45 protein-coding genes (2 of these 45 running past the window's edge) are annotated in these 57,671 nt (G+C 70.4%); 25 read left to right on the top strand and 20 right to left on the bottom strand.

Annotated features, from left to right (window positions below; all coding sequences use genetic code 11):
* On the bottom strand, positions 1-1,562 hold the 5' portion of the coding sequence (locus QSK17_RS15730; protein WP_285705489.1) for an NAD(P)-binding protein. Its footprint begins 364 nt before the window's first position; only the first 1,562 of its 1,926 coding nucleotides appear in the window; it begins with the start codon at positions 1,560-1,562; the stop codon falls past the left edge of the window.
* Positions 1,563-1,884: 322 nt separating this feature from the next.
* Here QSK17_RS15730 and QSK17_RS15725 point away from each other — a divergent pair, with 322 nt between their 5' ends.
* The gene (locus QSK17_RS15725; protein ID WP_285705487.1) at positions 1,885-2,493 is read left to right on the top strand and encodes a nucleotidyltransferase domain-containing protein; all 609 of its coding nucleotides are present in this window, start codon (positions 1,885-1,887) and stop codon (positions 2,491-2,493) included.
* Between the two features lie 6 nt (positions 2,494-2,499).
* Positions 2,500-2,721, top strand: coding sequence for a hypothetical protein (locus QSK17_RS15720; protein ID WP_285705486.1), 222 nt, complete (start codon positions 2,500-2,502; stop codon positions 2,719-2,721).
* Positions 2,722-3,142: 421 nt separating this feature from the next.
* Here QSK17_RS15720 and QSK17_RS15715 read toward each other — a convergent pair whose 3' ends face one another.
* The 3 genes from QSK17_RS15715 to QSK17_RS15705 form a co-directional block, all read right to left on the bottom strand.
* On the bottom strand, positions 3,143-4,243 hold the full coding sequence (locus tag QSK17_RS15715) for an HNH endonuclease signature motif containing protein (protein ID WP_285705485.1): 1,101 nt from the start codon (positions 4,241-4,243) through the stop codon (positions 3,143-3,145).
* 230 nt (positions 4,244-4,473) lie between these two features.
* Positions 4,474-4,707 (bottom strand): hypothetical protein, encoded by a 234-nt coding sequence (locus QSK17_RS15710; protein ID WP_285705484.1) that lies wholly within the window; start codon positions 4,705-4,707, stop codon positions 4,474-4,476.
* Positions 4,708-6,143: 1,436 nt separating this feature from the next.
* Positions 6,144-6,491 (bottom strand): DoxX family protein, encoded by a 348-nt coding sequence (locus QSK17_RS15705; RefSeq protein WP_285705483.1) that lies wholly within the window; start codon positions 6,489-6,491, stop codon positions 6,144-6,146.
* A 30-nt stretch (positions 6,492-6,521) separates the two neighbouring features.
* Between QSK17_RS15705 and QSK17_RS15700 the strand changes: the two genes are divergently transcribed.
* Positions 6,522-7,274, top strand: a complete 753-nt coding sequence (locus QSK17_RS15700) for an AraC family transcriptional regulator (RefSeq protein WP_285705482.1) — start codon at positions 6,522-6,524, stop codon at positions 7,272-7,274.
* 39 nt (positions 7,275-7,313) lie between these two features.
* On the opposite strand, the gene QSK17_RS15695 is transcribed toward QSK17_RS15700, so the two are convergent.
* From QSK17_RS15695 to QSK17_RS15685, 3 genes are all read right to left on the bottom strand, one after another.
* A complete protein-coding gene (locus QSK17_RS15695) occupies positions 7,314-8,018 on the bottom strand; it encodes a DUF6348 family protein (protein WP_285705481.1) in 705 nt (234 codons plus the stop codon).
* 282 nt (positions 8,019-8,300) lie between these two features.
* Positions 8,301-8,675 carry a barstar family protein gene (locus QSK17_RS15690; protein ID WP_285705480.1) on the bottom strand — a complete coding sequence of 125 codons (375 nt, stop codon included), beginning with the start codon at positions 8,673-8,675 and terminating at the stop codon, positions 8,301-8,303.
* An 8-nt stretch (positions 8,676-8,683) separates the two neighbouring features.
* The gene (locus QSK17_RS15685; RefSeq protein ID WP_285705479.1) at positions 8,684-9,097 is read right to left on the bottom strand and encodes a ribonuclease domain-containing protein; all 414 of its coding nucleotides are present in this window, start codon (positions 9,095-9,097) and stop codon (positions 8,684-8,686) included.
* A 357-nt stretch (positions 9,098-9,454) separates the two neighbouring features.
* On the opposite strand from QSK17_RS15685, the gene QSK17_RS15680 reads away from it, so the two are divergent.
* Positions 9,455-12,796, top strand: coding sequence for a glycoside hydrolase family 84 protein (locus tag QSK17_RS15680; RefSeq protein WP_285705478.1), 3,342 nt, complete (start codon positions 9,455-9,457; stop codon positions 12,794-12,796).
* Positions 12,797-12,907: 111 nt separating this feature from the next.
* Here QSK17_RS15680 and QSK17_RS15675 read toward each other — a convergent pair whose 3' ends face one another.
* The gene (locus QSK17_RS15675) at positions 12,908-14,320 is read right to left on the bottom strand and encodes an acyltransferase family protein (protein ID WP_285705476.1); all 1,413 of its coding nucleotides are present in this window, start codon (positions 14,318-14,320) and stop codon (positions 12,908-12,910) included.
* Between the two features lie 137 nt (positions 14,321-14,457).
* Positions 14,458-15,183 carry a VOC family protein gene (locus QSK17_RS15670; protein ID WP_285705475.1) on the bottom strand — a complete coding sequence of 242 codons (726 nt, stop codon included), beginning with the start codon at positions 15,181-15,183 and terminating at the stop codon, positions 14,458-14,460.
* Between the two features lie 302 nt (positions 15,184-15,485).
* On the opposite strand from QSK17_RS15670, the gene QSK17_RS15665 reads away from it, so the two are divergent.
* Complete coding sequence (locus tag QSK17_RS15665; RefSeq protein WP_285705474.1) at positions 15,486-15,713, top strand: hypothetical protein; 228 nt, start codon at positions 15,486-15,488, stop codon at positions 15,711-15,713.
* 92 nt (positions 15,714-15,805) lie between these two features.
* On the opposite strand, the gene QSK17_RS15660 is transcribed toward QSK17_RS15665, so the two are convergent.
* On the bottom strand, positions 15,806-16,576 hold the full coding sequence (locus QSK17_RS15660; RefSeq protein ID WP_285705472.1) for a GntR family transcriptional regulator: 771 nt from the start codon (positions 16,574-16,576) through the stop codon (positions 15,806-15,808).
* Positions 16,577-16,792: 216 nt separating this feature from the next.
* On the opposite strand from QSK17_RS15660, the gene QSK17_RS15655 reads away from it, so the two are divergent.
* The 9 genes from QSK17_RS15655 to QSK17_RS15615 all read left to right on the top strand — a co-directional run bounded on the left by QSK17_RS15655 (position 16,793) and on the right by QSK17_RS15615 (position 37,435).
* On the top strand, positions 16,793-17,947 hold the full coding sequence (locus tag QSK17_RS15655) for an ABC transporter substrate-binding protein (RefSeq protein ID WP_285705471.1): 1,155 nt from the start codon (positions 16,793-16,795) through the stop codon (positions 17,945-17,947).
* Entirely contained in the window at positions 17,944-18,792 is an 849-nt protein-coding gene (locus QSK17_RS15650) for an ABC transporter permease (RefSeq protein WP_285705470.1), read from the top strand. Before QSK17_RS15655 ends, QSK17_RS15650 begins: the two co-directional genes overlap by 4 nt.
* Positions 18,780-19,601 carry an ABC transporter permease gene (locus QSK17_RS15645; protein WP_285705469.1) on the top strand — a complete coding sequence of 274 codons (822 nt, stop codon included), beginning with the start codon at positions 18,780-18,782 and terminating at the stop codon, positions 19,599-19,601. Before QSK17_RS15650 ends, QSK17_RS15645 begins: the two co-directional genes overlap by 13 nt.
* Complete coding sequence (locus QSK17_RS15640) at positions 19,598-20,731, top strand: ABC transporter ATP-binding protein (protein WP_285705468.1); 1,134 nt, start codon at positions 19,598-19,600, stop codon at positions 20,729-20,731. Before QSK17_RS15645 ends, QSK17_RS15640 begins: the two co-directional genes overlap by 4 nt.
* On the top strand, positions 20,728-21,423 hold the full coding sequence (locus QSK17_RS15635; RefSeq protein ID WP_285705467.1) for an HAD family hydrolase: 696 nt from the start codon (positions 20,728-20,730) through the stop codon (positions 21,421-21,423). Before QSK17_RS15640 ends, QSK17_RS15635 begins: the two co-directional genes overlap by 4 nt.
* A 4-nt stretch (positions 21,424-21,427) precedes the next feature.
* Complete coding sequence (locus tag QSK17_RS15630) at positions 21,428-23,326, top strand: phosphocholine-specific phospholipase C (protein ID WP_285705466.1); 1,899 nt, start codon at positions 21,428-21,430, stop codon at positions 23,324-23,326.
* A 209-nt stretch (positions 23,327-23,535) separates the two neighbouring features.
* Complete coding sequence (locus tag QSK17_RS15625; RefSeq protein ID WP_285705465.1) at positions 23,536-28,311, top strand: non-ribosomal peptide synthetase; 4,776 nt, start codon at positions 23,536-23,538, stop codon at positions 28,309-28,311.
* Entirely contained in the window at positions 28,308-36,482 is an 8,175-nt protein-coding gene (locus tag QSK17_RS15620) for a non-ribosomal peptide synthetase/MFS transporter (protein WP_285705464.1), read from the top strand. The genes QSK17_RS15625 and QSK17_RS15620 overlap by 4 nt, the downstream gene beginning before the upstream one ends.
* Positions 36,479-37,435: a threonine ammonia-lyase gene (locus QSK17_RS15615; protein WP_285705463.1), complete on the top strand. Its 957-nt coding sequence runs from the start codon at positions 36,479-36,481 to the stop codon at positions 37,433-37,435. The genes QSK17_RS15620 and QSK17_RS15615 overlap by 4 nt, the downstream gene beginning before the upstream one ends.
* A gap of 114 nt (positions 37,436-37,549) precedes the next feature.
* Here the strand turns inward: QSK17_RS15615 and QSK17_RS15610 are convergent, their stop codons facing one another.
* Positions 37,550-38,383, bottom strand: a complete 834-nt coding sequence (locus QSK17_RS15610; RefSeq protein WP_285705461.1) for a DUF4037 domain-containing protein — start codon at positions 38,381-38,383, stop codon at positions 37,550-37,552.
* A gap of 4 nt (positions 38,384-38,387) precedes the next feature.
* Between QSK17_RS15610 and QSK17_RS15605 the strand changes: the two genes are divergently transcribed.
* The 6 genes from QSK17_RS15605 to QSK17_RS15580 all read left to right on the top strand — a co-directional run bounded on the left by QSK17_RS15605 (position 38,388) and on the right by QSK17_RS15580 (position 43,972).
* The gene (locus tag QSK17_RS15605; RefSeq protein WP_285705460.1) at positions 38,388-38,735 is read left to right on the top strand and encodes an acyl carrier protein; all 348 of its coding nucleotides are present in this window, start codon (positions 38,388-38,390) and stop codon (positions 38,733-38,735) included.
* Between the two features lie 101 nt (positions 38,736-38,836).
* Positions 38,837-39,415, top strand: a complete 579-nt coding sequence (locus QSK17_RS15600) for an alpha/beta hydrolase fold domain-containing protein (RefSeq protein ID WP_285705458.1) — start codon at positions 38,837-38,839, stop codon at positions 39,413-39,415.
* A gap of 523 nt (positions 39,416-39,938) precedes the next feature.
* Positions 39,939-40,580: a GOLPH3/VPS74 family protein gene (locus QSK17_RS15595; RefSeq protein ID WP_285705457.1), complete on the top strand. Its 642-nt coding sequence runs from the start codon at positions 39,939-39,941 to the stop codon at positions 40,578-40,580.
* A 32-nt stretch (positions 40,581-40,612) separates the two neighbouring features.
* Positions 40,613-42,085, top strand: coding sequence for an APC family permease (locus tag QSK17_RS15590; protein ID WP_285705456.1), 1,473 nt, complete (start codon positions 40,613-40,615; stop codon positions 42,083-42,085).
* A complete protein-coding gene (locus QSK17_RS15585) occupies positions 42,082-42,723 on the top strand; it encodes a GNAT family N-acetyltransferase (RefSeq protein ID WP_285705455.1) in 642 nt (213 codons plus the stop codon). Before QSK17_RS15590 ends, QSK17_RS15585 begins: the two co-directional genes overlap by 4 nt.
* A 184-nt stretch (positions 42,724-42,907) precedes the next feature.
* Positions 42,908-43,972: a sulfite oxidase gene (locus QSK17_RS15580; protein ID WP_285705454.1), complete on the top strand. Its 1,065-nt coding sequence runs from the start codon at positions 42,908-42,910 to the stop codon at positions 43,970-43,972.
* A gap of 76 nt (positions 43,973-44,048) precedes the next feature.
* On the opposite strand, the gene QSK17_RS15575 is transcribed toward QSK17_RS15580, so the two are convergent.
* The gene (locus QSK17_RS15575; protein WP_285705453.1) at positions 44,049-45,314 is read right to left on the bottom strand and encodes a glutathione-independent formaldehyde dehydrogenase; all 1,266 of its coding nucleotides are present in this window, start codon (positions 45,312-45,314) and stop codon (positions 44,049-44,051) included.
* 222 nt (positions 45,315-45,536) lie between these two features.
* Here QSK17_RS15575 and QSK17_RS15570 point away from each other — a divergent pair, with 222 nt between their 5' ends.
* Positions 45,537-46,946 carry a multicopper oxidase family protein gene (locus tag QSK17_RS15570; RefSeq protein WP_285705451.1) on the top strand — a complete coding sequence of 470 codons (1,410 nt, stop codon included), beginning with the start codon at positions 45,537-45,539 and terminating at the stop codon, positions 46,944-46,946.
* A gap of 116 nt (positions 46,947-47,062) precedes the next feature.
* Here QSK17_RS15570 and QSK17_RS15565 read toward each other — a convergent pair whose 3' ends face one another.
* From QSK17_RS15565 to QSK17_RS15545, 5 genes are all read right to left on the bottom strand, one after another.
* The gene (locus tag QSK17_RS15565) at positions 47,063-48,448 is read right to left on the bottom strand and encodes an MBL fold metallo-hydrolase (protein ID WP_285705450.1); all 1,386 of its coding nucleotides are present in this window, start codon (positions 48,446-48,448) and stop codon (positions 47,063-47,065) included.
* Positions 48,449-48,550: 102 nt separating this feature from the next.
* Positions 48,551-48,916, bottom strand: coding sequence for a thioredoxin family protein (locus QSK17_RS15560; protein WP_285705449.1), 366 nt, complete (start codon positions 48,914-48,916; stop codon positions 48,551-48,553).
* A gap of 34 nt (positions 48,917-48,950) precedes the next feature.
* Positions 48,951-49,841: a sulfite exporter TauE/SafE family protein gene (locus QSK17_RS15555; protein ID WP_285705448.1), complete on the bottom strand. Its 891-nt coding sequence runs from the start codon at positions 49,839-49,841 to the stop codon at positions 48,951-48,953.
* A 78-nt stretch (positions 49,842-49,919) separates the two neighbouring features.
* On the bottom strand, positions 49,920-50,513 hold the full coding sequence (locus QSK17_RS15550; protein ID WP_285705447.1) for a rhodanese-like domain-containing protein: 594 nt from the start codon (positions 50,511-50,513) through the stop codon (positions 49,920-49,922).
* Positions 50,514-50,596: 83 nt separating this feature from the next.
* Positions 50,597-50,866, bottom strand: a complete 270-nt coding sequence (locus QSK17_RS15545; RefSeq protein WP_285705446.1) for a metal-sensitive transcriptional regulator — start codon at positions 50,864-50,866, stop codon at positions 50,597-50,599.
* Between the two features lie 389 nt (positions 50,867-51,255).
* Between QSK17_RS15545 and QSK17_RS15540 the strand changes: the two genes are divergently transcribed.
* On the top strand, positions 51,256-52,077 hold the full coding sequence (locus tag QSK17_RS15540; protein ID WP_285705445.1) for a GNAT family N-acetyltransferase: 822 nt from the start codon (positions 51,256-51,258) through the stop codon (positions 52,075-52,077).
* Positions 52,078-52,086: 9 nt separating this feature from the next.
* Here QSK17_RS15540 and QSK17_RS15535 read toward each other — a convergent pair whose 3' ends face one another.
* Both QSK17_RS15535 and QSK17_RS15530 read right to left on the bottom strand, forming a co-directional pair.
* Positions 52,087-52,893 carry a crotonase/enoyl-CoA hydratase family protein gene (locus QSK17_RS15535; RefSeq protein WP_285705443.1) on the bottom strand — a complete coding sequence of 269 codons (807 nt, stop codon included), beginning with the start codon at positions 52,891-52,893 and terminating at the stop codon, positions 52,087-52,089.
* A 669-nt stretch (positions 52,894-53,562) separates the two neighbouring features.
* Positions 53,563-53,850 carry a hypothetical protein gene (locus tag QSK17_RS15530; protein WP_285705442.1) on the bottom strand — a complete coding sequence of 96 codons (288 nt, stop codon included), beginning with the start codon at positions 53,848-53,850 and terminating at the stop codon, positions 53,563-53,565.
* A 141-nt stretch (positions 53,851-53,991) separates the two neighbouring features.
* On the opposite strand from QSK17_RS15530, the gene QSK17_RS15525 reads away from it, so the two are divergent.
* On the top strand, positions 53,992-54,342 hold the full coding sequence (locus QSK17_RS15525; protein ID WP_285705441.1) for a GNAT family N-acetyltransferase: 351 nt from the start codon (positions 53,992-53,994) through the stop codon (positions 54,340-54,342).
* A gap of 90 nt (positions 54,343-54,432) precedes the next feature.
* On the opposite strand, the gene QSK17_RS15520 is transcribed toward QSK17_RS15525, so the two are convergent.
* Positions 54,433-56,040, bottom strand: coding sequence for a fatty acyl-CoA synthetase (locus QSK17_RS15520; protein WP_285705440.1), 1,608 nt, complete (start codon positions 56,038-56,040; stop codon positions 54,433-54,435).
* Positions 56,041-56,237: 197 nt separating this feature from the next.
* On the opposite strand from QSK17_RS15520, the gene QSK17_RS15515 reads away from it, so the two are divergent.
* Positions 56,238-56,792 carry a TetR/AcrR family transcriptional regulator gene (locus QSK17_RS15515; RefSeq protein WP_285705439.1) on the top strand — a complete coding sequence of 185 codons (555 nt, stop codon included), beginning with the start codon at positions 56,238-56,240 and terminating at the stop codon, positions 56,790-56,792.
* A gap of 48 nt (positions 56,793-56,840) precedes the next feature.
* A protein-coding gene (locus tag QSK17_RS15510; RefSeq protein ID WP_285705438.1) for an MFS transporter crosses the window boundary here: on the top strand, positions 56,841-57,671 show its 5' portion. 720 nt of this gene lie beyond the right edge of the window; 831 of the gene's 1,551 nt are visible here — the first part of the coding sequence; the start codon lies at positions 56,841-56,843; the stop codon falls past the right edge of the window.

The following is a 57,671-nucleotide window of genomic DNA, read 5'->3' as shown; positions in this document are numbered from 1 at the left end:
TTGTTGGGTGTCTTGGACAGAGTGACGATGTTCGGCTGGGCGGGGTCGCGCGGCGACTCGTACGCACCGAGCCGGGTCGCCGGGTTGAGCCCGAAACTGTTCCAGTACATGCTCGGCGTCGTCACGCGTGAGACACCCAGGTCGACGAACGGCTGCCAGTTACGGAGCGCTACGCGGGCGTACAGCAACGGCACCTTGGCGCCGTACCGCATCGCCGCGACTTGCTCGGCGGGCAACCCGTCCACGATGTAGGAGGACACCGAGTTCCAACAGGCCATCACGGCGTGCCGAGCCTGAACGCGATAGCTCTTGCCGTCTTGGGAGTAGACGACCGCCACGCCGCGGGAGCCGCCGGGGGCTCCGGTGTGCAGGACGTTGACCGCCGTGCTGCGCAGGCGAATGCGGATCCGTTCGTTCGGCGCGTCCAGGTGACCATACTTGGCCTTGGCGGTGACGATGTGCTCCATGTCCTCGTTGTCGAAGACTTTCGGCACCAACTGGCTGACCAGCAGCCGCGCCACTGACGCGTTTCCATCGGGGAAGTAGTAGTAGTCCTCGTCGGTGGCTTCCAGCTCCATCCGCGGTGTCCGGCCGATGCCGGGGAACGGGGTGGGAGCGAGTTTCAAACCGGCGAATCCCGGCTGGCCCACGGCCCACGCGTCGCCCGCGGACACCGCCCCGATGTTCACACCCCACAGGCCGCTCGTGCCACGCTGAAGGAACTCGATGGCCTCGTCACCCACACCGGCCTTCTCGCGCAGGTAGCGCTCGTAGCTGATGCGGGCCAGCACGTCCTTCTTCTGTGCGTCGTCCAGGCCGGGCAGATAGTCCTCCTGGGCGGTGTAGACGCGAGCGACGTCGCTTTTGCCCTTGTCGGAAAGAGGCAGGCGGGCGGCAATGGATGTCCACGACTCCCCGGTGTCGCGAATCACCAGCTGGTCGGTGCCGTAACGCTCGCTGTTGAAGAAATAGCCCGACTTCAGCCCGAGAGAGGGGTAGAACCCCGATTCCGTGACGCGGCCGAGGCGATCCAGGTCGATGCCGATGTCCTGGAGCAGCCCCAACGCTTGTCTGCTGAACGTGCTCGGACTGTCGATGTTGACAGTGCCGCCGTTCGACAACATGGTTTCGCCCCGGACCTGGAACTCGTTCCGCCGGGCGTGACCGCCGAAGTCGTCCAGTGCTTCCAGAACCAATATCCGCGCGTCGCGGCCGAACGCCTGCCGGTAGAACCAGGCCGTGGCCAGACCGCTGATACCGCCGCCGACCACCACCAGGTCGTAGTCCTCGCCGGTGTCCCGGATCTGTCCCGGGTCGAACGAGCCGTCGCGTACGGCGTGCCCGACATCGAAGGATCCCGCCTGCTGGCCGCGCAGCCCCGTCGTCGACGGAGGGTAGCCGTTACCCCCGCCCGCGTACGTGTTCGCCGCGGCGGTGCCGGTCAGCCCCGGGAGGGCCGCCGCCGCTACGACACCCCCCGCCCCGATGGCCATCCCGTTGAGGAAGTCGCGCCGCTTGATCCGTCGCCCCATACCGAGCTCATGATCGCTGAAACGTCCCATGGACCCACCTTTTTCGTTGGACCGTGGGTCTGGATTCTTGATCTCACCACCGAACTTTGACAAGTAATCGGGTGAGATGAATCACAAGAACGACGAAAAACGACATCCAGCAACCGCCACAACAACCGCTTTCGAAGATCACCAGTATCCGTCCCCGGTGCGCCCGACGCTCGCAGGCAGGCCCACTGGCGAAGTGACGACCAGCCGCAGTGCCGTCCCGCCGGCGAGGTTTCAGGCAGCTCCAGGACGGCGTCCGGATTGTCGAGGAGTTGCTGGATAAAAACGCTTCGCCCGCCTTGCGTTCATGGGCGATGATGGGTCGGTGCCGCGTATCGAGACACCGTGGGGACCGTGGGAGGCGGCGCCGCTGGATGCGGTTGTCGCGCTCTTTCAGAACCTCGCTGCCCCGTGGTGGGTGAGCGGTGGGTACGCGATCGAACTGGCGGTCGGCCGCTCTTTCCGCGAGCACGCAGACGTGGACATCAATGTCCTGCGCCGTGACCAGCTCGCCGTACGCGCGTTGCTGGCCGATTGGGATGTGTACGCGGCCGATCCGCCGGGAGAGCTGCGGCCGTGGCCGGTCGACGAACCGCTGCCGCCCCATGTCCACGACATCTGGGTGCGTGAGCACCCAGGCGGGCCGTGGCGATTCCAACTGATGCTTGAGGAGGCCGACGGCGACGAATGGGTCTATCGGCGCGATGCACGCATCCGCTGCCCGCTCGCCTCGGTCGGCATCTCCGCGCAGGGCTTCCTTCGCCTCACTCCGGAGATCCAACTGTTGTTCAAGGCCAGGGGCACACGCCCCAAGGACGAACTGGACTTCGAGCAGGTGCTGCCCCACCTGACCCGGGAGCAGGCGGACTGGCTGCGTGAGGCGTTGGCGACCGAGCATGGCAGGCACCCATGGCAGGAACGACTCGGCAGCTGATCGAGCATGGCAGATCCCGCCTCCCTCACAGACGAGGAAGACTGGAGCGGCGGCTTCGACGGTGACAAAGGCCGAGCCGACACGGCCGAGGAACTCCTTCGGAGTGGCTCGTTGCAGCCAGGTCTGGATGGCGACCAGAACGGTGACGCCTGGCCCTTGCCGCTGTACGCGGACGAAACCATCGGTGGTAGTGCAGGCACCACAGGCATCGCCTCGACGCCATCGTGACCCCCACCGACCTGCCCGCGCCCAAGCTCGACTACAAGGGCGAAGGCGGCCGCGTGTTCGTGTCCCGTCGGAGTTCTCCCCGGGTTCTACGCTCCCGGGGCTCTACGTGGGGATTCGTCGCGGGGTTCTGCCCAGGTCGGTGGCGGTTACAGGCCGAGCGCGGCCAGCGCGGCCCGCCAGTCCTTCGCGATGGCCTTCTGCGCCGCAGTGAGCCGTACGGTTGCCGCGCAGACCGCCTTGTGCAGCCTGGCGCGTGGATTCTTGGCATGCTGCTGGGCCGGCCCGTGGGAGGGGCCGGATCACCGGGTGGCCGCCGCGATCATCTCGCCGGTCGCCGGTCGCCGCTCGCCGATCGCGAATGGCGGATCACGCACGCGGCTCGCGGCTCGCTGGTCGCGGGCCGTTGTTCAGTGATCGTTGGTCACCGTCTATCGGTCCAGCGTCGGGGACGGAACTTGGAGTACCGGTGGAACCGCATCGACACCGTCCCGTCCCCCTGATCGATCACCTCTACGCGATCGGGGTGACGGGACTTCCACTTGTTGTCCGCCGCGCACAACGGCGCGAGGTTGTCCAAATCCGTGCGGCCGCTCGGGTACCACGGCTCGATGTGGTCGATCTCCGCCAGATACGCCGGGACATCGCAGCCTACGCGGCAGCAGGTCCGGTACTTGGCCAGGATCGCTTCCCGCTGATCAGCCGAAGCCAGCCGGCGCGCCCGCCCGAAGTCCTTCACGATCCCGTCAGCGTCGCGGAGCACCCGCCGTAGTTCAGCGGTGTAGGCCATCCGGCGCGCGTCCACGGCCGGGATAGCGGTGCCGTCCTCCAGAAAGGCCGGCTCCTCCGACTCCCCGGACAGGGTCTGCTCGGTCACCGATACGTGCATCACCGTACGCCGCCCACCCTCCGACAACCGGATCGCCAAGGCGTCGGCCATGCGGCGGGCGTGGCTGCGCATGTCAGTGCCGTCGGTCTTCACCGCCAGAGGCTCCAGCCACGTCTTCAACTGCATCTTCAACTCCGGGTCCAGCAGCCCGCTGACGCGACCCATCCCATCCGCGGTCTCGGCGATCGTCAGGTGCTGGCGTTCGGTCTTGGCCGCCGCCCGCGCCAGCCTGCCCTCCGGGTCGATGGTCTCGATGATGGTCTGGCCAGCGCGGGCCACGTCCTCCACCGTGGACGCCGACGCCCGCGCCAGCTCCACCAGGATCGGCTCGGCCAGCACCGTCTCCGCGTCATCCAGGTGCCGGGTGGCGGAAGCGATCGTCGCCGCATACCCGAACGACAGCCGGCCGGAGGCGAACAGACCGGCGGTGTGCGGCAGGCGCGGCAGCTGCCGCGCCAGCGTGACGCGTTCTCCGGCACGGGCGGTGCGTGAGCCGGTGGCCGCCGCCAGCCACGCCCCGATCGACCGCCGCCCAAACAACTGGTGGCCCTTCCCGGCCTCGGCCAGGCGGAGGCGGGTCGCGATCGCGGCTTCGGCCAGATCGATCGCCCGGGCCAAGGCCACGATCTCCGCCATCGCCACCTCAACCTCAACCCCAGCCCCGGCCCCAGCGCCAGGCGCGGCGCCAACACCGGCACCGGCCCCCGCGCCAACCCCAGCCCCGACCCCGGTCTCGGCTCCGGCGCTAACCCCAGCGCCAGCCTCAGTCTCGCCTGGCACCTCCCCCGCAGCCGCGGCCAACCGCTCGGCACGTGCCAGCAGGTCAATGACGTCTCGTCCGGCCAGTTTCAGGTCGGGCCAGTCCCCTATCCGGCTATCACCCCCAGCAGCATCCGGACCTGTGGCGTTCTGGCCGCCACCGCCGGCGTTGCGTCCATCAGTGTCTCGGCGGTCGGTGGTAGCGCCCCGGCCGACAGCGTCCTGGCCATTCCGACCAGCGCCTCGGCTATCACGGCCAGCACCTTGGCGATCAGCAGCAGCGGCCCGGCCATCGGCGCCAGCATCCCCACCGGCCCACCCGCCACCGCGTCGTCCGTCAATCCCTCGCCGACCCTCGTCCCAGCGGCCCCGGCTCTGTCCGTCCGCGCCCTGCCGGCCCCAGTCTTTCCGCTGCCGATCATCCTGACCGGCACGCAGGGGACGGCTCGCGGACAGCTCCTCCAGGGTGGGGCGGCGGCCCTGCCAGATCCCATCCCAGGCCGACAGGTCGTCACGGCCGTACCCAGGCCGCGGTAGCTCGTCCCGGCCGGAAAGAGCACGACTATCGCCCCCGAGGCGCGGCGGCTCACCACCGGCCTCTTCCCTTGGCTCGGCCGTCTTCTCGCGGGACCGGTCGGGCTCTATGGGAGAGGGCGCGATCGGCGATCGCGCCGGATCCGAAGGCCGTCCACCGCTGTCAGGCTTCTGGTCTTCTGCCGTCTCCGGGAGGCCGAGCAGCCGACGGGCCCAGGACAGCGTCTCGTCCGGCTCGCGTCGCGCAGCTCGCCCCTCGGGGCGCGTCGTGTCGTGAAGGGCGGAATCAGGGGCTCCTCCGCGGCCGCCGGTGCTGCGGGCACGATCGAGGAGCCCGGCACTGCGGGTGCGATCGAGGAGCACCGCACCGTAGGAGTCACCGGAGAAACGATCCGACGGTTGGCGTCCACCGATGAACGGCGTGTGCCACCTGGACCCGCGCCGCCGCCGCGGGGACGCGGAAGACGCGGCGGACGGTCGGGACGGAGGAGCGTCCTCCGGTCGGCGCGACAACAGCACGCCACCCGAAAACATCATCTCTTTGCGCCTCCCCTCCCGCTCTGGCGATCGGACCCTCTGCGAGGATATCGTTCACACGTTCGATATTCAACTCTGAGTAGTCGCGCTTGCACTATTTGTGAGCAACGTGGACGGCATTCCGCTTGGTGGGCATTCATGAGGGGAGAGGTCACGGTGGTTCGCCACCGAGGCCGGCTTCTCTGTCGTCGGCGTTGTCACTGTCGTCGGCGTCGTCACTGTTGCCCCGGGACCAGGTGACCTACAGCTATGGCCGGCAACGTTGACGCCGCCCAGTTTGCGCGGCTTGCGCCCACGTGCCAGCCCGCCGCCCGCGTGGGCCAGGTGTACGGCGAGCAGGACCCAGGCTGTCGCCACTGCGCCCTTTCAGCGCCGTGCCCACCATTCGGTTCGCACCGTCGGCGACAGGTGCCAGCGCGGTCGACAGCGAATCGGCCAGGCCGATCAGCCGTTGGCCCGCGCCAGGCGTTCTTCTCCGGCGAACGTGGCGACGATCTTGGAGCAGGCCAGCCAGTGCGCTGTCTCCACCACACCCTCCGTGACGCGCGGATCGGCCCCCCTTCTTCGTGACCACCCTCACTCACCGTCCCGGAAACGGTCCCGAAACTCGGAGTGCCGGCGCGCAGACCTCAGCGGGGCGCGCCGGTTCTCCAGGTCCGGACAAGCCCCTGAAGCGGATCGACGGCGTGGTGCCGGCGCACCCAGGTCAGGCCGTATACCGGGCCACCGCGACCGCCCAGGCGATGTACACACCATTGACCGCCAGCCGCGCCAGCGCGCCGGCGGGTCGGTCCAGCTTCCGGGGCCGGTCCGCCCGCGCATGCCAAAGCGCGTCCACATGGGACACCAGATAGCCGGTGATGAGGGCGGCGGCAGCCCAGCTCCCGGCTGACCGGCTGGCCGGGACCAGCACCAGCGCACCCACAACGATCTCCGCCGCTCCCGTGGCGGCCACGAGCAGACCCGCCCGGCCCAGCCACGCGGGAACCAGCGTTCGGAAGTATCCAGGGACCACAAAGTGCGCGACACCCGTCACGATGAGGAAGATTGCCAAGCAAACTGCACCGATAGTGTTCATGGCGCGATGATTCAGTCATTCCATGCCTGGGCGCTTGAACAAAACGATCGCCGCATCGTCTACGCCTCCGGCGCCGAGGCGACGATGTTCGCCGAGACGTGTGCGTTCGGTGTTACCCGTCACCGGCTGCCCGCGTGGAAGGTCGTGCTGCCGATCGGCGGCCACGCCGAACTCCTCCGCCCTGGACAGCCCATGGTGACCGCAGCCGGGCTGATCGTCCCGCCCCAGTTCGCCCACACTTGTGCGGCGACCTCGCCCTACGTCGCGTTGTTCGTCGACTCCTGGCTGCTGCCCCCCACCCCGGAGCCGATCCCGCTTGATGCCGCCGAGGTCCGCCGCCTTGTCGCCGCGCTCGGCGCCGCCGACGAGGGCGGTCCCGGCACCGCCGCGGACCTGGCCTCCGGCTACCTTGAGCTACGCACTCTCACCCAGGCTCCACCCCCGCTGGACCCGAGAGTGGCGCACGCCGTCCGGCTGTCCAGCCATCCCGAGCCGGACATCACCTCCATCGCCGCCGAGGTCGGCCTGTCAGCCCCACGGCTACGCGCCCTCGTCCGGCAGACCGTGGGCATCCCACTCACTCGCCTCCGCCAATGGGCACGGCTTCGCGCCGCGATCGCCGAGCTCCCCGGCACCACCGCGGCCATGGCCGCCGCCACCGCGGGCTTCGCCGACCAAGCCCATCTCGCCCGTACGGCGCGCGGCCTCGTCGGGCGCACGCCCGCCTCCCTGCACGCCACAGCGCTCAACAGATCCTGATCATGGCGATCTACGGGCGGATTCTCGCAATGATCCAGGTCAGGAGTGCTCGCGGTGAACGAGCAGCATGAACGTCCGGGCGTAGGACATCCCGTCGGCCGGCCGGGGCCAGTCGAGATGGGCCAGCACCCGTGAGGCCGCCTCGTGGTGGACGCCGTCGACGCGTACCTCGGCCGTCTCATCCGATCCGTCGGCACCGTGGCCGCCGCCGAAGAACGCCTTGATGCCGACCAGGCTGTCGCGTTCGAGTCCTCCGTCCAATACCGGCGCCAGGTGGGGCAGGAGCACGTTGCCCGCGGCCCAGGTCTGCACGGCCTGGTGATCGGCCCCGGTGCCCCAGCCGGTGATGCCGCCGTGGATGGCGTGCCAGCCCGGGAACCCTTCTGGGTCGTCGGGGGGAAAGTGAGCGGCAAAGGTGCCGTTCTGGGCGAGCAGTTCGAGTACGGCGCTGCCGGTAGTGCCGAGCCAGATCTGGATGGCGGTATTCACCGCCTCCTCGATCGTGGCGCCGTACCCCGCGACGCAGTCGGCGATCGTGGTGTCTTCGGGCCGGTCGACGTTGAGCACGAAGTCCAGATCGAGGTGGCCGGGGTGGCCCGTGTGATCCTTTCGGAGCGCGACGGCCACGGTCCCGGGCCCCTTGGCCAGGTGCCCCTCGACCTGCCAGGGCCTGCCCATCGCCTCGGACAGGTGCCGGGCCACCATCTCCAGCACGACATCATCGGGCAGGCGCTCGCCGTCCATGCGGTTCTCCTCTCGCTTCGCGTACGCGATCTACGACTGGAGGGTTAGCAGAACGCATCCTGGCTGACAAATCGCCGCCTGTCGTTAAATAGCTCTGATCGTGGAGATCTGCGGGCGCGGGGGAATTCGGGGCGATAGGCAGGAATTGGGGGAGATTCGCCGGTCGGTCCGCGTCCGTCCGTTGGGTGGTCCCGTACAAGGAGGCAGTTCACCGTGGTGGCTCGATCATCGGCAGGCGGGGTGGTGGTTTGCCCAAAATCCTGGCCATCAGGGAACGATCGATCATGTCAGGGCGGCAGCGACTCGCCGGCGGAGCAGGGCCTCGTGGGCGGGGTCGGTGCGCAGCGTCACGGTCAGCCCGGCGTCGGCGGCCTCGGCCAGGACGGCCAGCAAGGTGGCGAACTGTTCGGAGGGCTCGACGGCGAGCAGCTCCTCGGCGTACTCCACGATCAGGGCGACCTTCCCCGCGCGCGTCGCGTCCCGCAAGGAGTCGGTGAGGGCGTCCCAGTTGCGGCCGAAGTAGTCAGGGAAGCGCAGGGCCCGCGCCACCTCCTCGAAGAAGGCGGCGCGGGTCCGGCACGCTCGCCCGTCGACGATCGCCGGCGCCGGATCGGTGGTCACCGTCAGCCAACGCGGCAGCGGACGTGCGCCTGTCATGGGAAGTCCTAGAGCCTGTAGAAGTCGGTGTAGTGGTTCGGCGAGAACCAGACCGCGCCGGTGCTGCGGTTGACGACGATCCGGTACGCGTCGCGCGCGGCGCCCTTCGCCCGGGAGTACACGTCGTACTCGTAGTAGGTGGCGCCGCTGGGGAGTTGACCCTCGCGGTTGTAGAAGCGCCCGCCAGTGTAGTTGTAATTGCCGTCCGGCCAGGAGTACCACCCGCTGCTGGTGGGGTACCCCTTGGCGGCCCAGATCGAGTTGGCCGAACGTGCGTCGGAGCATCGGGAGATGGTGCAGGAGCCGTAGACCGACGCGTTGGCGGGGGCGATGCCCACCGCGCTGGTCAGGGACGCGATGGCGGCGAGCACGATGGTGAGCCGGACCGGCCAGGAAGGTCGGCGGCGCTGGGGAGTGTGCACGAAGCCTCCTTACGGGAGATGCGACATGGGCCGACAACCGCCAGGATCACCGCTCATCTTGGAACAATAAAGACGAAAACCGCCAAAGGGATGGTGAACTCTTCGCCTCGACGGCCTCCGCACGCTTCATGACGGGCCCGGGCCAAGCTGGCCACCTTCATCGCGATCGCGTTCCTGTGGTGTCCGGGCGCTTCGGCCGATCGCGTACCGGCCGCCCCGCGTCGGGACTGGTACGGACCGGTCGAGGGCCAGATGAGGAACTGGTATTGACCGGTTTCCATTACGGTGATCTCATATGGGCAATCCGGTGCGCATTTATGCGCATTCGGGCGGTTATGTGCACTCAAAGGAGACCGTGTGCCCCCCAACCGTCCCTTAGCCGTGACCCTCGCCGCGTCCCTTCTGCTCATCACCCCCGTCAACGCCGCCAAGGCCGCCGAAGCCGAGACCACCCCCATCGCCGTGGCCCCCACGGCTCAGCAGGCGAAAGCCCGATCCGACGGGTTCCCCATCGACCCCGTCGTCGGATTGGTCCGTACCAGTGACGGCGACCAGTATGCCGAAGCCCACGTGCGGCGGACGCTCGCCGACGCGGGCGTGAAGCGGGTCGTCGCCACCGACGGCGACGACCCGCACACCCCAGTCACGATCTACCTGGGCGACGGCGACGCCGCCCTCGACGGGCTCGGCGTGAAGAACGCCGACGGCCTGCCGGCCGAGGGATACGTGCTCGCGGCCGGGCACAGCGGCGGGCACAAGGTCATCGTGCTCGACGGCGTGGACGCCGACGGCACCTACTACGCCGCTCTCTCCCTGCGCCAGCTCATCCAGCGTCGCCAGGGCACCGACTGGATGCCGGGCGTGGAGGTGCGCGACTGGCCCACGATGCGCTACCGCGGCTCCATCGAGGGCTTCTACGGCACCCCCTGGTCGCACCAGGACCGCCTGGACCACCTGAGCTACCTCGGCGCGCACAAGATGAACACCTACGAATACGCGCCCAAGGACGATCCCTACCATCGCGACAAGTGGCGCGAGCCGTATCCGCCCGACAAGCTCACCCAGCTCGGAGAGCTGATCACCCGCGCCCGTGAGAACCACGTCGACTTCACCTTCGCCCTGTCGCCGGGCCTGTCGATCTGCTACACCAGCCAGCAGGATGTGCAGGCGCTGCTGGCCAAGTTCGAGGCCGTCTACGCGCTCGGCGGGCGCTCGTTCAACATTCCGATGGACGACATCGACGCCGGCCGCTGGAGCTGCGAGGGCGACCGGGCCAAGTACGGCAACCCCGGCGGGGCCGGAGCCGGGCGGGCCCAGAGCGAGCTGATCAACACCGCCCAGGCGTGGGCCACGGCCAAGGGCGACGTGGCGCCCCTGCAGATGGTGCCGACGGAGTACTACGACGCCTCCGAGTCGCCGTACAAGAAGGCGCTGCGTGAGGTCCTCGACCCGAAGGTCGTCGTGCATTGGACCGGCATGGGCGTCGTCCCCGCGGCGATCACCAAGGCTCAGGCCGCCGCGGCCAGGCAGGTCTTCGGCCACGAGATCCTCGTCTGGGACAACTACCCGGTCAATGACTACAACCCGGGCCGCCTGCCCATGGCCGACTACGCCGGGCGCGAGCCCGGACTGTCAGAGCACCTGGCGGGGATCATCTCCAACCCGATGAATCAGGCCGCGGTCAGCAAGATCGCCCTGTACTCCTTCGCCGACTTCGGATGGAACGACCCGGTCTACGACGCCAAGGCGTCCTGGCTGCGCGCCCTGGGCGAGGTGGCCTCCGGTTCGGACAAGGTCGTCTCCGCGCTGCGCGACGTGGCCGACCTGAGCAGCTACGACGGCACCGTCCACCACAAGCAGGCCCCGGCACTGGCCGCCGCGGTCGAGGAGTTCTGGCCTGCCTGGCGCGACGGGAAACCCACCACACTGCGGGCCTACGCCGAGCGCGTGCTGGCCGCCCCCGCCACCATCACCGCCGGGGTGAAGGACCAGGCATTCCTGGAGGAGGCCAAATCCTGGCTGGACGCCACCGAGCTGTGGGCCAAGGCCATGCTCAAGGCCCTCGACGTCCTCGACGCGGTCCGGGCGGGCGACGGCACCGCCGCGGTCAGGGCGCGGCAGGATGCGCTCGACCTCATCGCGGCGGCCAAGGCCATCCGCGACCCGCGCGCCCCGCACTCCACGACGTTCCCCCGCATCGGCGACGGTGTCCTCGACCGCTTCATCACCCAGGCCCTGGGCGAGCTGGACCGCTGGATCGGCGTGGTCGCCGACCGGCCGGCCGCCTCCAGCACGCTGGGGACGTATGCCGACAACACCCCCGACCGCATGGTCGACGGCGACCTCGACACCTTCTACTGGAGCAACAACGCCCCAGGCGCCGGTGACGCGGTGAGCGTCGACCTCGGGGCGATCAAGTCCATCGGCGACGTGGCCGTGCTCATGGGCAAGCCGAACAGCCCCAACGACTTCATCCACGACGGCGTCCTGGAGTACTCCACCGACGGCGTCGCCTGGACCAGGCTCGCCACCGGCACCACCGCCGAGGTCAAGGCGACCGCCCCGGCCGGGGCGCGCGCCCGCTACGTCCGCTACCGCGCGACCGGCGGCAACGACTACTGGCTCGTGGTGCGGGAGTTCCAGGTGGCCACCCTCGGCGACGACGTCACCCGGCTCACCGTCAGCGGCGGCCCGGCGGGCGCGAACCCGCAGGCGGCGGCCGACGGCAACCTCAGCACCGCCTGGACCGCCTCCGACGCTCCGGCTGCCGGGGACGCCCTGCAGGTGACGCTCTCCAAGCAGCGCCTGATCGACCGGGTGATCGTCCTCGGCACCGGCGAGGCCGAGGTCCAGGTCAGGACCGGAGGCCAGTGGCAGCCGATCGGCAAGCTGGCCGGGCCGTACACCGAACTCGACCCCGCTGACGTGACCGCCGACGCGATCAGGCTGGCCTGGACGGCCGGGAGCGCCGCGCCGAAGATCGCAGAGATCGTGCCCAGGTATGGCGACGTGCCGACGGCGGTGCTCTCGGCCGACCCCGCCGCGCTGGACACGATGATCGGAAAGGAGACGACGCTCACGCTCAGCGGCACAAGCCAGCGCGCCGCCGCCGTCACTGGCACGCTGTCGGTCAAGGGGCCGGCCGGGTGGAAGCTCCCGGCCGACCGCGAGATGACGCTGCCGCGCGGCGGCGAGCTGATCGCGCCCGTCGCCTTCACGCCCACGGGTTCCGGCACGCTGGAGCTCTCCTTCGCCGGGGTGACGACCACGGTCGCGGTCAAGGCCCACCGGGCGGTGGCCGAGGCCAACCTCGCCAAGGGGCGGCCGGTCGCGGCCTCCAGCGTCGAGGGCGGCACCGCCTTCGCGGCGGGCAACGCGGTCGACGGCGACCTGGCCACCCGCTGGTCGTCCGGCTACACCGACGCCGAGTGGCTGACGATCGACCTCGGCTCCGCGGTGGACGTGGGCAAGGTGGTCCTGCGCTGGGAGGCCGCATTCGGCACGGCCTACCGAGTGGAGTCGTCGGCCGACGGCCTCACCTGGACTCCGCTGGCCGAGGTGACCGACGGCGACGGCGGCGTGGACGAGATCTGGATCGACCAGGCCAACTCCACCCGCCACCTGCGCGTGCAGGGCGTCAAACGAGCGCTGGCGTGGGGCTACTCGCTCTGGGAGGTGGAGGTACACGCAGCCGCCTGATCCAATGCGCTGGCCGCGGTCGATCGGATGATCGCGGCCACCGCCGTGCCCGGCATCGTGCGCGACGGCGTCCCAGACGAGGGGCTCTGCCCAGGTCCCGCATTCGAGCGGTCAGACCAGGCGGGACGGAGGACTCGCGTGGGGGGTGGGGCGCGATTCGGCCTCCGTGGCAGGAGGCGTCGAGCGCAGCAGCCGCAGGACCGCCGCGCAGACGAGGTAGGTGATCAGCGCGACTGCCGGCATTCCGGACACGGTCGGAGCGGTGCTCGGCCACAGACTGTTGGAGAGCAGGGCGAAGGCGACTCCGGCGAATCCCGCCATGGCCAGCCACAGCCGGAAAACCTGACAGGACGCCAGGCGGGCCAGGTTGGCCGGCGTCCGGAGCGAGAGCCGGCGGGGCCGTTGGGTGCCGCGCACCTCGATCGGGCCGAAGATCGCGACGAGCAACGTGAGGACGACGCTGAACATGACCAGCATCGGGAACCTCCAGGCCAGCCACGCGGCCGATCCGGCCTCCGGAGTCGGGAGCACGCCCGCCACGTCCAGTGCGGCGGCGAGCAGGATCGCGGCGGAGATGTGCCAGAGGAAGATCGTCATGATCATCGAGTTGACGGCGACCACGGCCATCCACCGTCGGGTGTGCCGCAACCATCGTTCGGCCCGATCCCGGAGCAGTAGCGCCACCCCGAGCTGGGCGGTGGCGACCGCCAGCAGAGCCAGGCTGGGTGGGGACATGTTGTGCAGCCGCTCGCCGGGCACAGTGATCATGCTGATCGGGTAGGGGCCGGCGAGAGTGAGCAGGAGCAGCGAGCCGGTCCCGGCGAGCAGCAGCGGCACGGCGACGCGAGGGCGGGCCGGCAACAGCCCGTCCCGCCAGGCGAAACCCATCTGGTGGACTGCCAGCCAGCCGAACAGGAAGTTGCCGTTACCCCAGAAGTCATGGCCGAGGAGGCGGGCCACATCGCCGACGGCGACGAGCCCCACCAGCACCAGCGGGACGGCGAGTCCGTACCGGCGGTGGAGGGCGTACATCGGCGGGGTGAGCACGACCACGATCAGGTAGACCACGAGGAACCACAACGGGATCGAGGCGAGCCAGACCACCGTGCGAACCCGGGCGGGGTCGGCGTCGAACAGGTGAGCTGCCAACGCGCCGCCCCCCAGCACCAGCACCAGGGCCGTGGTCGGCGGGATCAGCCGGCCGCTCCGCTTGATCAGCCACTCGGCGGCCTTCCCTCCGCGGCGTCGCTCCGCGGCCAGGGAGACGGCGTTCGCGTACCCGCCGACGAAGAAGAACACGGGCATCACCTGGACCACCCAGGTGAGCGGCTGCGCCCACGGCAGATCCGGCAGCGCCGACCGGCCGATCAGCTCGCCGTGCTCGCCGTAGCCGACCACCGTCGCCAGCCAGTGCCCGATGACCACGGCGACGATCGACACGGCTCGCAGCAGGTCGATGAACCGCTCCCGCGACGGCGGCGTCTGCTCCGCGAGCCGCCGGACCTCTCGCCACGCGGTGCCCATGTCCTGCATGTTCCCCAGCAGACGTGGAGCTACCGGCAGACGAAAGCCCTGCGGCGTCGGGCGCGATGTCGAACGTGGAGGCGGCGGACGATGTGCTCTTCACGGCTGCCCGACCTGTGCTCAAATTCGATCACATCTCAGGTAACCGTCAGCACACAGAACTCGTTGCCATCGGGATCGGCCATCACCACATGACCCTCCTCCGGGCGTTGCCCGATGTCGATTCGAGTCGCTCCGAGGGAGACGAGACGGTCGACCTCCGCTTGCTGATCACCGTGCTTAGGTGGAGCGAGGTCGAAGTGCAGCCGGTTCTTCCCGGTCTTCGGCGCCACTGGCGGACCGCCCCAGGTGATCTTCGGACCGCCGTGCGGCGAGCGAATCGCGGTCTCTTGGTCCTGATCCCAGACCAACGGCCAGCCCAGCGCTTCGCTCCAGAAGTACCCGACCTCCTGTGAACCGTCGGACGCAAGCGCTCCGATGAATCCGCAGTCGGCGAGGAATTTGTTGCCCGGCGCAATGACGCAGAACTCGTTGCCTTCGGGGTCGGCGAGCACCACATGACCCTCCTCCGGGCGTTGCCCGATGTCGATGTGCCGCGCACCGAGTCCGAGCGACCTCGCCACCGTCTGCTGCTGGTCTTCGAGGGACGTGCTCGTCAGATCGAAGTGCATCTGGTTCTGGCCGGTCTTCTTCTCCTGGGTCGGAAGAAATCGGATCCGGAACCCGGTGTCATCGCTCGGCAGGAGCGTGATGCCATCGTGGGGGTCGTTGGCCATCTCCCAGCCCAGGAAGCCGGCCCAGAAGCGCGCGAGACGGAGCGGGTCGTTCGCATCGAAGCAGAGCGCGACGAGCTGTGACGTCATCCCGCATCTCCAATCTGTTGACTCACAGGCGCAGACAGGGCACGTCCTCCTGGCGCATGGCGGAAGCAACGCTAGCCCGCTCGAAGACTGCGACGCCAACGCATTATGAGTCAGAGGGCAACGCTTCCGGCGCACGATCCGCGATCAGGACAGTGGACGCCTGACTCAGGCGCCTTCGACGCCGTCAACGAACAGGAGGTGCCGGGCCAGTGCCGCCTTGCGGATGGAGTCGTATTCGCCAGCATGGAGATGTGGGGGCGGCTGGTCCGCACACGTCAGCCTGGAAAGGCAGCATGATCACCATGACGGAGCAGATTGCCACTGTGTATGTCCTGATCACCGCCGGCGACGAGGCCGAGCTCGTCACCGACCTTCATCCCAAGTCCGCGCCGCTGCGCGTGCCGGCGGCACGGATCGCCGAGCAGACCGGGCTGCCGGTGAACGAGCTGCCCGGCCGGCGCTTCACCGTGGCCACGCTCACCGTCACGGACGCGGACGGCTTCACACTGCTGGACGATCCGCGCCTCTGATCGGCGCCACGGGCGCTCGCCGGCGCCACACGTCATGCGCCGGCGTGGCGATCGCGATCGGCTCGTCGACCAGCGGCTCGGGCTCCGCCGTCTCAGCCGCGACGGCGTGACAGCGCCGTCATGGCCACCGAGTTGTGCACCGTGAACGAGACCGTGCCCGGCAGGTAGCGGTCCTCCGACCACTCCAGCGGCGTACCCGCCGGGTCGGTCGCGCGCCGCCGCTCCCGGATCAGCGGCCCGCCCTCGGCGCAGCCGAGCAGGCGGGCGTCCTCGGCGTCGGCGTAGACGAGGTCGACGGTGTGCTCCGCGTCGGCGAACACCACACCCTGCTCCGCCAGCGGCTCGGTGTGCGAGACGGCATCGGGCTCGAGGCGGACGATCATGGCGCCGATGCGCTCGGGGTAGATGGTCCGCTCGATCATGATGGGTACGCGGGACAGCGTGCGCAGCCGCAGCACACGGTAGATCTGCGAGCCGGCGAGGAGTCCGAGCAACTCGCACTCCAGCGGACCGGCCAGCCGGTGTTCCACGTCGACGGTCCGGCCGCCCGGCTCCTCCCCGATCGAGCGTGCCCAGCGGGTGAAGCTCAGCAGTTCGAAGAAGCTCTGGGTGCGCGCGGTGCCGAGCACGACGCGCCGGCTGCCACGCCGGGATGTGACCAGACCGTTGGCGCGCAGCACGGCCAGGGCCTGGCGGACGGTGCCGCGGGACACGCCGTACTTCTGGGCGAGCTCCTCCTCGCTGGGCAGGCGACCGCCCGAGCCGTAGGCGCCCGAGGCTATGGCCTCGCGCAGGTCGGCCGCCAGCCGACGGTACCGGGCTCCGGCCACGCCGCCACCCGCGCCGCCACCCGCGCCCGCCATGTGGTTCCACCTCACCCTCGTCCGTTCGCCGCCGTTCTGGCGCGACCCTACACGCTCGCCGTCCCCGCCGATCGTTCATGAGCCGGCCGGCCGCCCCGCGCACCGCCTTTTCCCGGGACCCTCGCCCGCCCGTTTCTGCGCGTTCACTTTCCGGACACGGCTCTCCGAGGTAATTGCTCGAGTTGTACAGCCAACTTCCCCGACTGGGAGAACCTCGTGACACTGCACCGCGCCCGCGCGTCGACTCTCGCCTGCTCCGCGATCGTGGCCGTTCTCGGGCTCAGCGCCTGCGGCTCCACCAGCACGGCTCAGGCCGGCGGCGACGACAAGGCCGCGACCGCGACCTCGGCCCAGGACCTCGGCGGCATGGACGCCCTTGTCGCCGCGGCCAAGAAGGAGGCCAAGTTGAACGCGATCGCCCTACCGCGCGACTGGGCCAACTACGGCGAGATCATCGACGCCTTCGAGAAGAAGTACGGGATCAAGGTCGAGGTGGAGAACCCCGACGGCTCCAGCCAGGACGAGATCAACGCCGTCACCTCCCGCAAGGGCCAGGACCGGTCCCCGGACGTCATCGACGTGGGCGGCGCCTTCGCCGTCAGCGCGGCCGAGCAGAACCTGCTGGCGCCGTACCGGGTCGCCGCGTTCGACCAGATCCCGCAGGCGCAGAAGGACGCCGATGCCCGCTGGTACAACGACTTCGGCGGCTACGTCTCGATCGGATGCGACGCGGCCCGCGTCAAGAAGTGCCCGCAGACCTTCGCCGAGCTGCTCGACCCGCAGTACAAGGGGCAGGTCGGGCTGACCGGCAACCCGACGAAGTCCGCTTCGGCCTTCGGCGCCGTCTACGCGGCGGCCCTCGCGAGTAAGGGCTCCTTCGATGACATCACGCCCGGCCTGGAGTTCTTCGCCCGGCTGAAGAAGGCCGGCAACTTCAACCCCGTCGAGTCGAGCCCCGCGACCATCCAGAAGGGCGAGACGCCGATCAGCATCACCTGGGACTACCTCAACGCGGGGTACGCCGACGAGCTCCGCGCCAAGGGCGTCGACTGGAAGGTCAGCGTCCCGGCCGACGGCGTGTACGCCGAGTACTACTCCCAGGCGATCGTGAAGTGGGCGCCGCACCCGGCCGCGGCCCGCCTGTGGCAGGAGTTCCTGTACAGCCCCGAAGGCCAGAACCTCTGGCTCAAGGGCTACGCCCGCCCGGTGCTGATGCCCGCGATGAGCGAGGCGGGAACCCTCGACGCGACCTCCGCCGCCAAGCTCCCGCAGGCGCCCGGCGACGGCACGGCCGCCTTCCCCACGCAGGCTCAGATCAGCCTGGCCAAGCAGGCCGTCGTCCAGGGCTGGTCCCAGGCTGTCGCCGGATGAACGTCCCGCGTCCGGAACGGTGGCTCGGGGTCGCGCCGCTGCTGCTGTTCGCCGTGGTCGTGTTCGGGCTGCCCGCGGCGATGATGGTGTTCGGCGCGTTCACGACGCCGGCGACGGCACCGGGCGGGGTGCGCCTCACCGCGGCCAACCTGACCGCGTCCCTGCACGGGCCCTACCTGACCGCGCTGATCGGCAGCGTCAAGCTCTCCGCCGTCTCCGCGCTGATCGCGTGCGCCGCCGGCCTCCCGCTCGCCCAGGTGATCGTGACCTCGCGATTCCGCGCCCTGCGCGAGGCTGCCCTGGCGGGGGCGGGTGTCCTCGCGAACGTCGCCGGTGTGCCGCTCGCGTTCGCGTTCGTGGCGACGCTCGGCAACGCCGGCGTGCTGACCCGGCACCTCGACCTGCTCCGCCACGGCTGGAGCCTGTACGGCTTCTGGGGGCTGACCCTGGTCTACCAGTACTTTCTGATCCCCCTCATGGTGCTCACCCTCACCCCCGCGCTGGAGGGGCTGCGGCGGCAGTGGCGGGAGGCCGCCCACAACAACGGCGCGAACGCCTTCCGGTACTGGGTGCACGTCGCGCTGCCGATCCTCGCGCCGTCGCTGCTCGGCGGCTACGTCCTGCTCTTCGGCACCGCGTTCAGCGCGTACGCGACCGCCGCCGCCATGGTCGGCAGCTCGGTGCCGCTGGTCACGATGCAGATCGCGGACGCGCTGTCGGGCAACGTCCTCGTCGGCGACGGCAACATCGCGCTCGCGCTCAGCGTCGACATGGTGCTGGTCGCCGGGCTCGTCATGGCCGTCCACCTGCCCCTCCAGCGCAGGAGCGCGCGATGGCTCGGCTGAGCGGGGCCCGATACGGCCGCGCCGCCGTGTGGCTGGCGGCCGGCGCGTACTTCCTCGTCCCGCTCGCCTGCGCCGTCGCCTTCAGCGTCGAGGACCCGCGCAAGGGTGTCGACTTCGAGGCGTACACCGGCATGTTCGGAGCCGACGGCTTCACCGGCAGCCTGGTTCTGACCGTCAAAGTGGGCGCCGCCACGGTCGCCCTCGTCCTGGTCCTGCTTCTGCCCGCGCTGATCACGGTACGGCTGACGGCGCCGCGCCTGCGCACGCTCGTCGAGCTGGTGTGCTTGCTGCCGCTGGTCGTGCCGGCGATGGCCCTGGTCGCCGGGATCAGCGCGGTGCTGCGCTGGGGACCGGACCATTTCGCCGGCACCCCGCTCTTCGACGCGTTCGTCGGGCTGCAGAACCCGGACTTCCCCGGCGTCCTGGTGCTCGCGTACACGCTGATGGCGCTGCCGCTGGCGTACCGCACGCTGGACGCCGGGCTGGCCGCCATCGACCTGCGCGTGCTCGTCGAGGCCGCGCGGGCCTGCCGGGCGTCCTGGCCGCGCACCCTCGTCCACGTGGTGCTGCCCAACCTTCGCGGCGCCCTGCTCAACACCGCGTTCCTTACCCTCGCGCTCGTGTTCGGCGAGTACACGGTCGCGGCGATCCTCGGTTACCAGCCGTTCGCCGTGTGGATCGTCGTCATCAGCGGCTCGCAGGCGCAGATGTCGGTGGCCGCGTCGATGATCGGCCTGCTCGTCACCTGGGTGCTGCTGCTGGTGCTCGCCGCCACCGGACGCGCTCGCCGCACTAAGGAGACCTCGTGACCCACCCATTGATCGATCGTGAGACCCGCACCCCGGCGCGTACGGGCTCAACCGTCGAGTTCCGCGGGCTGCACCGCGCATTCGGGTCCACGACCGCGCTGGACGGCCTGGATTTGGCGATCGGCCCCGGCGAACTCGTGGCTCTGCTCGGCCCGTCCGGCTGCGGCAAGACCACCGCCCTGCGCATCGTCGCCGGGTTCGAACGACCCGACAGGGGCGAGGTGCTCGTGGACGGCGCGGACGTCACGCGTGTCCCCGCGCACCGCCGCGACACGGGCATGGTGTTCCAGTCGTACAGTCTCTTCCCGCACCTGACCGCCGTCGACAACGTCGCGTTCGGGCTGCGGATGAGCGGTGTCGGCGGGGCCGCGCGACGCGCCCGCGCCGCCGGACTCCTGGAGCTGGTGGGGCTGCCGGAACACGCCGCCCGCTTCCCGCACCAGCTGTCCGGCGGCCAGCAGCAGCGCGTCGCGCTGGCCCGGGCGCTGGCGCTGCGGCCACGCGTCCTGCTGCTCGACGAGCCGCTGTCGGCGCTCGACGCGCAGGTACGGCTGACGCTACGCGAGGAGATCCGCCGCCTCCAGCAGGAACTCGGCATCACGACCCTGTTCGTGACGCACGACCAGGAGGAGGCGCTCTCCATAGCCGACCGGGTCGCGGTGATGCGCGCGGGCAGGCTGGAGCAGTGCGCGCCTCCGGCGGAGCTGTACGCGCGGCCCGCGACGGCGTTCGTCGCCGAGTTCGTGGGCGTGATGAGCCGCATCCCGGGACGGGCGGGGCCGGACGGCGGCACCGTGTCCGTCCTCGGCCGCACCCTGCCGGTCGACGGGACACTGCCGGGCGACGGCGAGGCGGCAGGCGAGGCCGGCGAGGTGGACGTGCTGGTACGGCCCGAAGCGGTCGAGGTCCTGGCGGACGGGGACGGCACGTCCCGGATCGTGAGTGCGACGTTCCTGGGGGCGACGACGAGGCTGACCGTGCGGCTGGCCGGCGGCTCCGACGTGCTGGCCGATGTGCCGGCCCACACCGCGGCCGCGCTCCCGGTCGGCGTGACGGCGACGGTGAGGCTGCCGGACCGGCCGGTGCTGGTGGCCCGGCGACGCGGCGGGAACAGCGGGGGTCGGCCGTGAGACGTCGCCTCCCCGCCGCCGTCCTGTTCGACATGGACGGCACCCTGGTCGACACCGAGCGGCTGTGGTGGGCCGCGGTGGAGCAGGTGGCCGCCGGGATGGGGCGGCCGCTGACCGAAGCCGACATGCCGGATGTGGTGGGACGTCCCGCAGCGCACACCGCCGCCCACCTCCACCGCACCGGCGCTCGCCTCCACCGCACCGGCGGCCCATCGGCCGGCGACCCCGGCGCGCTCGCCGCCGAACTCGACACCGCGTTCGCCGCCCGGGTCACCCGCGAGGTGGTCCCGTGCCCGGGCGTGCCGCGCCTGCTGGACGAGCTGGCGGCGGCCGGCGTGCCCATGGCGATCGTCTCCGCGTCCCCGCGCCTCGTCGTCGACGTCGTGCGCGACGTGCTGGGAGCGAACAGGTTCGCGCTGACCGTCGCCGCCGAGGACACCGTCCGTTCGAAGCCCGCGCCCGACCCGTACCTCGCCGCGTCCGCCGCCCTCGGCGTCGACCCGCGGGCGTGCGTGGCCGTCGAGGACAGCCCGACGGGCATCGCCTCGGCCGAGGCCGCCGGGTGCGCGGTACTGGCGGTGACCTCCACGGTGCGGATCCGGCCCGCTGCCAGGAGGACGGTTCTGGACTCCCTGGAACCGGTGGACCTCGCCCTGCTCGCCTCCCTCACAGCACCAGCGGAAAGGAAGTGACCCCTTGGACGACATCCGGCACGTCGTCATCCTGATGCAGGAGAACCGCAGCTTCGACCACTACTTCGGCACCCTGAACGGCGTGCGCGGCTTCGGCGACCGTCAGGCGCTGACCTTCCCGGACGGCGACAGCGTCTTCCGCCAGCCCGCCCCGTCCAGGGCCGACGGCTTCCTGCTGCCGTTCCGCATGGACACCACGAGGTTCGACGCGCAGAACGCCGAGGGCCTGCCGCACGACTGGGACTCCGGCCACCAGGCGATCAACAACGGCGCGATGAACCGCTGGACGACCGCCAAGGGCGAGCTCTCCATGGGCTACCTCACCCGCGAGGACATCCCGTACCAGTACGCGCTGGCCGACGCCTTCACGCTGTGCGACGCGTACTTCTGCTCGCTGGCGGGGCCGACCAGCCCGAACCGCCTCTACCTGTGGACGGGGACGGCAGGCCCCGGCCGCGACGGCACGACCGGCCCGTGGACCGACAACACCCCGATGCCCGACAACCCGGTCTGCGACTGGACCACGTACGCCGAGCGCCTGTCCGCGGCGGGCGTCACCTGGCGCGTCTACCACACTCCCGGGCAGGACGAGCGGCACGGCAACTACGACGACAACGCCCTGGAGTACTTCAGCCGGTTCCACACCTTCCCGAAGGACGACCCACGCCACATCGACGCCATGACGCGGTGGGACCTCGCGGCGTTCGACGCACACTGCGAGGACGGCACGCTGCCGACGGTGTCCTGGCTGGTCGCGCCGTACCTGTTCTGCGAGCACCCGGACGCCAGCCCCGCCTACGGCGCTCACTGGGTGAACACGGCACTCCAGTCGCTGTTCGCCAACCCCGACGTCTGGCGGCACACCGTGTTCCTCGTCATGTACGACGAGAACGACGGATTCTTCGACCACGTGGTGCCGCCGTTCCCTGCTCCGGGGACCCCCGAGGAGTTCGTGGACGGGCAGCCGATCGGGCTCGGCAACCGCGTGCCGCTCTGGGTCCTCTCGCCGTGGTCGCGCGGCGGCTGGATCAACTCGCAGGTCTTCGACCACACCTCCGTCCAGCGCTTCCTGGAGCTCGTCACCGGCGTGCGCGAGCCCAACATCTCGCCGTGGCGCCGCGCCGTGTGCGGGGACCTCACCAGCTGCTTCGACTTCGCCCGGCCCGACTTCTCGATCCCCTCGCTGCCGGACACGCGCGTGCTGATGGCGGAGGCGGACGCGGCCGCGGCGCTGCCGCCGGTGGAGATCCCGGCCACCGGCCGGCAGACCATGCCGGTGCAGGAGGCGGGCGGCGCTCGCCCGCACCGTCCGCTGCCCTACCGCCCCTGGGCCGACGCCACGGCGGAGCGCGGGAGCGGCGTGGTCACCTGCACGCTCGCCAACGACGGCCCGGTGGCCTTCCATTTCACGGTGTTCCCCAACATCGCGCTGCCGTTCGCGGGCACGCCGTTCACCGTGGCCGCGCACAGCACCGCCACCTACACCTGGGACGCGGCGCGCACCGGCGGGCGCTACGACTTCACCGTCCACGGCGCCGACGGCTTCCTCTGCCGCTTCGCGGGGACGGTGCCGGAAGCCGGCCGGGACGACGCCCCGCTCCCCCGGGTGTCGGCGGCTCCGTGCGACGACGACCCGGGGACCGCATCGGTGGAGTTCCTCCTGGGCAACGACGGCGGCGAGGCCACGTGCTTCACACTCACCCCGAACGACTTCGGTGGAGGGGTACGCACCCGGATCGTCGGCCCGCACGAGGAGGCGGTCCTGACGTGGCCCACCGACGGCGGCAGATACGACGTGACCGTCACCGTCGACGGGGCCACCGCCTTCGCCCGGCGGTACGCGGGCACGATGCACCCGCTGCCTCCCGATGAGGGGAACGTTCCGCCGACGCTCTCACAGTGATCCGGTCACCGCGCGCGTCGACCCCCGCTCCGCTGTCAGCGGCACAGCCAGGCCGGCGCACAAGTCCGGCAGGCAACCGCCGGCCAAGCAGATTGCAAGCCGCCTCCAAGGGAGCTTTTTCACACTATTGGCCAATTGGGGGCCTCTGAATGACTTCCGGTCATCAGTCGCAATCTTGACGGGGGAAAGAGGACGAATTGTCCGTTTATGTGACACGCGTCGAGCCGGGTACGACGGGGCGGCAGGGTGGACCGAACCCGACCGAGCGGCAAGACGGACACGGGGGCGATGGGCTGAGGTTAGAGGCACCAGGTCGCGTCCACGAAGCGATAGAGGTCCAGAGCCGGCGGACCCCGGACCGCATCGCCGTCGTGGCGGGCACCAGCCGGCTCAGCTACGCCGAGTTGGACCGCAGAGCCGACGACATCGCCCGCACCCTGGCCGAACGGGGCATCGGGCGCGGCCAACTGGTCGGCGTCTGCCTGGATCGCGACGAGTGGCTGATTCCCGCGCTCGCGGGGGTGTGGAAGGCGGGAGCGGCCTATGTGCCGCTGGACCCTGCCTACCCGGCCGAGCGGTTACGGTTCATGGCCGAGGATTCCGCCGTGGCCGCTGTGATCACCTCGGCCGCGCTGCGCCGGACCGCCATCCTGACCGGTGCCGAGGCCATCCTCGTCGACGACGTGGTGCCGGGCGACGGGGCGCCCCATGTGGCCGGAGATCCGAGCGATGCGGCGTATGTCATCTACACCTCCGGCTCCACCGGAACGCCCAAGGGCGTCGTGGTGGAGCACCGCAACACCCTGAACCTGGTGCGCTGGGAGGCGTCGGCGTACACCGCCGAGGAACTGGGCGGCATGCTGGCCGGCTCCTCGATCTGTTTCGACGCGTCGATCACCCAACTCTTCGTGCCGCTGGTCGCCGGTGGAACGGTGATCCTGGCCGACAACCTGCTCGCGCTGCCGAGCCTGCCGGCCAGGGAGGAGGTGACCACGGTCTACGGGGTCCCCTCCGCGCTGTCGGTGTTGCTGCGCGAGCCACTGCCGAGCGGGGTGCGCGCGGTGTTCTCCGGCGGCGAGCCACTGACCGGTGCCCTGGTACGGCGGATCTACGCCAACCCCGGAGTGCGTCGGGTGCTGAATCTGTACGGCCCGACCGAGTGCACCACCGCCTGCGCCGCCATCGAGGTGGGCCGGGACTACGAGGATGAGCCGCCCTTGGGTGAACCGATGGCCGGTGCATTGCTGTCGGTGCGCGATGAGGGCGGAAACCCCGTCCCGGACGGAGAGCTCGGCGAGTTGTGGATCGGCGGACCGGGGGTGACCCGCGGCTACCTGGGGCGTGAGTCGCCCGCCTTCCGCACCGAGCCGGACGGCAGCCGCGTCTACCGCAGCGGAGATCTGGTCCGCCGAGTGGACGGCGAGCTGCGCTTCGCCGGCCGGGCCGATGACCAGGTCAAGATCCGCGGCTACCGGGTGGAGCTGGGCGAGGTGGAGGCCGCCCTGGCCCGCCATCCCGAGGTACGCCGGGCCATCGTGCTGGCCGCGACCGACGACGACGGGATCGCCTATCTGGTCGGCCACGTGGCGGCGTCCGGAGTGAGCGAGCCGGAGCTGCGGGACTGGCTGCGCGCCCGGCTGCCCGATCACCTGGTGCCGACCCGGATCGGCGTGGTCGAGGAGCTTGCGCTCGCCCCCACCGGCAAGGTGGACCGGGCGGCTCTACCCGAGCTCGGCGCCTCCAGGTCAGCCGGTGCGGCACCGGTCGCGCCCCGCACCGACGACGAACGCCTGGTGGCCGAGGTGATCGCCGACGTGCTGGGCCTGCCGCAGGTCGGCGTACACGATCGATTCACCGACCTGGGCGGGCACTCTCTGTCCGCCGCCAGGGTGGTCATCGAGCTATCCCGTCGGCTGGGGCACAGCGTGCCCCTTGCGGCATTCCTGTCCGCCCCCACCGCGGCCGGCCTGGCCACCCGGATACGCCAGGCCGGACCGGGGCTGACGCGGCATGACGGGCGGACCCGGTATCCGCTCACCGAAATGCAGCGCCAGTTCTGGACCCTGAGGCAGCTCCACCCGCACAGCCCGGTCACCACGCTGGGGATCCGGCTGCGCGTGCGCGACCTCCCCGAGGCCGCGCTGCTGAGGACGGCCCTGGATGCGGTCGTACGTCGGCACGAGGTGCTGCGCAGCACGGTCGCCGTCGACGAGGACGGCGTGCCGTACGCCGTGGTGCACCCGCCGACCACCGTTCCCCTGGTCGAGCACGCCGTGGGAGAGGACCCGGACAAGGTGGCCAGGACCGCGGCGGCACACGTGTTCGACATGACGAGTGAGGTGCCGCTGCTGCGGGCCGACCTGTGCTGGCTGGGCGATACCGAGGCCGAGCTGGTGGTCGTGGTGGACCACATCGCCTTCGACGGCGGATCGGTCGGGGTACTGATGGGCGAGCTGGCCGCCGAGCTGGGCGGCGAGCCGGTCCCCGGGCCGGTGGTCCAGGTCGGCGATGTGGCCGTGCAGCAGCTGGAACAGCCGGATCTGGTGCGGCTGCGGGAGTACTGGCAGGCCGAGCTGGCCGGCGCGCCGGTGGCGGACCCGCCACCCGCGGACCTGACGGCGGGCAGGGCCATCCGGCCGCTGTCCGAGGAATTCGTGACTGGCGTGACCGCCCTGGCCCAGGACTGCGGTGCCACCCCGTTCGCGGTGTACCTGGCCGGTCTGGCCCTGGCCGGCGGTGAGCCCGACACGCTGGTCGGGGCAGTCGCGGCACGGCGGGCCCGCCCGGAGCTGACCGAGGCCATCGGCCCGCTGGTGGACACCGTGCCGGTGCGGCTGCGGCCGGTCGGCGCGCTGACCTTCCGGGACCTGGTCCGGCAGGCCGCCGACGCGACCACGCGGGCACTCGTCCACCAGGAGATCCCGTCCGCCGACCTGCCCCGCGCCCCGGTGCTGCTGGCCGTACAACACGCCGAGGTGCCGGTGCGCATGGGCGACCTGGAGCTGCTCACCGAACTGGGTTCGGGCGCCGCGGTCCACGAGCGCAGCGTGCTCGTCAACCGGACCGTGGCCGGCACCGAGCTGCAACTGGAGTACGCCTACGCCCATCTCGATCCGGCACAGGCCGAGGCGTACCTGGACAGGCTGACGTGGCTGCTGCGGTGTGCGCTGGCTGACCCGGACCGGCCGCTGTCGGCGTTCGAGCTGGTCACCCCGGGCGAGCGTGCCCTCCTGCTGGCCGCCGCGGCCGGGCCGGAGCCGCGGGAGGTTCCGGAGACGGTGCCGCAGGCGCTGGCGGTCCACACCGACGGGACCGCCGTGGTCGGTCCGGACGGGACCTCGCTCAGCTACGCCGAACTGAACGACTGGGCCGACCGGGTGGCGGCGGCGCTGCTGGAACACGGGGTCGCGCGGGGTGAGGTGGTCGGGGTCTGCCTGCCGCGCGACCACCTGATGCCGGCGGTCCTGCTGGCGGTGTGGCGGGCCGGCGCGGCGTATCTACCGTTGGATCCGGAGCACCCGGCCGAGCGACTGCGCTGGCTGGCCGAGGACGCCGGGGCGCGGGTGGTGCTCACCCGCGGCGGTGTGGCCGTTCCTGGACTGCCCACCCTGGACCTGGACCGCCTGGCGATGGTCCACGACGGACAGGGGGAGCTGCCCGCGGTCCGGGCCGGGGATCTGGCGTATGTGCTCTACACCTCCGGCTCCACGGGGACGCCCAAGGGGGTGGAGGTCTCCCACGGCAACCTGGCCGCACTCGTGGCCGGGATGGCTGCCGCGCTGAAGCTGGGGCCGCGGGATGTCCAGCCGGCCGTGGCTCCTTTGACCTTTGACGCCTCCGCGTCCGAGCTGTGGAGCGTTCTGGCCCGTGGCGGCGCCTGCGTGGTGGTGGACCGGGCCACGGCCGTGGACGGGCACGCGCTGACCGAGCTGATCGTGACGAGTAAGGCCACGGTGGTCGACCTGGTGCCCACCACGTACCGGATGCTGCTGGCCGCCGGCTGGGCCGGCGACCCGGCGCTGCGGGCCGTCGTCGGCGGGGAGGTCCTGGATCCGGCGCTGGCCGAGCAGATCCTGCCCCGGGTCGGCGAGCTGTGGAACGCCTACGGCCCCACCGAGGCCACTGTCACCTCGACCCTGCACCGGGTCCGCGCGTACGAGGCGGGCCGGGTGCCGATCGGGCTGCCGATGCCGGGGGAACGAGCCTACGTGGTCGACTCCGAGCTGCGGCTGGTGCCGCCGGGCGCGGTGGGCGAGCTGCTCTTGGGCGGCACCGGTATCGCCCGGGGCTACCGGGGCCGACCCGACCTGACCGCGACCGCGTTCGTCGACGACCCGTTCGTTCCCGGTGGCCGGTGTTACCGGACCGGGGACCTGGTGCGGTGGCGGCCGGACGGGACGCTCGAGTTCCACGGCCGCAGGGACCACCAGGTCAAGGTACGCGGATACCGGATCGAGCTGGGCGAAATCGAGACAGTGCTGCACGAGGTGGCCGACGGGGCGGTGACCGTGGTCGGCTCGGGCGCCCAGGCGCACCTGGTCGGCTACGTCGCGCCGGAGACGACCGACCTGGCCGCGGTCGAGCGGCACGTCCGGTCGCGGCTGCCCGCCCACATGGTGCCCCGGCGGTGGATCGCACTGCCGGCTCTTCCCTCCCTGCCCAGCGGCAAGGTGGATCGAGAAGCCCTGCCCGAGCCGGTCGACGACCCGAACGCCGAACGGGTGGCGCCCCGCACCGACCCGGAACGCCTGGTCGCCACCATCTGGACCGCCGTGCTGGAGCGTTCCACCATCTGGGCTGACGACGACTTCTTCGCCCTGGGTGGGCATTCCTTCGCCGCGACCCGCATGGTCGGCCGGCTCCGGGAGACGTTGGGGCTGGCCGTTCCGGTGTGGCTGCTGTTCGAGCGACCGGTACTCGCCGACTTCGCCGCCGGGCTGGAAGAACTGTTGGTCGCCGAACTGATGGACGGGAGCGACGCATGACCGAGGTTCGTCAGGACCGGATCGCCGAGTTGGTCCGGTCCCGGTTCGCCGCTGCCCATGCCGCGGCCCAAACCCCCGGCACCACACGTATTCCGGCACTCTCCCTTGTGGACATGCCGTTGTCCGCGGCCCAGGAACGGCTGTGGTTCCTGGCCCAGTTGGAGCCGGACACCCCCGCTTACAACGTGCCGCTCGCACTGCGGCTGAGCGGGCCGGTGGACGTCGCCGCCCTCGCCGCCGCGGTGCGCGAGCTGGCCGACCGGCACTGGATTCTGCGCGGCGTCATCGACGGAGCGAGGGTACGCCAGAACGACGGCGTGCCCGTCTCCGTGGTGGATGTGGACCCCGCGGCCCTGGAGCGGGAGCTGGCCGACCATGCCTGGCGCCCGTTCCGGTTGGATGCCGAGCCGCCCATGCGGGCCACGGTGTTCCGCCTCGGCGAGAACGAGTGCGTACTCGCGCTGACCCTGCACCACATCGCCACCGACGCCTGGTCGGAACGGCTGCTGTTTCATGACCTCTCGGCCCTGTACGCCGCCCGGCTCGGCCTGGCGCCCCAGCCGGAACCCCCGGCCCTGCAGTACGCCGACGTAGCCGCTTGGGAGGCCGAGCAGCCCGAGGTCGACCTGGACTGGTGGACGCGGCACCTGGCCGGCCTGCCACCGGTGCTGGACCTGCCCACCGCCCGCCCCCGCCCGGCCGTCCCCACCTGGCAGGGGGCCGCGATCGAGGTCGAGGTACCCGAGTCCCTGTCCGCCAAGGTGCGCGCGGTGGCGGGCTCCACGCCGTTCATGGTGTTCCTGGCCGGCCTGCAGGCGCTGCTGTCCCGCCTGTCCGGCAACGACGACATCGCCGTCGGGGTACCGCACGCCGGCCGGCATCACCCGGACACCGAGCGGGTGGTGGGCTGTTTCATCAACACCTTGGTGGTACGCACCGACACCTCTGGCGACCCCACCGGCGCCGAACTGCTGGCCAGGGCCCGTACGGCCGCGCTGGACGCGTTCGCCCACGCCCGTACGCCGTTCGAGCGGATCGTGGAGCGGCTGCGACCGGAGCGGAACCTGTCCGTCACCCCGCTGTTCCAGGTGATGCTGAACGTGTACGACGCCGGCGCGCCGGTGAGCCTGCCCGGGGTGGACGTCCGGGCCGAACCGTTGCCGTCGCCGACGGCCAAGTTCGACCTGAACCTGACGCTCGGCGACGACGGGAGCCGGTTCGTCGGCGAACTTCGCTACCGGACCGACCTGTTCGAGGAGGCCACGGCACGGCAACTGGTGCACTGGTATCTGGCGCTGCTGGAGGGGATGCTCGCCGATCCGGGCGCGCCGGTCCGGCTGCCCGCCGGCCCCGATCTGCGCGGCCCGGCCAGGGACCTGCCGACGGACGTGCCGTTGCACGCGCTGGTCGAGCGGGCGGCCGATGACAATCCCGACGCGACCGCGGTCGCTTCGCTCAGCTATGCGGAGCTGGACCGGCGGGCCAACCAGGTGGCGCACTGGCTGTTGGCCCGCGGGGTGCGGCCGCAGGAGCCGGTCGGGGTGCTGCTGGAGCGGCGGCCGGAGCTGGTGATCGCCCTGCTGGGGGTGCTCAAGGCCGGTGCGGCCTACCTGCCGCTGGACCCCGTCTACCCGGCGCGGCGGACCGAGGCCATCCTGGCCGACGCCGACGTTCGGATCGTTCTCACCGAGTCCGAGATCGCCGCCACCGTGGGGGAATCCGGGCATCGCCCGGACGTGGCCGTGCCGTCCGATCACCTGGCGTACGTGATCTACACCTCCGGCTCCACCGGGGCGCCCAAGGGGGTCGCGGTCGAACACCGGCAGATCACCCACTACCTGGGCGCGGTGGCCGAACGGATCCCCGCCGGGATGGCCTCCTTCGCCCTGGTGTCCACGGCCGCGGCCGACCTGGGTCTGACCAACGTGCTGTGCGCGCTGACATCGGGCGCCACCCTGCACCTGATCGACCAGGAGACGGCCACCGACCCGGTCGCGTACGCCGCCTATCTGGCCGCGCATCCGGTGGACGCGGTCAAGATGGTGCCGAGCCAGCTGGAACTGCTGGGCGTGAGCGCTCTGCCCCGGAAACTGCTGATCCTGGCCGGTGAGGCCGTGCCATCGGATCTGGTGGAGCGGATCCGGGCGGCGCGGCCTGACCTGGCGGTGCAGATCCACTACGGGCCCACCGAAACCACCGTGTCGGTGCTGGCCTGCGATGTGACCGAGGTGGCACCCGGTGTGGTGCCGCTGGGTCGGCCGCTGTCCAACGTGCGCTGTCGGATCGTGGACCCCTCCGGGAGGTCGCTGCCGCCCGGCGTGCCGGGAGAGCTGTGGATCGGCGGGCCCAGCCTGGCCCGCGGCTACCTGGGCCGACCCGACATGACCGGGCAGCGGTTCGTGGGCGGCTGGTACCACACCGGGGATCGGGCGCGGGTGACCCCGGCCGGGCTGGTGGAGTTCCTGGGCCGGATCGACGACCAGGTGAAGGTACGCGGGTTCCGGGTGGAACTCGGTGAGGTCACCGCGGCGCTGCGGGCCCTTCCGCAGGTGGCGGAGGCCTTCGTGCAGCCGGTAGACGCCGGGGCGCGGCGCCGCCTCGCCGCCTGGGTGACACCTTCCACCGTGGACACGGCGCAGGTACGGGCCGCGCTGCGGGAGCGGCTGCCCGACTACATGGTGCCGTCCGCGATCGGTGCGCTGGAGGTGTTGCCGCTGACCCCGAACGGCAAGGTGGACCGGGCGGCGCTGCCGGTTCCCGAGGCCGGCCCGGCGGTGCGGGTGCCGCTGGGCACGCCGCAGGAGCGTCTGGTCGGCGAGGTCTGGGCCGAGGTGTTGGACCTGCCGCAGGTGTGGGCGGACGACGACTTCTTCGCCCTGGGCGGGCATTCCTTCGCCGCGACCCGGGCTGTCGGCCGGCTGCGGGAACGGCTGGGCGCGCCGGTTCCGGTGCGGCTGCTGTTCGAGCATCCGGTGCTCGCCGACCTGGCCGCCGCCCTCCCCCGCCCGGGTTCGACGGCCAGGGCACAGCGGGAGCGGACGGACGGGCCGGCCGCGCTGTCCGGGGTGCAGGCCCGGCTGTGGTTCCTGGCACAGCTGGAGCCGGAGAGCACGGCGTACAACGTGCCGCTGGCGCTGCGTCTGCACGGGCCGCTCCAGGTGGAGGCGTTGCTGGGCGCGGTACGCGACCTGGCCGAGCGGCATCACGTGCTGCGCAGCGTGATCGATGACTCCGGCGCCCAGCCGGTTTCGGTGGTGCGGCCGGCCGGAGAGGTACCGGTGTCCACAGTGGACATCGACCGGTCACGGGTCGAGGACGCGGTGGCAGCGCACCTGGCGACACCGTTCGCGCTGGACCGGGAGCCGCCGATGAGGGCGGTGCTGCTCACGGTCGACGGCGAGGAGCACGTGCTCTCGCTCACCTTCCACCACATCGCCACCGACGCCTGGACCCGTGGACTGCTGCTGTCCGAGCTGTCCGCGCTGTACGCGGCCCGGCTCGGCCTGGGCCCGTCGCCGGAGCCGCCCCCGGCCCAGTACGCGGAGGTGGCACCGGTCCCCGACCTGGCCGAGCTGGATTGGTGGGCCGAGCAGTTGCACGGCCTGCCGCCGGTGCTGGATCTGCCCACCGACCGGCCGCGCCCCCCGGTGGCCGAGCCGGGCGGCGCCTCGGTGGACCTGGAGCTGCCCGCTGAGCTGAGCGAGCGGGTCCGGGCGGTGGCCACCGCCTACCGGGCGACGCCGTTCATCGTGCTGCTGGCGGGCCTGCAGGCCTTGCTGGGCCAGCTGTCGGCAGGCACCGACATCGCGATCGGCGTGCCGGTCGCCGGCCGGGACCACCCTGACACCGAGGGCGTGGTGGGCTGCTTCCTCAACACGGTGGTGGTGCGGACCGATGTGGGCGGCGAACCGACCGGCCACGAACTGCTGGCCCGGGTCCGAGAGGCCGCGCTGGGCGCCTTCGCCCACGCGAGTGCGCCGTTCGACCGGGTGGTGGACCGGCTGCGGCCGGAGCGGAACCTGGCCGCGACCCCTCTGTTCCAGGTGATGTTGAACTACTTCGCCGACGCGGGCCGGCCGAAGCTGCCCGGCCTGGAGGTGGCCGAGATCCACCTGCCCGAACAGACGGCGAAGTTCGACCTGAACTGGCACGTGATCGACAATGGGCCCGGCCTGCCGCTGCGCGGCGAGCTCGGCTACCGCACCGACCTGTTCGGGGCGGCCACCGCGGCCCGGCTCACCCGGTGGTACCTGACTCTGCTGGACGGGATGCTGGCCGACCTGGACACCCCTGTTGGCGCGGTGCCGCTGGAGCCCGTGACCGACCCGATCCTGGCCGGTGAGCCGCTGCCATCCACGGCGGGCACTCCGGTGCACCGGCTGATCGAGCGCTGGGTGGACGCCACCCCCGACGCGCCGGCCGTGGTGGGCGCGGATCGCAGCCTGACCTACGCCGAGCTGGAGACGGACGCCAACCGGATCGCCCACTGGCTGCTGGCCGCCGGGGTGGGCGCCGACGAGCCGGTCGGCGTCCTTCTGGAACCGGGGGCCGACCTGGCCTGCGCCCTGTTCGGGATCCAGAAGTCGGGCGGCGGCTACCTGCCCATGGACCCGGCCTATCCGGCCGCGAGGATCGCCACCATGCTCGACGCCGCCGGTGTGCGGGCCGTGATCACCACAGCCGAGTTCGTCGACCGGATCGGTCAGGACCGCCGGGTGCTGACGCTGGACCGGCTCCCGTCCCTGCCGCGGATCCGGCCGGAGGCCGACGTACGGCCCGAACACCTGCATCACGTGATCTTCACCTCCGGATCCACCGGCACGCCCAAGGCCGTCGCCGTCGAGCACCGCGGCGTGACGAGCTACCTGAGCGGCATGCTGCCGCGGATCGACGTGCCCGGCGGGTCGTACGCGGTGGTGTCCACTCCCGCCGCCGACTTCGGGCTCACCTGCGTGTTCGGCGCCCTGACCACCGGAGGGGTGGTTCACCTCGTGCCGCGGGAGACCGCCATGGATCCCGCCGCGTTCGCCGGCTACTTGGGCGCGCATCACGTCGACGTGGTCAAGTGCGTGCCCAGCCACTTGGAGCTGCTGGCATCGGGCGGCGACCTGACCGCGGTGCTGCCGGGCAAGCTGTTGATCCTGGCCGGAGAGGCGTGCCCGTGGGACCTGGTGGAGCGGGCCAGGGCCGCACGGCCGGGACTGCGGATCCAGAGCCACTACGGACATACCGAGTCCACGATGATCTGCCTGGTCTGCGACACCGAGGAGATCCCGGTCGAGCACCGGACCGGGATCGTGCCGCTGGGCCGACCCCTGCCGGGGGTCTACGGGCACCTGGTGGACGCGCACATCCGGCCGGTGCCGGCCGGGGTGCCGGGCGAGCTGGTGGTCGGCGGCCCGGGGGTGACCCGCGGCTACATAGGTTTGCCCGAGCTGACCGCGGAGCGGTTCGTTCCCGATCCGCTGACCGGGCAGGGGCGCTGCTATCGCAGCGGCGACCTGCTGCGGGTCACGGCCGACGGGCAGGTGGAGTTCCGCGGCCGGGTGGACGATCAGGTCAAGGTGCGCGGCTACCGGGTTGAGCTGGGCGAGGTCACCACCGCGTTGCGCGCCCTGCCCCAGATCGCCGATGCCGTGGTACTGCCGGTGGGTGAGGGGAAGGCCAGGCAGCTCGCCGCCTGGGTGACACCGTCCACCGTGGACACATCGGCGGTCCGGTCCGCGCTGCGGGAGCGGCTGCCGGACTACATGGTTCCGGCCCACCTCGTCGTACTCGACCGGCTTCCGCTCAACCCGAACGGGAAGGTGGACCGGGCCGCCCTGCCTGAGCCGCGGCCGGAGGCCGCCGAGTTCGTGCCGCCCGCCACGCCCGGCGAGGAGCTGGTCGCCCGGGCCTGGGCCAAGGTGCTCGACGTGGCCGAGGTCGGGGCGCACGACGACTTCTTCGCCCTGGGCGGGGATTCCTTCGCCGCGGTGCGCGCGGTCAAGGAGATCGGCCGCGGGCTGCGGGTGATCGACCTGTTCACCCGGCCCACCGTCGCCGAGCTGGCCGCGTTCCTGGATCACCGGGACCGCGTTCCTGGTGGGGGCGGGCTGCTCCACCGCCTGGGCGGTGGTCGCACCAGTGAGTTCACCCTGGTGTGCGTGCCGTACGGCGGCGGGTCGGCGGCGGTGTACCAACCGCTGGCGCGGGCCCTGGGCGAGCGGGTGGAGGTGCTCGCCGTGGAGTTGCCCGGCCACGACCCCGCCCGGCCGGACGAGATGCCGCTGCCGCTGGAGGAGCTGGTGGAGGTCTTGGCCGCGGATGTGGCCAAGACCGCGTCCGGCCCCATCGCGATCTACGGTCACTGTGTGGGTTCCGCGCCCGCGGTGGCCCTGGCTCGCAGGCTGGAGGCCGACGGGATCCCCGTTCAGGGCGTGATCGCGGCCGCCAGCTTCCCCACTGCCCAGCTGCCCGGTCTGGCCCGGCGGCTCTTCCGCGGTGACCGCTGGGTCTCCGACCGGATGTTCCGGGACGCGCTGCGGGCCACCGGCGGGCTGCTGGACGACATGGACGAGGCCGCCAAACACGCCGCGGTGCGGGCGATGCGGCATGACGCCGACCAGGCGCGGGAGTGGTTCGGCCGCGAGCTGACCGGTGAGGGACCGCTGCTGCGCGCCCCGATCCTGTGCGTGGTGGGGGAACGGGACCGGGCCACCGAGCTGCACCAGGAGCGGTACGCCGAGTGGGCGGCCTTCACGCCCAGGGCCGAGGTGGCCGTACTGCCCCGCGCCGGCCACTACTTCCTGCGGCACCAGGCCGAGCCACTGGCCGCCCTGGTGATCGAGCACCTGCGGCGCTGGGCATCCGGGCGGCTGCCCGACCCGGTGCGCCGGCCCGATCGGGCCGGCCTGCGCCCCTTCTACGCCGTCGCGGGCGGGCAGTTCGTCTCGGCGGTGGGCACGGCGCTGAGCTCCTTCGCCCTCGGCGTCTGGGCCTATCAGAACAGCGGCCGCATCATGGATCTGGCTCTGGTCGTGTTGCTGTCCCAGATCCCGACCGTGCTGCTCACCCCCTTGGGCGGCGCGCTGGCCGACCGGGTGGACCGGCGCCGGATCATGCTGGCCTGCGACGCGGTCTCCGGGCTGACCATGGCGGCGTTGGTCCTGCTGCTGGCCACCGACCGGTTGGCGTTATGGAACGTGTGTCTCATCGTCGGGGTGACCTCACTGGTCACCGCCTTCCAGCAGCCCGCCTATCTGGCCGCGATCGCGCAGCTGGTGCCCAAGCCCTACCTGCCCCAGGCCAACGCCATGGCCAACCTGGGTTTCGGGGTCGGCAACGTGGTGGCTCCACTCGCCGGTGGCGCGTTGATCGGCGTATTCGGGCTGTCCGCGGTGGTGGCCATCGACGTGGCCTCGTTCGGGGTGGGGGTGGCGACCCTGCTGGCGGTTCGGTTCCCCAACCGGCTGTTCCATCGGCAGGAGGAGACGTTCCGGGCGGCGCTGACCGGTGGCTGGCGGTTCCTCCGCCGGCGTCGGCCGCTGCTGGTGATGGCGGTCTACTTCGCGGTGGTCAACTTCTGCACCGCGCTGATGTGGGTGCTGGTCACCCCGGTCGTGCTGGCCATCGGCTCCCCGACCGCCCTCGGTACGGTGACCGCGGTCGGCGGCCTCGGCGCGGCCGTGGGCACCGGGGTGATCCTGGTGTGGGGCGGGACCCGACGCCGGGCCACCGGCATGATCGGCTTCGTGGTCGGGTCCGGGGTCGGCGTGGTGCTGATGGGTGTGTGGCCGGCGGTGTGGCTGATCGCGGTCGGCCTGTTCGTCCGGCTGGCCTGCATGAGCATCGGCAACGCGCACTGGCTGTCCATCATCCAGGTGAAGGTGGGGCCGGAACTGCAGGGTCGGGTCCTGTCCGTCAATGTCATGCTGGCCACGGCCATGCAGCCGCTGGGCTTCCTGGCCGCGGGTCCACTGGCCGACTGGGCCCAGCCGTACACCTCCGGCCCGGGCCGGGGGGCGGCGGCGGTGCTGCTGGCCAGCGGCGTGTTTCTCTTGCTCTGGGGCCTGCTCGGGCTGCGATACCGACCACTGCACCACTTGGAGGACCTGGTCCCCGACTCCGCACCGCCGCCAGAGGCCGAGGCCGACCTGGACGCCATCCAGGCAAAGGTGCTGACCGGATGAGCCTGGTGACGCCGGCGGACGTGAGCGCCGCCACAGCCCAGATCGCGCCGTTCGTGCGGCGCACACCGCTGCTGCACCTGCCCGGCGAACGGCTCTGGATCAAACCTGAGAACCGGCAACCCACCCGCTCGTTCAAGGTGCGGGGTGCGGTGAACGCCGTGGGACGGCTGGCCGAGAGCGGCGTCGGGCACGTCATCGCCCAGTCCTCCGGCAACCACGCCCAGGCCGTCGCGTACGCCGCCGGCAAGCACGGCCTGCGGGCGACCGTGGTCCTGCCCGACACCGCGCCGGAGCTGAAGGTGGCGGCCGCCCGAAGGCTCGACGCCGAGGTGGTGATCGCACCACCGGCGCTGCGTGAGGACACCTGTCTGGCCCTGGCCGACCGGCTCGCGGCGACGGTGGTCCGCTCCGACGATTTCGACATCATCGCCGGTCACGGCAGCGTCGGGACCGAGATCGGCCGGGATCTGTCCTGCGCCGCCACGATCCTGGTGCCGGTCTGCAACGGTGGCCTGCTGGCCGGGATCGCGGTCGCGGCCAAGGCCGTCGACCCGGCGATCAGGGTGATCGGCGTCGAGCCCGAGCTGGCCGCTGACGGCCTGGCCAGCTTCCGTTCCGGCCGGCGCACCGCCTGGTCGGTGCAGCAGACCTATCGCACCCGGGCGGACGGTCTGCGCGCTCCGGTCCTGGGCGCCCTGGCCTGGGAGCACATCCGCCGGTACGTGGACGACATGGTGACCGTGAGCGAGGACAGCATCGGGGCCGCCGTCGACCTCCTGTGGCAGGAGCTGGAGGAACGCGCCGAGCCCAGCGGTGCGGTGGCGACCGCCGCCTACCTCACCCATCGGGCCACGCTGCCGGCAGGGCCCGTGGTCGCCATCCTCTCCGGCGGCAACGTGGCAGTCCGTCCCGATGCCGACCCCCTTGCCTACGTCAATTCCGATCATGTGTGATTCGTCGATGCCGCGGACGGCCGCCCACACGCCGTGTTCGAGCAGATGGCTGTCGTCCACGACGAGTACGGGCCGTTTCCCGGCGAGAAGGCCGACGTCGTCGGCTAGACCCGATCATCCGTCCGTCACAGCGGTGTCGCGTAGGTACGCGGTGAGCGTGGCGCGGGTTTCGTCGACCAAGGCCTGCGCCTCGGTCACCGCTGTCGCCAGCGACTCCGCCGACTCGCCCAGTGCTCCCAACAGGCCGCGAACACGTCCACCGAAGTCCACCGGCGCACCCGGCAGCGCCTCCGCGACGGCCAGCGCCCCCTTCTCGTTGAGGCACCATCGCCGGTTCGCCGCGAAGAGCGCCTGCACCAGCACGCCGAAGGCCCGTGACAGGCACAACGAGACATAGAGCAGGTCGGCGCGCGCCGCGCCCTTGGCCGCAACACCGACGAGGAACGTCGCCTCCCAGGCCCCCGCCACCAACGCCTCCCTCAGCGGCTCGGGATAGGCCGCGGCCTGGCGCCGCAGACGGGTCAGCTCGCCGGCCGGATCGGCCAGGACCTGGCCGAGGGCCACCTCACCCACATAACAGGGCGACCAGAACCCGAGCGGGTGGCCTGTCTGAACGCCGACCTCATATCGGCCCTCGCGGCAGTCCGCCCAGACCTTCTCCACCCGGTCCAGGTCCCGCAGGATCCAGTCCACCGTCACGCCATCGACCTTCAGCCACGCGCCGCCGTTCACCCACGGTCCCCAGCGGCCGGGCCCGGCAATCTCCACGTCCGGTCCGGCCAGCGCCTGCAAGGCACCCAGATCGATCTCGCCACGGTAGTAGACGCCGAGGTCCCAATCCGATTCCGGCCGGTGCTCTCCGCGCGCCCGGCTGCCACCGAGCATCACCCCCGTCACACCCGACACCTCGACCAGGCGGTGAGCCATGTCCTCAATGATCGTCCGCACTGGGGTGAGTCTGGCAGCCGCCGACATGCCGAGCCAGCCGTTTTCGCGTTCGTTCCTTCAGGGAGCGAAACCGTCGTGGAGCAGAGGCAGGTTCCCAACTCCCCGATGGCTTACCGAGCGGATAGCTCACTACCTCCAGCTGCCACCTGCTGAGATCGATCCCAGGGTCAAGCTCCGCACCTACGGTCTGGAATCGATCCACGCGCTCAGCCTGTGCGTCGACGTCGAAGAGGCCATCGGCCTGCTGGTCGAGCCGACGCTGGCCTGGGACTACCCGACGATCGACGCCATCGCCGACCACCTCACCGAGCTCCTGTCCCAAGGCCGGGCGGTTGCGCCCCCGCCGCGTTGACGGGATGCGTCAGGCAATTTACGTTCGTGAGGCAGATCACATCGCCGGACGAGGGTGACGAGGGCGTCGACCTGGCGTTCGGCCTCGCAGCGAGGTGATTCATGGCCCTCGATGAGGCGACCATCGCTTTCCTCACCCAGATGGCGGAAAGCGGGACCAAACCCCTGCACGAGATGACTCCCGAGGAGGCGCGCGGCCTCACCGCCGCCCTGGGCGAAATGTACGGCCCAGGCCCGGAGATGGCGCGGGTGGACGACGTCGAGGTGACAACCGCGGTTGGGTCGTTCCCGATCCGGGTTCTGACCCCGAACGACGCTCCGCGCGCGGTCATCCCGGCCAACCAGCTCATGATCAGCCGGGACAGCATGGTCTGGTTCTGGGACCACTACGCACCCACGGCGGTGTCGCGGGAGAACCCCGATGCCTCTCCCCTGCGGGCGGCGAACCTCTCCGGGCTTCCGCCGGCGGTGGTGCTCACAGCGGAGCACGACGTACTGCGCGACGAGGGCGAAGCGTACGCGACGCGGTTGCGTGAGGCCGGTGTCCCGGTACGGCACAAGCGGTTCGACGGCCAGATGCACGGCTTCTTCAGCCTGATCGGCCTGCTGCCCGCGAATGCCGCCGGCATCGAGTACGTCGCGAAGGCGATCGAGAAACATCTGGCCGAAACCCCGGCCTGACCGCATGGCGTCCGCGGAAGGAAAACGCGGCTCCGGCTATGTGAATATCGGTCGGTTCGCGTCACATCCTTGGGCGTGGCCGATTCTCCGCACGGCGCGGAGAATCAGCGCGATTATCGGATTATACGCCGTCACATGATGATGATTTCGGCGTCCGAAATCACCTTCGCCACCACCATGCCCATCACCACACTTCGCGCGCGACCTCGCGCGGTTCTTGCCCTACCTGCAGGCCCCGCCATGACGAATAGGGGCTCGCGGAACCGGCCGCCGATCGTCGCTCCGGACAGGCGACCAGCTCGGTTGATCGCCCGGCCATCTGTCGCAGGCACTCTCGGCGACCGGCGTTGGCCAACAATCCGTCGTTTACCACAAAACAGGACGTAATGCATTCACCCGAAATGGGAAGGCACCAGCACATATCTGCCCGTTGAGGGACGCAGCACGGCTGCCCCCTATCGAGCAGAATTTTCCGACTTTCCGCGATGACAGAATTAACAATTCGCCTATATGATCGCCGATCGTGGCTGAAGGTGATCTTTCATGCCCGTCGTTGGCCGACGATCTGTTTTTCGTCATCCACCACAACGTGACGGGCCGGGCGCGGCTCCATCCGCGCCTCGCGAGCCTGGGGCTGGCGGGCGCCGTCATCGGCGAGTTGCTGCTCGCCGAGCGGGTCACTCTCGACCTCGCCCCGGGCCGGGACCGCCTCTACGTGATCACTAAGAACGCCACCGGTGATCCGCTCACCCAGAACGTGCTCGACCACGTCGTCGCCGAACCGCACCACCCGATCGTCACCTGGCTCCACTTCTTCGCCCGCACGATCTACGCCGACGTCACGGCCAGGATGATCACCAAGCAGCTGCTCAACCCCCCGGCGAGGAACCTGCTGAAACAGCAGCCCGCGACCCCCGTGGACGCGAACACGGCCGCCTGGCCGCTCGCCCGCCTCAACCTCGCCATCCAGCGGCGCAAGCCGCCCGTGATCAGGGACTGCGTCCTCTACGGGCTCGTCGTCGCCACCGGCGGAGCCGCGCGGGCGCTGCGCGAGCACGACGCCGCGTTCGCGGCCGCCACGACCGCCCTGCTCCCCGTGCCACTGCAGAGACTCATCGTCCAGACCGAGGTCGTCGTCGGCGAAGCCGTCATCAGCCGTCGGTGACCCACCTTCCCCCCCACCTCACGGAGTTCCGGATGTCCCTGACACAACAACGGCCCAGCGCCGTCTCCAGCGCCCTCGCCAAGGATCGGCTCGGCGTCCCGTCGGTCGTTTTCTTCGTCATCTCCGCGGCGGCGCCGCTGATGGTCGTCGCGGGTTCGGTCCCGACGGCGTACGAGGTGACGGGCGTCATCGGCGTGCCGTTCGCGTTCCTGATGCTGGGCGCGATCTTCGCGCTGTTCGCCGTCGGGTACGTGACGATGGCCCGGCACGTCGTGAACGCGGGCGCGTTCTACGCGTACGCCGCCCAGGGGCTCGGCCGGACGCAGGGGGTGGCGACCGCGTGGGTGGCGCTGCTCGCCTACAACGCGCTGCAACTGGGCCTCTACGGCATCATCGGGTCGGCGACCGAGCCACTGCTCCTCGACTGGTTCGGCGCCTCGCCCCCATGGTGGGTGATCGCGCTGGTGGCGTGGGCGGTGACCGGCCTGCTCGGCCTGCTTCGGGTGGACATCAACGGCAAGATCCTCTCTGTCCTGCTGGTCAGTGAGATCGCCGTCGTCCTGGTCTTCGACATCGGTGACCTGCTCCACCCCGCCGCGAGCGGCGTCAGCTTCGAGGGCTTCAACCCCGGTTCCCTGTTCGTGCCCGGCGTCGGCGCCGCGCTCGCCACCGTCGTCGCGGGGTTCGCCGGAATCGAGTCGTCGGTCGTCTTCGCCGAGGAGAGCAGGGACCGCAACAGGACCGTGCCCCTCGCCACCTACCTGGGCATCGCGATCATCGCGATCCTGTACGCGATCTCCGCCTGGGCGCAGACGGTGCCGACGGGCCCGGACGGCATCGTCAAGGCGGCGTCCGAACAGCAGACCGAGCTGATCTTCAACCAGGCGGCCGCCCACATGGGCTCCGGCGTCTCGACGATCGGCTCCGTGCTGTTCGTGACCAGCAGCATGGCCTGCATGATCGCCTTCCACAACACCACGGCCCGCTACATCTTCGCCCTGGGCCGCGAGAACGTGCTTCCCTCGATGTTCGGCCGTACGTCGGCCCGCACCGCGGCTCCGATCGCCGGATCGGTGCTGCAGACGGCGCTCGGACTGATCGTGATCATCGTCTATGCGATCTTCGGCCTCGATCCGGTCACCAAGCTGTTCTTCACGTTCGGCACCTTCGGCGGCCTCGGGCTACTGACCCTGCTCGCCATCACCTCCATCTCGGTCATCGTGTTCTTCGCGCGGAACCCCTCGGGGGAGACGGTGTGGCGGACGCGTGTCGCCCCGGGCCTGGCGACCCTGGCGCTGTGCGTGATCATCGGCATGACGCTGATGAACTTCGACACGGCGCTCGGGGTCGCGCCCGACTCAGTCATCCGCTGGATCCTGCCCGGCATCTTCGTCGTCGCGATCATCCTGGGCGGCGTGTGGGCCCGTGTGCTGAAGGCGACCAGGCCCGAGGTGTACGCCAACATCGGCTTGGGCGCGCAGGCCGTCAGCGGAGGTTCCAAGTGACGGCCGAGATCACCCGGATGACGGACGCGGCCGTGGCCGGCGAGATCGTCGCCGACAGGTTCAGCCGCGACGCGATCACCCGTTGGCTCATCCCGCCGGAGCGGGACCGGTTGCCGATCCAGCGGCGGTTCTTCGCCATGCACACCGCGCACGCGCTCGACCACGGCGACATCTACGGGATCCACGAGTCGGGTGAGCTCGCCGGGGTCGCGGTCTGGTTCACCGCGCCGTTCCCCGAGATCCCCGACCAGGAGGAGGCGATCGCCTCCTTCGCCGGGGAACACGCCGAACGCTACGGCATCCTCGGCCAGCTGATGGACAAGCTCCACCCGCAGGAGCCGCACCACTACCTGGCGTTCATCGCCCTGCGGGACGGCCGGACCGGCCGTGGTCTCGGCAGCCTGCTGCTGGAGGAGCACCACCGGCGGCTCGACGCCCAGGGGATGCCGGCCTACCTGGAGGCCGGCAGCGAGGCGAGCCGCCGCCTTTACCTCCGGCACGGGTACGTGGACATGCCGGAGCTGCTCCGGCTGCCCGACGGCCCGGTTATGTATCCGATGTGGCGCGCGCCGATCTCCCGCGTCGGCCGACTGGCGAACCGCCATGTTGAGGAGAACGGTCGAGACACCCCCGAGTGATTGCCCGGGGAAGCAGGTGGAGGCCCGGCAGAGGGGGCCTCCACCTGCTCGCAAGTGCCGGTCGGCACCCGGCCGCCGGCTCTCGCGGCTTCTCACACTGGCTTCGCGCGAGCGCCGGTCACGCATCACGGCCCTCTCTCCGGGGTACCCGGAAAGCATGACGAAGTGGGACAAAAGGGATGACATGCTCGTTCACGAGGAGGAGCCGTTCAACGCAGAGCCGCCCACATACGCCCTGGCGGAGCGGCTGACCACGCCGCTGGACGCTTTCTACAGCCGCAACCACGGTCCCATCCCCCTGACAGACACGGCCACCTGGCGACTGGAGGTGGACGGGCTGGTCGAGCGGCCGTTGCGCCTGTCGCTGGAGGAGTTGCGCTCCCGCTTCCCGGAGCGTGAGGTGATCGCGACGCTGCAATGCGCGGGCAACCGCCGTGCCGAGCTGATCGAGATTCGTGACATTCCGGGCGAGGATCCCTGGAGGTCCGGTGCCATCTCCACGGCTTCCTGGATCGGAGTGGGCCTCGCGGACGTGCTTGCCGAGGCGGGCCTGCGCCCCGAGGCCGCGCACGTCTCCTTCTCTGCGCCGGACGTGGCGCAGGAAGCGGACCCGCCCCAGCCCTACGTCGGCTCCATCCCTGTGGCCAAGGCCACCGCCGGCGAGGTTCTGCTGGCATGGGCGATGAACGGCCATCCCCTGCCCGCCGTCCACGGCGCCCCGCTGCGCGTGATCGTGCCGGGCTGGATCGGTGCCCGCAGCGTGAAATGGCTCGAGCGCATCACCGCCAAGGCCGACCCCTCAGACGGCTACTTCCAGGCCGTCGCGTACCGCATGCTGCCTCCCGACGCCGACCCGTCCCAGTGCGGTCCGGGGGCCGGCATCTCTCTCGGGCCGGTCGCCCTCACCTGCGACATCCTGCGCCCCGAGCACGGCTCTCGGGTGCCTCCCGGACCGACCGAGATCACCGGCTACGCGCTCGCGGGCGACGGCCGCAGCGTCGCGCGAGTGGACGTCTCCCTGGACGCCGGACATACCTGGACTCAGGCGAAATTGGACGCACCGGCAGGTCCCTGGGCCTGGCAGCACTGGCGCACCACCGTCGTCCTGTCCGAGGGCGAGGTGGAGATCGTCGCCCGCGCCTGGGACTGCGCGGGCACCACACAGCCCGAATCACCGGCGACGCTATGGAATCCCAAGGGCTACGCCAACACCTCCTGGGGGCGGCTCCACCTCATCTGCCGCCGCTGACCCCGGTCGCGACATCGCACCTGGTAGGCGTCGGGATCCCCGGCTCCACCAGCGCGTTCGCACCCCCGGTGCGCGGTCACGGCCGCAGGATGGCCTTGATGACTCCGCCGGCGCGCTGGTCGAAGGCCCGGTACAACCCAGGCGCGTCATCGAGCCGGCCATGATGGGTGACCACCACACTGGGACGGGCTCGTCCGGACAGCACGAGATCACGCAGCAGCACCGTGTAGCGACGGTCGTGCGTGCGACCGAACCTCACCGAAACCCCCTTGGAGAAGAAGCTCGCCCACGGCACCGTCAGGCGGCCGTCGGCGTGCCCGCTCGGGGCCGGATGGAGGTCCTTCTCGGCGTAGACACCGATGATGCCCAGATGCCCGGTCGGGTTGATCAGCCGGGCGAGATCGCTGACGACCTGCGTCGGGTTCTCCGCTCCGGGGGTCAGGCGGTCGTGAGCCTGGAATCCCACCGCGTCGATGCCCACCTGGACCCCGCTCATCGCCGCCTCACCGGGCGCCAGGCCACCGGCCCGGCGTAGCTCGCGGATCTGGTCGACCGGATCCCCCTGCCGATAATCGACGGGAACGGCACCGATTTCGCCGGCCTTGTCCAGCCGTTCGGGTACCGCGTCGACGACGTAGACCTCGGCGGCCCCCTTCAGCAAGGAACTGTAGGCCGCGAGCAGGCCGATGGTCCCCGCGCCGAACACCGCGACCGTCGCGCCCGCGGTCACCTCCCCCAACACGGTCGCGTGCCAACCGGTCACGAACGCATCAGCCAGCAACACCAGATCGTCTTCACGATCGTCGCCCGGTTCCCCGGGCACTGGGACGCAGTTGGCGTCGGCGAACGGCACCCGCAGCAGCTCGGCCTGCGCGCCGCGATAGGGCCCCATACCCGCGTAACCGTACGCCGCGCCGAAGCCGCCGGGGCGCACCCGCAGGCAGGCCGCCGACAGTCCCCGCGCGCAGTTGACGCACACTCCGCAATACACGTGGGTCGGAATCACCACCCGGTCCCCCGGCTTGACCATTTCGACCGCGGAACCGACCTGCTCGACGACCCCGAGAGGCTCATGCCCCAGGACCAGCCCCTGGGTGGCTCCCGTGCGCCCGTCGTACATGTGCAGATCGGTCCCGCAGATCGCGCTCGAGCTGATCCGGACGACGACGTCGTCGGGCTCCTCCAGCACCGCGTCGGGGACGTCCTCGACCGCGACCGAGCGGGTGCCGGCGAAGACGACGGCCTTCATACCGGCCGTCCGCTGCTTTTCGTCATCCGAACCCCATCGCTTCACCCGGCGGCCCAGCCGCACACTGATCCCCGGCCTACGCCCCGTAGTCACGACTCCTTGGTCGTCACTCACCGCCATACCCACTCGCTCACCGCCTACGAGTGCTCCGGTGCCACGACGCCTTTTTGGGCGAGGAAATGCCGTTCAACTGCCGCTGAACGGACTTCGGGTGGCGCAGATGGAAAGCCCTGGAAGAGCGCCGCGTACGATGGCCGGGTCAGGTGAATCTGGATCGGGGAGCTTGACGAACGGCATTCACATCGGAGGGGTGTGATGCGAGTTCGACGGAACCTGAACGTCCTCGCCGCAGCCGTGGTTCTCGCCGTCACCATCGCGGCGAGCGGCCACGTCGGCGGCCCTTCACCGCCATCGGCGTCAGAAGGGGTTCCGTTGCGTGACCCGCCGCAACTGGTGAGCCACAACGGGATTCTGCGGGCGCGGCTTGTCGTTGAGCGGCGGCGGGTGGAGGTGGCCGGGCGCACGTTGTCGGCCCTGACCTACAACGGCCACTACATGCCGCCCACGCTGCGGATCCGGCCGGGAGACCGACTGGAGCTGGCGATGGAGAACCGGCTGGGGCCCTACACCAATCTGCACGTGCACGGGCTACACGTGTCGCCGAGCGGCCACTCCGACAACGTCTTCATCCACATCGATCCCGGCCAGACGTTCCACTACGCCTACCGATTCCCGGGCAACCTCAAACCCGGCACCTACTGGTACCACTCACACGCGCATCCGATCTCGGCGCCGCAGGTCGCCGGGGGAATGTCGGGCATCATCGTCGTCGACGGGTTGAAGCAGTATCTGCCGCCGGGCTTGCGTCACATCGAAGAGCACGTCATCGCCTTCAAGGACTTCCAGGTCCAGGGCGACGCGATCAAGACCGAGGATCTGCACATCAGCGCACCGACCAACCGCACGGTCAACGGCCAGCTGAACCCGACCATCCGCATCCGGCCGGGCGAGATCCAGCTCTGGCGGCTGGCCAATGTCAGCGCCAACATCTACTACCGGGTCCGCCTGCAGGGCCAGCCGTTCCAGGTGATCGCCCACGACGCCAACCCCGTCGACCGGATCTGGGCCGCTGACTCGCTCCTCCTCGCGGCCGGTGCCAGGTTCGACGTGCTCGTACGAGGCGGCCCGCCCGGCCGCACCCAGTTGCAGACGCTCCCGTACAGCACCGGGCCCGCCGGCAACAAGTTCCCGCAGGCGACCCTGGCCACCCTGGTCTCCGAAGGAGAGTCGGTACACCCGCCAGCGCTGCCCACGACCGTCTTCGCGCCGACAGAGGACCTGAGCCACGCCGCCGTCGCCGCGCGGCGCACCATCGTGTTCTCCGAGAACAAAGCGGGGACCGAGTTCTACATCAACGGCAAGCAGTTCGACATGAACCGGGTGGACATCCGGTCCAAGCTGAACACGGTCGAGGAGTGGACCGTCCGCAATGACAGCGACGAGGAACACTCCTTCCACGTCCACACCAACGATTTTCAGCTGATGAGCATCAACGGCCAGCCGCATCACGGCCATGGCTGGCAGGACACCGCGAGCATTCTCCCCAGGGGACGGATCGTCATCCGGATCCACTTCCTGAACTACACCGGGAAGACCGTCCTGCACTGCCACATTCTCAATCACGAGGACGCGGGCATGATGGCGGTCCTGGAGATCGTCAAGTGACACCCGGCGGTCGACGAGTCGATGAGGTGTGTTCCACCACGCGCCCATAGGTGTGACGGGTCCGGCCGTTGACGTGGATACCCGCCCCGAGCGGGCGGGTATCCGTGTCTTGCGAGCTATGCCTCGGCGGGCGTGACGGCGCGCTGCCAGGCATCGTAACCGCCGAGCAGGTCGGACACCCGGTCCCGCCCCTGGTGCCTGAGCAGGCTGGCCGCGATGGCCGAGCGCGCGCCGCCCTTGCAGTGGACCACGACAGGACGGTCGGCCGGGATCTCGGAGAGCCGTGCGGGGAGCTCGGCGAGCGGGATGTTCACCGCGGTCTCGATGGCGCCGTTCGCGACCTCCCCCGCGTTGCGCACATCAATGACCGCCGGGGCCTCCGCCCCTTCGAACGCCTCGCGCAGCTCATCGACGGTGACGCGACTCGCCTGGGCGATCTCACCGGGAACGGCGAGGAAGGCGGTCTCAGGCTCGACCAGATATCCGGTGACCGTGTCGAGGCCGATCCTGGCGAGACGGGTGACGATCTCGTCCTCCCGACCCTGCGGGGTGATGACGATGATCTCACTTCCGGGCTTGACGACCGTGCCGGCCCACTCCGCGAAGCGGCCGTCCGCGGGGATGTTGAGCGAGCCGCGCAGATGGCCGAGCGCGAACTCCTGCGCGTCCCTGGCGTCGACGACGACCGCGCCCGCGGCCCGCCTGGCCAGGAACTCCTCCGCCGACAGGGGCCGGGCGTGCGCGTCGACGTCGAACAACTCGTGGTTCTTGCGGTTGAGCACCGCGTCGAACACGAAATAGCCGGGCGCGGGAGGCTGCCCCTCGGTGACGATGGACAGGAACTCCTCCTCGCTCATGGGCGCGCACGCGTAGTTGGTCAGCCGCTGGTGGCCGATCGTCGACTGCCGTTCGGTGGAGAGGTTCTTGCCGCAGGCCGAGCCCGCACCATGCGCGGGGAACACCCGGACCTCGTCCGGAAGGGCCATCAGCTTGCGCTGGACGCTGTCGTACAGCATCCGGCCGAGCTGGTCGGCCGTCATGCCGAGCGAGGCGAGCAGGTCCGGCCGTCCCACATCGCCGATGAACAGCGCGTCACCCGTCAGCACGCCGTACGGCACGGCGTCCGAGGCGTGCTCGTACACCAGGACGCTGATCGACTCCGGCGTGTGGCCGGGCGTCTCGAGGATCTCCAGCACGACCTCGCCCAGCTCGATCCGCTCGCCCTCGGTGAGCTTCCGGATCGGGTACTCGGCCTCGGCGCGATGCCCGTAACCGATCCAGGCGCCGGTGCGCGCGGCCATCTCGAGGTGGCCCGCGATGAAGTCGGCGTGGAAGTGCGTGTTGATCACCTCCTCGATCTTCAGCCCGCGCGCCTCGGCGTCCGCGATGTATTCCGACACGTCACGCCTGGGGTCCACGATCACGGCACGACCGCTCGTCTCGTCCCCGATCAGGTACGAGGCCTGCGACAGGCAGTCCAGGTAGTACTGCGTGAAGATCATGTCCATCCTCCTGTGGTTCAACGAGATTTCAGAAAATACCCCTGGGGGTATGTTGCGGCGACAGGACTTCGGGCCCCGCCCGATCGCGGGGCCTCCGGCCGGTCAGCGCACGGCGGGCCGTCCGGTCACATGACGGCGGATCTCCGCCATGTCGGCCGCCCTGACTTTGGCGACGAGGTCGTCGAGCGCCGCTTCGGACAGGGCTCCCGGCTGGGCGAAGAGCACGATGCCGTCACGGATCGCCACCAGGGTCGGGATCGAGGTGATACGGAACGCGCCCGCCAGCTCCCGCTCCGCCTCCGTGTCGACCTTGCCGAACACGATGTCGGGATTCCGGGCGGCGACCGCCTCGAAGATCGGGGCGAACCGACGGCACGGGCCACACCACGCGGCCCAGAAGTCCACGAACACGATGCCGTCCGAGTCGACCGTCGCGTTCCAGTTGCCCTTGGTCAGTTCTGTGACCATGACGCATTCCTCTCTGTCTCCGGGTGTGTTTGTCTCACCCGTTGGTCAGGTCCGGCAGTCCGCGGGCTCGCACGCCTCGCCGACGCCCCTTGCGTAGAAGTAGGTACGCCACGAGGGCCACGACGACCACGCCGATCGCGACCAGCACGGCGACGCCCCACACCGTGTGGAACAACGCCGGCGGCGCCTGCTGAACCAGCACGAACCCACCCATCACCAGAACGAACCAGCCGAAAGCCTGACGCAACCGGTCCGCCTGAACCCGCCCCGCGAGCCGGCCACCGATCACCCCCCCGACGACCGCGGCCACAGTCACCGGAAGCGCGATCCCCCAGTCGACCTGGACCGTCTGCATGTAGCCGGCGAGCCCGGCGAGCGACTTCATCGCGATGACGACCAGCGACGTGCCCACCGCGACACTCATCGGCATGCCACCCAGCAGCACCAGCGCCGGCACCACCAGGAATCCGCCGCCCGCTCCGACCAGCCCGGTGACCAAACCCACGACGACGCCCTCGACCGCCACGTGCAGGACCGGCAACTCACTGTGTGCCGGACGCCGCTCCGGCGACTTGCGGCCGCGGATCATGGCGGTCGCGGTGGCCACCATCATCAACGCGAACGCGGCCAGCAGCAAAGCCTCGGGCAACCGCGGCCCGATCAACCCGCCACCGTAGGCGCCGACCATGCCCGCCAAGCCGAAGATCAGACCGGTCTTCCAGCGGATGCGCCCCGCCCGGGCATGCCCGACAGCACTGACCGCGCTGGTCACCGCCACGACGAACAGGGACATCGCGATCGCCGACTTGGCCGGGACACCCGCGAAATAGACCAGCAGCGGCACGGTCAGGATCGACCCGCCGCCGCCGAACAGGCCGAGCGTCAGCCCGACCACCACGGCGGCGGCCAAGGTCAAGACGATCATGACACTCCTTTCCTATATACCCGGGGGGGTATATGGCAGACAGACGTCCCCGTCGTTTACGACAGCGGGAAGCCTCGATCAGGCCCTGGAACGCGCGGGCCGGCGAATGCACGCCATCGCCTCGTCCACGTTCACATCCCGGCCCCGGTTGTAGGGCAGCCGGGCGAGCATCATGCCCATGGCGCAGGTGTCGGTCAGTGACGCGAACACCAGACCCCCACCCACGAAGGCCCCCACGAACCGCGCCCCCGGCAGCCACAGGTCGGCCACGATCGACGTGAGCACGATGCCGCCCGCGACCAGCCGGACCTGGCGCTCCAGGCTCCACTTCTGCTTGCCGCGCACCACGGGGGCGCCGGCGGCGATCCATGCGTTCATCCCGCCGTTGAGCACGACGGCATCGGCCAGCCCGGCCCCACAGAGCTTCTCCCGCGCCTGGCCGGCCCGGTTTCCCGACTGGCAGATCAGCACCATCGTCCCCCCGGCGTCCGCGACGATCCGCCGCAACCGAGAACCGATCTGATCGAGGGGCAGGTTGATCGCGCCGTCGATGTGCGCCGAGTCGAACTCCCCCGGCGTACGCACATCGACGAGAAGCACATCCGGGTTCGACGCGATCATGGCACGCGCCGTCGTGACATCGACATCCGAAGAGAGAGGAGTGGTAGCCATCGGTCTTATTCCTTTCACCAACGTGATATACCCCCGGGGGTATGTACCAGCCAAGCCGAAGCGGCCCACAGCGGCAGGGCCGCCTACGCGAGGGCCAGGAACAGCTTCTCCAGCTCGGCCACGCTCATCGGGGGCTCCTCGCCACGCTCCTGCGCGGCCTGGCAGCACCGGAGACCGCTTGCGACGATCTTGAACCCGGCCCGGTCGAGCGCCTTGGAGACGGCGGCGAGCTGGGTCAGCACCTTCGCGCAGTCTTCCCCCGCCTCGATCATCCCGATCACCCCGGCGAGCTGACCATGCGCGCGACGCAGGCGTGTCACCGCGTCACCGACCAACATCTCGTTCATCTCCATGCCCTCAACATACCCGAGGGGGTATCCCTCAGCAAGTCGGCCGAACCCGAGGCGCCGGCCGGGCCGAGCGGACCACGACCACGACCACACACTGCACGGCCCACCCCCCGTCACCCTCGCGAGCCGGGCCGATGGCACGGGCCGTGGTGCGACGTGCTGCTCGGCTCGCCGCGATCTCCCGGCGGTCGCGGCCTCCGGCAGTGGCGGCCCGGGATATGGCCACACGGCTTGTTCCGGCTGCGGTGATGTTGCGGTCGATGGCGCCGGTGTTGGGGTGACGTCCGCCCGCCGAGGGAATGGAGGCGATGGTCTTCCCCTGACGACCTGGAGATGCCGTCGACCGGGAATTCGCGCGCGAGCTGCGAACAGGCATGATGTGATGAACCGCGATGAACGAAACGAAACACTCCATCGGCGGTGACCCTGACCTGCTGGTCAAAATGGAGCAGAACCTTGCCGAACACGCCTGTCACTTGCACCGGCATATGGAGGGCGCGACCGTCACGGAGACGAGCGACCTCCTGATCGCCGACAGCGGCCGGGACGACGACACCTTCAACATCGTCGCATGGGCGCGTCTCACTTCCGACACCGTCACGGCGCGGATCACGCAGACCCTCCAGGCTCTGGCCACCACTCGACGTCCCTTCTCGTGGTGGGTGGGCCCCGCCTCCACACCGGCGAATCTCGCCTCGCTCCTGGAAAACACTGGACTTCAGGCGTCTGAGACCGAGACGGGCATGTGGAAGGACCTACATGCGGCCCCACCCGAGCCACGCGTTGGGGATCTGGACATCCGCCGGGTGACGACCCCAGGGCGACTCGCCGATTACTCGACCGTCCTGGCAGCGAACTGGGACCCACCGGCCGCCACGGTGCGCCGCTTCTTCGCTGATGCCACCAAGTGGGCCCTTGCCCCTGACTGCCCCGCTCGCTACCTGGTCGGCTATGTTGACGGCCGCCCCGTCTGCTCGGCCGAGGTATTCCTCCACGCGGGAGTCGCTGGGATCTACAACATCGCGACCCTGGCGTCCGACCGCCGACGCGGTTACGGCGGCGCCATCACCTTGGCGGCCTTGCACACCGCGTACGACGAGGGCTACCGCACCGTGGTCCTGCAAGCGTCTTCGGACGGAGAACCCGTCTACCGCCGCCTCGGATTCAACTCCTGCGGCTGCTTCACCGAGTACTCCATCGCGCGCGCGCCGTGAACGATCAGCTCACGGGTGGTGGGACTCATGGTGGTCTCCTCTCCGGGTGAAACTTCCGTGCCGACCCGCGCCGGCGGCGAAGCGGGCGGCGCCGGCCACGCCCTCGCGCTCCACGATGGGGACGCCCGCGGCTCCCTCGGCCTGCAGCGCCTCGGCGACGGTCAGATCGAGGCCTGCGTAGGCCGAGGCGCGGTCGGTCAGCACGCACTCGAACGGGAAGGCCGCGATCTGGTCGGCGAGCTCCTGGGCGGCGTCGACCGCCTGACCGGGTTCGACGACCCGGTTGGCCAGTCCCATCGCGAGCGCCTCGTCGGCCTTCACCGGACGGCCGGTCAAGATCAGGTCGAGCGCCCTGCCCAGGCCGATGATTCGAGGCAGGCGGACGGTGCCGCCGTCGATGAGCGGCACCCCCCAACGCCGGCAGAAGACGCCCAGCACCGCGTCGCGCTCCACGATTCGCAGGTCGGCGAGCAGGGCCAGCTCAAGTCCGCCCGCGACGGCGTAGCCGCTGATCGCAGCGATGAGAGGCTTGCCGAGCTGAAGTCGGGTCGGTCCCATGGGGCCGCTGCCGCCGCCGGCTGGGTCGAGCTCGTTACGGCGGGCCGGGTCGCCCACCGCGGTCAAATCGGCTCCGGCGCAGAACGTCCCGCCGGAACCGGCGAGCACCGCCACGCGCTGACCCGGATCGGCCTCGAACTCCTCGAACGCCGCCCGCAGCTCGGCGGCCATCGGGCCGTCGACGGCATTGCGCCGGTCGGGACGGTCCAGCCAGATCGTGGTGGTCGTGCCCTCGACTTCGACACGGACATCAGCCATCACTACCTCCGCAGTCCTACAGTGGAGCAACGGAGTGACCTTATAACGTAGTATGGAAATTTTTGTCTAGGAAGATCAGCTCGATACAGCGACCGACCGTGAACTACGACGGCTGCGGACCATCCCGCCCGCTGCGGGGCGCTACACACGCTCGCGGTCCTCGGGGGCGATACCGTCTTCGTTGTCGGTCGTTCAGCTGGGAAACATCCGCCCCCGATCCTGCCACCGGCGCCGTAGATGACGACGTTCTTGTTCTCCAGCAACATTCTTGTTTCCCCTGCTGTCGATTCCCTGTGGGCGGAAAGAGGCGATGGCGGTCCCGCCCGCCCGAGGTCGTGAGCGGGCAGGACCTCCCATCCGTCGGAAGTCCTGCCCGGCGCGCACGTGAAGGGCTCTTGGCGAGCGCCCCTCACGGGGAGCCGCCCCGCCGCGCCGTTGTGCGACGGCACCGCGAACGCGCTGCGGCGCCGCCGGGCCGCGGCTGTGGTCAGGCCGCTGCCGGGCGACGGGAGGCGGGGCAGAAGCCGGGGTGGGTGCTGCCGGCCGTCTCGAGCAGGTACGAGCCGATAGGCTCGCGGCTCGAGTCAACAGCTCCAAGGCCACCGGAGAAACGCGTGCATCTGCGAGAAGTCCAGAAGCGGGCGTGGGAGAACCAGCTCGCTGAAGGGTTCAACACCACAGACGTCCCCTCGAGGCGGGACGACCGTGATCAAAGCTTCCGATGATCTCCGGGATCTCGATCTTCTGCAGATCGAGATGAACGTTCTGTGGGATGTCGACGACCATGGCCGACTTCGCGGATCTGAAGAGCTGGTTCTCGCCGTAGCCGCTGACGGCATCAGCGCGGCAGTTGCTGACACCGTGTCCGACAGCCTCGCCGGTCAGGTGCTCGACCTTGTCGCCGATACCAGCCCGACAAACCCCGGCCGGGCTCCGGCCGTTCTGGAGCAGTGCCACGCGCTCTTGGATGAGGCCGGGTCAGGTCGGTTGACGGCGACCGGAGGGCCGAGTTACCTGATATCCTCGCCCGTCCGGCTCGAGATCCCTGTCGCGGTGCTCCGATCGGGCAGTCCGACGGATGCTCAGCGCGTCCGCGCCATGCGGCCCGGCAACTGGGAGCCGGAGGAGTGGGAGGAACTCGTCGGCGGTGGCGAAGGAGCGCCGTGGTCGATGATCATCGAGGGAGATCAGGTGGTCTCCATCTGCCACACCCCGCGTAGAACGTCCGCGGGTGCCGAGGCGGGCACCTGGACCTCCCCCGCGTTCCGTGGCCGCGGCTACGCGGCAGCGACCACCGCGGCCTGGGCCGACCTGCTCTCCACGGAGTGTCCCCACCTGTTCTACAGCACGAGCGCGGACAACCATTCCTCCCAGCGTGTGGCCGAACGACTCGGACTACGCCACATCGGCTGGCTCTGGAAGCTCACACGGACTCCAGCCCCCGGCTGACCACAGCGCTCAGTTCGGAGGCGGTCACGCCGCCGCCGTAAGAGCGTGCCGTGACGAACCAGGCGTAGGAGCTCGGGGCGGCGGCCGGAGTCAGCGGCCGGCGCCCGGGATCCGGCCGGCGAGGCCGGCGTGCAGGTCCCGCAGCTCGCGCTTAAGGATCTTGCCGCTCGGGTTCTTCGGGAGCGCGTCGACGAACGCGATCGCCTTGGGCACCTTGAAGGCGGCCAGCCGCGACCGCGTGTGGGCCCGCAGTTCCTCCTCGGTGACGGCCGTGCCCAGCTTGGCCACCACGATCGCGACGACCGCCTCGATCCAGCTGGGGTGCCTGACCCCGACGACCGCGACCTCGGCGACGGCGGGGTGCTCGTAGATGACCTCCTCGACCTCCCGGCTGGCGACGTTCTCACCGCCGGTCTTGATCATGTCCTTGATCCGGTCGACGACCGTGAGGTACCCCTCCTCGTCCATCACCCCCAGATCGCCGGAGTGGAACCAGCCGCCGCGGAAGGCCTCGGCGGTCTTCTCCGGGTCGTCCAGGTAACCGAGGATGGCATGCGGGCTCCGGTGGACGATCTCCCCGACCTCCCCCGGGGGCACGTCGTTGCCGTCAATGTCCACGACCCGGGTCTCGACGTTCAGGGCGGCCTGGCCGGCCGAGCCCGCCTTGCGGATCTGGTCCTCCGGTTGAAGCATGACCGCGACCGGGGCCATCTCGGTCTGGCCGTAGAAGTTCCACAGGCGCACGCCGGGCAGCCGCTCGCCGATCTCCCTGAGCACCTCGACCGGCATGATGGCCGCGCCGTAGTAGCCCTTCCTGAGGGAGGAGAGATCGCGCCGGTCGAAGTCCGGGTGGCGCAGGAGGGAGATCCACACGGTCGGCGGAGCGAAGAACTTCGTCACCCGGTGGCGCTCCATCGCCTCCAGCACGGCGGCGGGGTCGGGGCCGGGCAGGATATGGCTGACCGCTCCAAGTTGGATGTCCGGCACCAGGAAGCAGTGCTGCTGCGCGCAGTGGAACAGCGGCATGGCGTGCAGCTCGACATCGTGGCGATCCATGCCGCCGTCGATGACGCAACTGCTGTACTGCGCGATCAGTGCGGCGTGGGACAGCACCGCGCCCTTCGGACGCGATTCCGTTCCGGAGGTGTAGAGGACCTGGGCGGGGTCGTCGGCGCCGATGAGGACGGCCGGATCCTCGGCGGCCTCGTGAGCGAGCAGCGTGCTGAACGGCTCCCACTCGTCGGCGTCCCCGTACACGACGCGGATCCGGAGGCGGTCGGCCGCCTTGACCGCGTCCCGCGCCACGGGAAGGAGCGCGTCCTGCGCGATCAGTGCGACGGCGGACGAGTGCGCGAGCACGTAGCCGACCTCGTCGGCCCCGAGCATGAAGTTGATCGGCACGAGGACCGCTCCGGCGCGGGCGACCCCGAAGATCGTCTGCACGTATTCCACGCTGTTGCGCGAGAGCACCGCGACCCGCTCACCCGGCCGCACACCTCTCGCGATCAGCGCGGCGGCCACCCGGGAGGCGTCCTCGTCCAGCTCGGCGAAGGTACGGCTGGTCCTCCCGTCCGAGACGGCGAGCCGGCGGGGATGGCGTCTGGCGGAGCGGCGCAGCAGGTCAGCGAGAGACTGTCTGCGGGCGAGGGCGACGTCCACCGCCGCTTCCGAGGGAGCCGAGAGTCCAGCGAAAGACATGAAGTTCTCCAACCGGCGCAACAGACGAAACTTCGATAGAGCGTAGTGACTTACGCCACTTTTGAGGAGATCTGTACGGGCCGGAAGCCGCCGCACAGGCCGCGCGCGGCGCCCGCCGCCCTCCCTTGATCGCCCCCCACCGCGCCAAAACACGTTGAATTGAGACATCAATGTCTCACATGAGGTATATTTGTCTCATGGCGTTCGATCGTGACCACGTACTCCGCTGCGCGGCGGACCTGCTCTCGCGCAAGGCGACCGCCACCCAGGACGAGATCGCCAAGGCCGCCGGGATCAGCCGCGCCACCCTGCACCGGCACTTCGCCGGGCGGGACGCGCTCATCCGCGCCCTTGAGGAACTCGGCATGCGCCAGCTCCAGGAGGTCGTGGACCAGGCCCGGCTGGACGACGGCAGTGCCACCGAGGCGCTGGTACGGCTGGTCGAGGCCAGCCGCCCGGTCGCGAGCTTCCTCGCCTTCCTGTCCACCGAGAACCAGCTCTTCGAGGGCGAGGAGCTCAACGAGGGCTGGCAGCTGATCGACGTCCGGATCGCCGCGCTGTTCAAGCGCGGCCAGGAGTCCGGCGAGTTCCGCATCGACCTCTCCCCGGTCTGGCTCATCGAAGCCCTCTACGGGCTCATCTCCGCCGCCGCCTGGACCATCCAGCTCGGCAAGACCGCACCCCGCGACTACACCGCGATGATCACCGGGTTGATGCTGGGCGGCCTCGAACGCCGCACCCCGCAGCCCTGATCGCGGCGGCGCTCACGACCCCCACCCTGTCGAAGGACAAACCGCACCATGACCACCGTTTCGCGGCCGACACCGGAGCCGACCGAGCGGTACGACAAGCACCCCGGCCGCTGGGCCGCGCTCGGCGTGCTCGTACTCGCCGTACTCCTGGTCGCCGTCGACGCGACGGTCCTCGCCCTGGCCACCCCGTTCATCAGCGAGGCCCTCAAGCCGTCCGGCGTCCAGTTGCTGTGGATCGGCGACGTCTACTCGTTCGTCATCGCCGGCCTACTCGTCTCCATGGGCAGCCTCGGTGACCGCATCGGCCGCAAGAAGCTCCTGCTGGCCGGCGCCACCGCCTTCGGCGCCGCCTCGCTGCTCAACGCCTACGCCACCAGCCCCGAACTGCTGATCGCCGCCCGCGCCCTGCTGGGCGTGGCCGGAGCGACGCTGATGCCCTCCACCCTCGCGCTGATCCGCAACATCTTCTCCGACCCACGTGAGCGCTCCCTCGCCATCGGCATCTGGGGTTCCAGCGCCTCGGCCGGGGCGGCCCTCGGTCCGCTGGCGGGCGGATTCCTGCTGGAGCACTTCTGGTGGGGTTCGGTCTTCCTCATCAACCTGCCGGTGATGGCCCTCCTGGTCCTGGTCGGCGCGAAGCTGCTGCCCGAGTCGAAGAACCCCGCACCCGGACCGTGGGACCTGCCCAGCGTCGGTCTCTCGCTCGTCGGCATGATCGGTGTGGTGTACGCGATCAAGAACGCCGCGTCGCACGGCTGGTCGACGCAGGTCGGCGTGGCCGGCGCGGTCGGTGCCGCCGCCCTGGTCTGGTTCGTCCGCCGGCAGAAGAGCCTCGCCGCACCACTGATCGACGTCCGCCTCTTCCGCCACCGCGGCTTC

This window comes from Microtetraspora sp. NBRC 16547 (assembly GCF_030268965.1).
Lineage (GTDB): Bacteria > Actinomycetota > Actinomycetes > Streptosporangiales > Streptosporangiaceae > Microtetraspora.
The sequence above is the reverse complement of the archived record's forward strand: the minus strand, read 5'-3'. Positions and strand labels throughout refer to the sequence as shown.

Bases quoted from the DNA above. Each gene is read 5' to 3' on its own strand.
- QSK17_RS15720 (WP_285705486.1), top strand. From the start codon at position 2,500: ATGGCAGATCCCGCCTCCCTCACAGACGAGGAAGACTGGAGCGGCGGC.
- QSK17_RS15715 (WP_285705485.1), bottom strand. From the start codon at position 4,243: ATGGCGGAGATCGTGGCCTTGGCCCGGGCGATCGATCTGGCCGAAGCC.
- QSK17_RS15700 (WP_285705482.1), top strand. From the start codon at position 6,522: ATGATTCAGTCATTCCATGCCTGGGCGCTTGAACAAAACGATCGCCGC.
- QSK17_RS15695 (WP_285705481.1), bottom strand. From the start codon at position 8,018: ATGGACGGCGAGCGCCTGCCCGATGATGTCGTGCTGGAGATGGTGGCC.
- QSK17_RS15690 (WP_285705480.1), bottom strand. From the start codon at position 8,675: ATGACAGGCGCACGTCCGCTGCCGCGTTGGCTGACGGTGACCACCGAT.
- QSK17_RS15675 (WP_285705476.1), bottom strand. From the start codon at position 14,320: ATGGGCACCGCGTGGCGAGAGGTCCGGCGGCTCGCGGAGCAGACGCCG.
- QSK17_RS15670 (WP_285705475.1), bottom strand. From the start codon at position 15,183: ATGACGTCACAGCTCGTCGCGCTCTGCTTCGATGCGAACGACCCGCTC.
- QSK17_RS15665 (WP_285705474.1), top strand. From the start codon at position 15,486: ATGACGGAGCAGATTGCCACTGTGTATGTCCTGATCACCGCCGGCGAC.
- QSK17_RS15660 (WP_285705472.1), bottom strand. From the start codon at position 16,576: ATGGCGGGCGCGGGTGGCGGCGCGGGTGGCGGCGTGGCCGGAGCCCGG.
- QSK17_RS15650 (WP_285705470.1), top strand. From the start codon at position 17,944: ATGAACGTCCCGCGTCCGGAACGGTGGCTCGGGGTCGCGCCGCTGCTG.
- QSK17_RS15645 (WP_285705469.1), top strand. From the start codon at position 18,780: ATGGCTCGGCTGAGCGGGGCCCGATACGGCCGCGCCGCCGTGTGGCTG.
- QSK17_RS15620 (WP_285705464.1), top strand. From the start codon at position 28,308: ATGACCGAGGTTCGTCAGGACCGGATCGCCGAGTTGGTCCGGTCCCGG.
- QSK17_RS15615 (WP_285705463.1), top strand. From the start codon at position 36,479: ATGAGCCTGGTGACGCCGGCGGACGTGAGCGCCGCCACAGCCCAGATC.
- QSK17_RS15600 (WP_285705458.1), top strand. From the start codon at position 38,837: ATGGCCCTCGATGAGGCGACCATCGCTTTCCTCACCCAGATGGCGGAA.
- QSK17_RS15590 (WP_285705456.1), top strand. From the start codon at position 40,613: ATGTCCCTGACACAACAACGGCCCAGCGCCGTCTCCAGCGCCCTCGCC.
- QSK17_RS15580 (WP_285705454.1), top strand. From the start codon at position 42,908: ATGCTCGTTCACGAGGAGGAGCCGTTCAACGCAGAGCCGCCCACATAC.
- QSK17_RS15570 (WP_285705451.1), top strand. From the start codon at position 45,537: ATGCGAGTTCGACGGAACCTGAACGTCCTCGCCGCAGCCGTGGTTCTC.
- QSK17_RS15565 (WP_285705450.1), bottom strand. From the start codon at position 48,448: ATGATCTTCACGCAGTACTACCTGGACTGCCTGTCGCAGGCCTCGTAC.
- QSK17_RS15560 (WP_285705449.1), bottom strand. From the start codon at position 48,916: ATGGTCACAGAACTGACCAAGGGCAACTGGAACGCGACGGTCGACTCG.
- QSK17_RS15555 (WP_285705448.1), bottom strand. From the start codon at position 49,841: ATGATCGTCTTGACCTTGGCCGCCGCCGTGGTGGTCGGGCTGACGCTC.
- QSK17_RS15550 (WP_285705447.1), bottom strand. From the start codon at position 50,513: ATGGCTACCACTCCTCTCTCTTCGGATGTCGATGTCACGACGGCGCGT.
- QSK17_RS15545 (WP_285705446.1), bottom strand. From the start codon at position 50,866: ATGGAGATGAACGAGATGTTGGTCGGTGACGCGGTGACACGCCTGCGT.
- QSK17_RS15540 (WP_285705445.1), top strand. From the start codon at position 51,256: ATGAACGAAACGAAACACTCCATCGGCGGTGACCCTGACCTGCTGGTC.
- QSK17_RS15535 (WP_285705443.1), bottom strand. From the start codon at position 52,893: ATGGCTGATGTCCGTGTCGAAGTCGAGGGCACGACCACCACGATCTGG.
- QSK17_RS15525 (WP_285705441.1), top strand. From the start codon at position 53,992: ATGCGGCCCGGCAACTGGGAGCCGGAGGAGTGGGAGGAACTCGTCGGC.
- QSK17_RS15520 (WP_285705440.1), bottom strand. From the start codon at position 56,040: ATGTCTTTCGCTGGACTCTCGGCTCCCTCGGAAGCGGCGGTGGACGTC.
- QSK17_RS15515 (WP_285705439.1), top strand. From the start codon at position 56,238: ATGGCGTTCGATCGTGACCACGTACTCCGCTGCGCGGCGGACCTGCTC.